Genomic DNA, 56,570 nt, shown 5'->3' with positions numbered 1-56,570 from the left:
CGCAGATCCGAGCGTTTACCCAGCAGATCCATAATGTGACCGCGCGCCACGCGCAACACAAAACCAAACAGGGTGGCGATCAGCACGCCGATGGTCAGGACGTAAAGCGTCGGGTAGGACTGGGCAGGGATCACCCGGTCATATACCTGCATGGAAAAGACAATGCCGGAGAGGGAGAGCACGTTGATGAACAGCGCCGCCAGCATCACCCAGCTGTACGGGCGCAGGTCGCGCATCACCAGCCGGTAGAGCCAGTCCGGGCGGTATTTTGAGATGTAGGCATCCACGCGGCTGTCCTTCAGCGCGGCCAGCGGGCGCAGGGCAATAACGTGGCGGATGGCGGGCAGCAGCGCGCTCATCGACAGACGGTTGGTATGCATCTTGTCGTCGAAAAAGCTGACGTCCAGCGTGTCTTCCCCGTCGAAGCTGTCGACCACGCCAATTTTTCCGTCGTTCAGTGCCACCACCACCGGCAGGCGCCAGCTGTTGATCGACTGCCGATCGGCCGTGAGCAGCTGGAACGTCAGCCCGGCTTCCCGGGCAAGCTGCGTCAGGGCAGGTACCATCGGTTTGCCTTTCAGCCAGGGAGCGCCTGCAATCAGCGCACCGGGCGAGCAGGCGACGCGGTAGCGCGTGGCAACAAAGCCAAACGCCTGCGCCCACTGCGCCAGCGCCTCATCTGTCATTGTTTCTTCTTGCGGAATTTCGCGTTGCTTCATGGCTGGATCTCCACGGTCTGGATGGTGCGGTTATCAAGATCGAACGCATGACGCAATTGTCCGGTGTTGTAGAGGCAGTTGAGCTGTAACTGGTGCAACTGACCAAGGGTCTGTTGCTGGGTGAAGCGTGCCTGATAGACCTCCTGCTCGGCGTTGAGCACGTCCAGCAGCGGGCGCGAGCCGAGATCGAGATACTGCTGCTGGTAAAGCTCGCGGGTACGGGCGCTGAGCGCCTCCTGGCGGCCCTGAATTTGCAGCGTGCTTTGCAGGCTCATCACCTGGCTGCGGGCCTCCAGCAGTTTCTGGCGGACATCAAGACGGGTACGCTGAATGGTCGACTGCGCCGCTTCCACCGCGTGTCCGGCGGCGTTACGCCGGGCGGTGAGGCCGCCGCCCTGATAGAGCGGCATTTGCACCTTCACCCAAGCGGAATATTGCGTGCGATCCCGCGTTTCGCTGCCCGCGTAGCGATCGTTCAGATAGTGACGGACCTCCGGCTCCAGCGAGACGGTTGGCGTCATTTGCGCGTCGGCGTAGTCGAGGTTCGCCTGGGCGACGTTGGCCTGGGCCCAGGCGGCAAGGACAGACGGAACCAGACGATCGTCCGGCTCGGCGATGTCACAGCTGCGGGCCAGCTTTTGCGGAAAATCATTGCTGATCGCGTTCAGGCTGTTCCAGCCGAGAAAGCTCATCAGCGTGGCACGGGCGCTGTCGAGGCTGGCCTGATACTGCATCAGCTGCGCGCGCGCCCCTTCAATACGTGCGTCGGTCTGCACCACGTCAGAAAGCGAGCTAGCCCCTTCGTCGTTACGCTGACGGGTCAGTGTGCCTATTGAGGAGAGGGCGTCGAGCTGCTCTTTGGCGGTGTCGACCATCTGCTGCCAGGTTTGCACCTGCACCATGGCGACGGCGGTATCATGGGCAATGGTGTCGATGCTCACCAGCACGTTGGCCTGCTGCTGGGCAACGCCGGCATTTTCGGCTCGTACCTGGCTGGCCACTTTGCCGAAGTCGTAGAGCATTTGTGAAAGAGAGAGCACCAGCGACGGCGTAAAGCCGTTCTGATCGCCGTCGTGGGAGTACCCGTTGTCCATGCCCGCGTTAATTTGCGGATAGTATTTCGATTTGGCGACGTCGACTTCTTCGCTCTGTTCGTAGAGTTTGCCCACGGCTTCACCGATCGCCGGATGCCAGGTAACGGCACGGTTGACGGCCTCGCCAAGCTGTAATGAGCCGGGCGCGGCGTTGCCAGCCGCAGGGGCGACGCGACCGCTGAGTGAGGGGAGTTCCTGCGTTTCGCGCAGTTGTCCGGTATTGATGGTCGCCGCCGGGTTCGCGCACAGAGCGGGCACAGATATCAGGCAGCACGAGAGCCACCAGTAAGGCATCTTCATTCCCATGTCATGTCCCTAATAAAATAAGTGCAGCTTTATTATTAATCCCCGGGCGCTGTGCGCCCGGGTTAGTACTACAGCTGTTATGTGGTAATGATGTGTTGCTGGTTAACGAGCTCGTCGTAGGTGGTTTGAACGCCATCAAGCGTCACGAGCGTGGTATTAGTGTAGGTGCTCCCTGCACCGTCACGGTCGATGGAGATCACGGTATTACCATTACTATTAGTGACATGGAGGTAGTTCCCGAGCGTGGAGGCGCTACCGTTCCAGCCCACCAGCAGGTCGCTAATGTCGATTTTATCCCCCTGCGCCAGCGAGAAGCCGGTCCAGTGGTCGCCCGCGGTGCTGCTGACGTTCCCCCCCGTGGCATTCCCTACCGTATTGTTCAGCACCTGGTAAATCAGCGTGTCGCCGTAGGCGGTGCCGGTAATGACGTCGTTGTGTTCAGAGCTGATGAACTGCGGCGCCATGTTGATGGTCAGCGAGGCGCTGTCCGTCTTCCCGGTGGCATCGGTCAGGGTGTAGTTGAAGGTCTCCTTCGAGGTCATGGATGAGAGCGATACCCCGCTGTTGAGGGTATAGGTGTAATGTCCGTCAGCGGCAATCGCCAGGGTGCCGTAATGGCCGGTGATATTGACGGTGGCGCTGCCGGTGTACGGATCCAGCGTGGTGGTCACGCCGTTGTAGCCGGTAATACTGACGCGTGTATCCACCGAGTGGAGCTGATCCAGCACGCCGCCCGAGTCGGTGCCGTCAAAGATATTGCCGTTGACGGTGTGAGTACCCGTGGCGTCAAAATCAGTCAGCGAGTAAGTGGTGCCGTTGACGCTTGGGGTAATGGTAATGTTCCCGACGCTCAGCCCCGGTACGCTACCGGTATAGCTCAGCGTGTAGGTCCCGGCGTTGAGATCCAGCCCGGTCAGCGGAACGTCAATACTGCCGTTCAGTAACGAAATGCCGCCGAAGGAGCCGCTGCGGATCACGCCCGAGCCGTCGCTGATTGTCCAGTTCACCGTCAGTCCGCCCAGCGACAGCAGCGAGGCCACGTTAAAGTGCAGCGAGGCGTTATGCAGCGCGGTGTTTGGATCCACCACAAAAGTTCCGCTGCCGCTACCCTGGGTTGACGAGAGCAAGGCCGTCGTCCAGCTTGCCGTACCCACGGTGGTATCGGAGTACGCTGACGTATGGTGTACTGACGTTACATCCATCACGGCGCTAACATCGTTCACCGCATTCATCGGCTGGGCGGTTGGAGTGATGTTGAGCGATGCCGTGTCTTTCGTGCCGTTTGGCGCGGTGACGGTATAGACGAAGGTATCCGGCGTGCTGATATGGTCCACACCGACACCACTCCTCAGGGTATAGGTGTACTGACCGGATGAATTAATGGTCAGCGTGCCGTATTCCCCCTGAATGGTGGTGGTGCCAGTGCCGTTGACCGCCACGCCGTTCACTTCGGTAACCAGCGTGCCTGCTGGAACCGGGTCATTCGCCAGCACGTCGCCCGTGGTCGTCTCGCTGATACTCGATACGCTGTAGACATGATCCTGCAGAACGCTCAGCGTGTAGGCCGTCAGGGCGGTGATCCCGGACGCGGTATTCAGCAGGAACAGGTACTCCCCGGCAGGCAATTGCAGCGTTAGCTGAGATGACGTGCCGCCCAGCAGCGGGGCACGCAGCCAGCCCGACTCGACGCGTACCTGCTCGAAAGTCTGGGTGGCGTTGTTAAATTTATAGACGTACAAATCAAACACCGACGCCAGCGCCACGCCGCCCACGGAGGCCTGGATGGTCATGGTGCGAGTGGTGCCTTCCTCCACGTTATAGATAATGGGGTTGGTCATATCGTCCAGCAGGTTAAGCCCCAGCGTGTTGCCGAGATTGATACCCACCAGGGTAAAGCCGCCCTGAGACGAGGTGCCGTTATTGATTTCGTGCACGCTGGTGTCGAAGGTCAGGGCGTTGGTATCGTCCACGGCGACAATGCCGTTACTGACGGTTCCCGTTCCGAGCGACACCACCAGCTGTGCCGAGGCGCTGACGCCGTTATGGGTGATGGTGTAGGTGAAGCTCTCTGTCCGGCCAATGACTGCCGCGCTGGTGTCGGTCAGGGTGTAGGAGTAGCTGCCGTCGCGGTTAATGGTCAGCGTACCGTATTGTCCCTGGACCACCGTCCCGTCTGCATTGATGTTGGTGGTAACACCTTGCGCATTCGTAACGGCGGAGATCGTGGTTCCGGCCGGGGCGTTGTCGCTGCCAGCGGTCGGGTCTGTATCCAGAATCACGTTCCCGTTGAGGCTGGTATCGCCCGTGACCGTGCCCGGACCGGTCTCTTTCACCGCCACGTCGAGGCTGGTGTAGGAGCCGGTCGCCAGCAGGTTGGTGTTATAGCTGAGCACACGGTAGTTGCCGTCAGCCAGCCCGGTCAGGTTCAGCGATACGCCGGTGGCACCGAGGGTCAGCAGGTCAGCAAACTGCGGCTGTCCGGTGTCCACCACGGTGGTCCAGGCGCCGTTGACGTAGTGCTGCACCACCAGCTCAAGGGTGTTAAGCAGAGAGAGCACAGCCCCCGTGGCGTTGGCGTTCACCACGATATCCGCGCTCCCGCCGTTGCCCACCGTGAAGTTCACCTGCGCGGTGTCGTTCCCGAGCAGCGTCAGGACGTTGCCCACGGCGCCGACCAGCAGGAAGCCGTAGTCGCTGTACTGGCTGTTGGTGACGGTGGCCGTGGTACTGAGATCCAACTCTTCGACGTTATTGCTGGCGGAGAGCGGCACCACCGGCGCGAGCGCCGAGCCGGGCAGCGAGGTGTTGCCCGCCGCGTCGGTGGCGGTGATCTGCAGCGTCTGGCCTTCGGTCTGTTTATTCGTAAAGGTATAGCTGTAGGTGCCGTTACTGCCCGCAATGGCGGTTACCGTTGAGCCGTCCGCAAGGCGGATACTGACGGTGCTACCTGCTTCGGCATTCCCGGTTAGCACGCTACCGTCGGCGTTGAAGGTCCCGGTCGGCGCCGTTGGGGCGGTCACGTCGACGATAACGGTTGTCGAGAGCGAGATCGGGCTGGTACCGGCTGAGTTGGTTGCCGTGGCGGTAAAGGCGTGTGCTCCCTCGCTTAATGCCGGGGTCGTAAAACTCCAGTTACCGCTGGCATCCGCCACTACCGTACCCATCGACACGCCGTTGTTATACAGCGTGACGGTGGCGTTCGGCTGTGCGGTGCCGCTCAGGGTTGGCGTGGTGTCATCGGTGGTTTTACCGTTGGTCAGCCCTCCGGTAACGCTACCGACGTTATCGTCAATGTTGGCGATAACCGGCGCGTTTGGAATGTTGGTTGATGGCGCAACCACCGAGGCGCTGACGCCAGCGTTACCTGCCTTATCGGTCGCGTAGACCAGCAGCGCTTCACCGTTGGTCTGCGCCGGGGTGAGGGTAGCACTAAAATTGCCGTTACCGTCTGCCGTCGCGGTACCGAGCACCGTTCCGGTACCGCTGGTGATGGTGACGGTGCTGCCCGCTTCAGCGGTACCGGTGACCTGGGTTCCGTTAGCGATCACCTGCAGGCTGGTCGGTGCGCCCGGTGCCGTCAGGTCAACCAGGATTGTGGTCACGGTCGATGGCGTGCTGGTATTGCCCGCGGCATCGGTGGCGGTGGCGGTGAAGCTGTGCGAACCTTCCGTCAGCGTGGTGGTGGTTTGCGCCAGCGTCCAGTTGCCGTTGGCATCGGCGGTGACAGTGCCAACCAGCGTGCTACCGTCGTAGATACGCACCGTCGCATTGGCTTCGGCGGTACCGCTCAACGCTGGTCGGGTGTCGTTGGTCGGGTTATTGCCCGTCACCGGCCCGGTAACGCTGCCCACGTCGTCTACAATCGCGCTGATTACCGGTGCGGCTGGCGCGGTGGCATCCACGTTGATCACATACCCGGTGGTGGGTGCGCTGGCGTTGCCCGCCGCATCGGTGGCGGTAAACGTCAGGCTGTGTTGACCATCGCTGAGCGCTGGGGATGGAGTAAAGCTCCAGTTACCGCCGGTGGCGACAACGCTGCCAATCTGCACGCCGTTATCGAAGATTTTCACCGTCGCGCCCGTTTCCGCCGTCCCGGTGAGGGTTGGCTGCGCGTCGTTGGTCAATCCGCCATTGGCGACAGGCGTGGCGGCATTCCCGACGTCATCCACAATGCTGCTCAGCACCGGCTGCGCAGGCGGCGTGGTGTCGATGGTCAGGTTGAAGGTCGCTGACGGCGCGCTGGTGTTACCTGCCGCATCCGTCGCCTGAGCCGTAAAGCTATGTAGACCGGTTGCCAGCGAGGTGGTCAGCAGAATGCTCCAGTTTCCGCTGGCATCCGCGGTACCGGTGCCCACCAGCGTCGTTCCTTCATAAATGTTCACCGTGGCAAACGGCTCGCTGGTACCAACGAGACGCGGAAGGGTGTCGTCGGTGCTTTGTCCAGAGCTGACAGGGCCGATGATCGTGCCCACGTCATCAACCGCCTGGCTGATAACCGGCGCGTTAGGCGCAGTGGTATCCACCACCAGCGTAAAGTCAGGCGATGCGGGGCTGACGTTGCCCGCCGCATCGGTGGCCGTGACGGACCAGGTGTGGCTACCATTCGCCAGCGCTGTGGACGGGGTAAAGCTCCACGCGCCGCTGCCGTCAGTCTGGGCGGTGCCGACCTGCAGCCCGTCCTGATAGACAGTGATGGTCGCGTTGGCCGCGGCTGTGCCGCTAAGGGTTGGGGTGGTGTCGTCCGTACTCTGCCCGGAGGAGAGCGGTGTCTGAACGCTGCCCACGTTATCGCTCGCGGTCAAAATGGACGGCGCTGTCGGTGCGGAGGTATCCACCGTCAGGTTAATCGGTGCCGACGTGCTGCCGGTATTGCCTGCAGTATCGGTGGCGTTGAAGGTGATGGCATGTGGCCCTTCCGTGAGCGCGGTACCCGGGGTGAAGGTCCAGTTCCCTTGAGCGTTGACGACCGCGGTACCAATCTCGCTGCCATCAACAATGATGTGCACCGTGGAACCGACTTCGCCCGTGCCGTTGAAGGTGGGTTTTGTGTCGTTGGTGCTGTTTCCGCTGGTGAGCGTCCCGGTGACCGGACCGACATCGTCAATCACGCTGGTGACCACCGGCGTGGAAGGACCTGCGGTATCAACCGTGAAGACGAAGACCGGCGAGTTGGCTGAGACGTTACCGGCGGCATCGCTGGCGTTGATGCGAATGTTATAGCTGCCATCTCCCAGCGCCGGATTAGGGGTAAAGCTCCAGTTGCCGTTACTGTCTACCGGTGCGGTACCGATTTCCACGCCATTGTTCAGGATGTGGATGGTACTGCCGACAGCGCCTGTCCCGCTGAGCGTTGGCGTGGTGTCATTGGTGACCTGGCCGGTGGTGAGATTACCGACAATCCCGCCCGCCACGTTGTCGCTGACGGTTTCCAGCACGGGGACCGTTGGCGCCGTCAGGTCAACCACCACGCTCCAGGCGTTTGACGACAGGCTGACGTTACCCTGCGGATCGGTGGCCTTGACGGTGAAGCTGTGTGGCCCTTCGACGAGGGCGGTCTCAGGCGTAAAGCTCCACGCGCCGGTACCGTCCGCCGTGACGATGCCAAGCTGCGTATTGCCATCAAAGATCGTCACCACGCTGTTCGCTTCCGCCGTACCGGAGAGGGTAGGCGTTGCGTCGTTGGTAGTATTGCCGCTGACCACGGTCGTGGCGGTGTTGCCGACATCATCGGTGACGTTAACAATCTCCGGGGTGGTGGAGCTGGTGTCAACCACGATGGTGAAGCCTGCCGATGGTACACTCTGGTTGCCCGCCGGATCGGTTTCACGGATGGTCAGGACGTTATTGCCCTCCGCCAGCGCGGACGGCGTGAAGCTCCAGTTACCCGTCTGGCCGACCACGGTGGTGCCCAGCAGGGTGCCGTTGCTGTAAATGGAGATAGTATCGCCCGCCGTGCCGCTACCGGTCAGGGTTGGGCGGTTGTCATTGGTGGTCTGCCCGTCCGTGAGTGGACCGGTGCCCGGGCCGACATCATCAATAACTGCGCCAATAGCAGGCGCATCAGGGGCGGTGAGATCAACAGTGACGGTCGCCACCGGCGAACGTCCGCTGGTTTCGCCATTCAGCGTGGCGGTGACCTCAAAGGTGTGCGCTCCTTCACCCAGCGGCAGAGCTGGCGTATAGCTCCAGTTGCCGTTTGCATCGGCGGTCACGGTTGGCAGCAGAACCTGCACGCCATCCTGATAGACAGTGATTATGCTGCCTGGCTCTGCCGTCCCGACAAGGGTCGGCGTCGTGTCGTTTGTGGTTTTGTCTTTCACATCGCCCGTGACCGGGGTCGTATCGTCGTTGATGACCGTAATGACGGGCACGTCCGGGAGGTTCGGCTGCGTACCGGTGACGGTATAGGAGGCTTCAGGGCTGAGATTCCCTGCGGCATCCGTGGCGGTGATGGTCAGCGCCGCGCCGTCCTGCTGGGCCGGGCTGAGCGCCACGGAGAAGTTGCCGCCGGAGACCACCCCGGTACCGATCATGTTACCGCTGGCGTCTTTGACGATAATGGTGGCGCCCTCTTCGCCGGTACCGGTCAGCGGCGTCCCCTGTGCGGCCACGCTGATATTGTCCGGCGCTGCCGGAAGCACGGTATCCACCGTGACGGCAAGCGGCGCAGAGTCTCCGGAAGCGTTACCTGCCGGGTCGACCGACGAGACGGTGAAGCTGTGTGGGCCTTCCGCCAGCGTGGTGTCGGCGGTCCAGCTCCAGGTCCCATCCGACTGGACGGTGACCTGTACTGTGGATGGCGTACCGTCCACGCTGACAATCACGGTGGAACCCGGCTCGCCGGTGCCGTTGAGGGTTGGCGTACCGTCGCGGGTGTAGAGCGTCCCGTTGGTGAGCTGGCTGTCTTCAACGCTGTTAATCAGCGGGATCTCAGGATCAGTGGTATCGACGGTGACGGTATAGACCGGGCTGAGTGTGCTGAGGTTACCCGCTGCGTCAACTGCCGCAACGGTGATGTTCAGCGGGCCATCCGTCTGTGTGGGCAGGGTCAAAGACCATTCGCCGTTAACCACAACCACGCTTCCAAGCTCGACGCCGTTGTTGTAGACGATCACCGTTTCACCCGTCACACCGGTTCCGCCGACGGTTGGTGTGGTATCTGTAGTAAAACCGCCATTCGGCTCACCGGCGACGGCGCTAATCACCGGGGTATCCGGTGCGATGGTATCGACGGTGATGGTGATCCCCGTAGAAGGGTCAGAGACGTTACCCGCCTCGTCGGTGGCGGTAGCGGTAAATTCGTGGCTGCCCTCGTCAATGGCGCTTTCAGGACGCCAGCTCCAGTTGCCGTTGCCGTCTACCGTGACATTACCCACGGCGGTTGGCGTGCCGCCATCAACGCTGTCGTAAATGGTAATCACGTCATTCGGCGTGCCGGTCCCACTCAGTACCGGACGCGGATCGTTGATGGTTTCGCCATCGGCAACCGGGCCGGTTATCTGGCTGACGCTGTCGGTAATGACCGGGACCGCGGGCGCAGCCGGCGCGTCGGTGTCGATGGTGATAGTCACCGGCTGGGACGGGGCGCTTTCGTTGCCCGCGCCGTCCTTGTTGGTGACGGTCAGGGTAATGTCATAGGTGCCGTTGGGCAGGTCGGTGGATGGCGTCCAGCTCCAGTTGCCGTCGCCGTCCACCACGGCGTCACCGATTTTGTCGGTGCCGTTGTAAATCGTCACCGTATCGCCCGGATTACCGGTACCGCTCAGCGTCGGCGTGGTATCACGGGTGGTTTCCCCCGGGTTCAGCGACGTGGGTGCTGAGCCATCCGGGTTTACGGTGATGGCTGGCGTGTCCGGTGTGGCCGGTGCGACGGTATCAATCACCAGCTCGAACGGATCCGAAATCGAGGTATTCCCGGCGGCATCTGTGGCATGGATCGTCAGCGAATGCGGGCCGTCGGTGAGCGGCGTGGTAGGGGTAAAGCTCCAGCCGCCGCTGCCGTCGAGCGTTGCGGTACCGAGCAGCGTGGTGCCGTCATACACGGTGATGACCGTGCCATCCGGGGCGCTCCCCTGAAGTAACGGCTGGGTGTCATCCGTGGTATCGCCGCTGCTGAGCGGGCCTTTAACGTCTCCGGCGTCGTCGATGACGGTTGCCAGCGTCGCGACCGGCGGTGGGGTGGTATCAACGGTAAAGGTAAATCCACCGGATACCGGGCTGGTGTTACCGGCGACGTCGGTGGCGATCGCGGTCAGGGTATGCGTGCCGTCGCCAACCGGCGTGGTGGGCGTAAAGGTCCACGCGCCGCTGCTACCGACCACCGCGGTGCCAATATCGACGCCATCCAGACGGATGGTGATCGTTGAGCCGGGTTCACCGGTACCGTTGAGCGTCGGCGTTGCGTCATTGGTGGTGTCGTTGACACCCACCGGGCCGGTGCCCCCAGGGACATTATCGACAAGCTGGGTGATGGCGGACGCATCAGGCGCCGTTCCGTCAATGGTAATGGTCCAGGCGTTTGAAACGTTACCGTTGCTTGATGTCGCCGTCAGTACATGGGCACCTTCGGCCAGCGGGGTGGATGGCGTAAAGGTCCACTGGCCAGATGATGGAACAACAACCGTGCCGAGGACGTCGCCGCCGCTATGGATGGTGATGGTCGAGCCTGGCTCCGCCGTGCCGTTCAGGGTAGGGGTGCGGTCATTGGTAATCCCATTCTGGCTGATGGGGCCTGTGACGCCGGGTTGATCATCCACCACAGAGAGGATATCGGGTGTTGTGTCCGGTGCGGTGAGGGACGCAGCCGGACTCTGGTTGCCCGCCGCGTCAGTGGCTACCACCGAAAGCTGCTCGCCGTTTGTTTGTGCAGGCGAAAGGGTCGCAACAAAGTTACCGTTGCCGTCAGTGGTGGCGCGGCCAATCACGTCGCCGTTGCTGTTGGTGATGACGATTTTGCTGCCTGGCTCGGCGGTGCCGGTAACCTGGGTTCCCACCGGGTTAATGGCAATAACGGGCAGCGCCGGTGGCGTGGTATCCACGGTAAAGTTCACCGGCTGCGATTCTGCGCTCTGGTTGCCCGCCGCATCGGTTTGTTTAATGGTGATTGAGTGCGGGCCTTCCGCGAGCGGGTTGTCTGGCCTGAGACTCCAGGTGCCGTTTGGCAGCACGGTGGTTTGCCCAATTAGCACACCATTGTCATAGACCTGGATTGTGCCGCCAGGCTCTCCCCGTCCCGCCAGCAGTGGTTCAGAGGAGTCGGTGAACTGGCCAGCGGTAATTGCGCCTTTAATGGCCCCGGTCTCATCGCTCAGTACAATCGCCGTGGGCGTTGCCGGAGGGGTGAGATCCACGGTGAGGGTGAATACCGGAGAGGCGGGTCCGGTGTTGCCAGCGGCATCGGTTGCCCGAATGGTGAACTGGTGGGTGCTTTCACCAAGATTGACCGATGGCGTGAAGGTCCACGTGCCGTTGCTGCCGGTGACCGCCGTGCCAATAGCGACAGAGCCGTCATAGATGGTTACGGTGGAGCCTGGTTCGGCGGTACCCGAGAGCTGAGGACGCGGATCGTTAGTGCTGCCTCCGCTGCTTACTGTTCCTTTGCCGGGATCAATATCGTCCGTTGCGCTGCTAATGGTGGGCGCGCCGGGCGCAACCGTATCGACAACAAAACTGACGGCAGTGGATGCCGGGCTGGTATTGCCTGCCGCATCGGTCGCGGTTGTGGTAATGGTGTGGCTGCCGTTGGCGAGATCGGTGGTGGGGGTAAAGCTCCAGCTACCTTTAGCATCCACCGTAGTGGTGCCAATCTGCTTGCCGTTATCGTAGAGAGTGATGGTGCTGCCTGGCTCGCCGATACCGCTGAAGGTCGGGCGGGCATCATCGGTGCGCTGGCCGTTTTCCAGCGGGCCCGCTTTGTCGCCGGCATCGTCATTTACCAGCAGGATGTCCGGGGCATCCGGCGCGGTGGTGTCCGGAGCGGTTACGGTCGTGCCCGGGCTGGTATTCCCGGAGGAATCCGTCGCGGTGGCAGTAATTTGTTCGCCGTTAGTCAGCGGCGTCCCCAGGTCGATGGTGAATTTACCGTCGCTGCCGGTTTTACCGGTGCCGATGACGTTGCCGTCGGCGTCTTTCAGCGTGATGGTACTGCCCGGTTCGGCGGTACCGGAGACGGTTTTACCATCCGGCGAGAACTGAAGGCCGGATGGCGCATTCGGAGGAGTGGTATCCGGATCGGAAGGGTTTGTCGGCGTGCCGGGGTTGCTGCCGTTGTCATCATCGTCACCCCCCCCGCCACCACCACCGGAGCTTGCCGCCGCCGCGATGCCACCGGCGGCAACAATACCACCCAGCGCCCATGGCCAGATGGCCGCGCCACCGGTATCACTTCCGGATGCCGCAAGCAGCACGTCTGTCGACGCGATAGATTCATACGTGGCGGCCCCGGCAGGATCTTCTATCCACCATAACGCACCGTCGCTGTCCTGGAGTACCAGCTGGCTTACGCCCTGCGCGTCCGTGACGTAGAAATTTTTAAGGGTTATTACTTCCCCTGAGTGCAGTGTCACCACCAGATCGTTACCACTTCGCGCGAAATGGGAGACATCAGCTCGCTCTACATGAAGCTCAACGATAGAGGAATGGCTCAGCGTAACCTGTGTGCCTTCCGTCGTCGTTTCCACGCCAGTAAGTTTTGATATAACAGAGATTTGGCTCATTTCGTTATGACTCCAGCAGAGTTACCGTGAACGGCGAGCAAGACGAGCCATCTCTGTAGAAGGTAAAGGGCGCCCCCGGCGGAGTGACTGTTAATTAAACAGTCCTCACCGTCTTTTTTAGAGCGAACGATGCCCGCCAGAATTCAGAGTGGCAACATCAGAGCGAATCTAATTACATATGAAAGAAATACGTTTTATTTGTGTTTTGCGTCTTTTAAAACCCTGTAATTAATAGAGGAATTCGTTTTGAGGAGATAAAAATGATATAGCCAGAAAACTCTGAATGTGCAAATTAAGCTTGCGTAAATAAAGGGGTAAACAATGAAGAGGGCATTAATGTATTGATGGTGTTTATTGATGTGTTTTTCTATCGTTATGTTTTTAATGTCTTTTTATTTTCCGTGTGTTGTGACTTAGTCATCCTGAAGATGCAGTGTAATTATTGGTGGGAGATGTTTTAAATATAATTTAAATTGTGATTATTTAATCATGCTTAATGTGTGTTTAAGTTAGGGTAACGTTTTTGATATAAGATATATTATATCACCGGTGTAATAAAATATATTCTTGTAGGGGGTTAAAACTCTGCTAGCGGTTGCAGGATAATAATAATGGGAAGATAGATATAAAATAACCTGATTTATTTTCAATGTGATTACGTCGCAGGCATGATTTTCTGGACGGTAAAAAATCGCGGAAGAATGAATAAAAACCGCCGGTCGGGCGTTTACTGACGTCACTCCCTTCTAACCCAGGAGCTTTATATGAACACGACCTCGTTTCGCCTGATCCCGGTGCTGATTTTTTCCCTGCTGTCTCCGCTGGCGCTGGCAATGGGCGATAATAGTACCGAGAGCAAAACGCCCGACTGTCCTTCCGGACAGGTGTATGACAGCGCCACCCAGAAATGCGTGCCGGACAAGAGCAGCAGCCTCAGCGATCAGGACAAAACCAACTATGCGTACCATCTCGCGAAGAAAGGGGAGTACCAGGCGGCGCTGAATCTGCTTGATTCACTGAAAAATAGCAATACGGCTGAAGCGTGGAACTATCGCGGGTTCGCCACGCGCAAACTTGGCCGTACGGACGAAGGCATTGGTTACTACCAGCGCGCGCTGGCTATCGCACCGGATTATGCCAAAGCCCGGGAGTATCTCGGTGAAGCGTGGATGGTAAAAGGACGACCCGATCTCGCGAAAGAACAACTGAAGGTGATTCCCGGTATTTGTGGCCAGTCCTGCGAGGAGTATCGCGACCTGCAGGCCGCCATCAACGGACATCCGGAATCCTGATTTTCTCGTGGAGGGAAAACTCATCGCAACCAGTGAGGTTCGTCAACAGTTAGCCGCACACCTGTCGCGTCTCTGGCGCTATGGACTGGTGTTGTCGCGCAACAGGGATATCGCCGAAGAGCTGGTTCAGTCCACCTGCGTGCGTGCGCTTGAAAAAAGCAGCCAGTATACGCCGGGCACACGCATCGACAGGTGGCTGTTCGCGATCCTGCACTCCATCTGGATCTCTGAACTTCGGGCGCGATACGTGCGTCAGGGGCAGGGATTTGTGGCCAGCGACGAACTCCTCGCGCCGGATACCCGCGAACAGGATGAGACGCGCCTGCATTATCTGAAGGTGATGCAGCGCGTTAACGCCTTGCCCGAAGCCCAGCGTAACGCGGTATTTTTGGTTTATGTCGAAGGCTTTACCTACCAGGAGGCGGCGGACACGCTGGCAGTGCCGATCGGTACCGTGATGAGCCGGCTGGCCACGGCACGGGCTCGGCTTGCCAGGTCCGTCGACGCACTGCCTCCGGTAAAGGAGAAACGTTCTTGAACGCGCACCGTTTTGCACCGCCCTATAACGACGACGCTATCGTGGCATGGATAGATGGCGAGATGTGCCGCGCCGACGCACAGCAATTTGAAGAGCATTTAAACAGTGACGAACGCCTCTCCGGGCGAACCGCCGAACTGATGAAAAGCAGCCAGGATTACGCCGGGGCGTTTGCCTCCCTGCTGGATGATGCGCCTCTTGAGACGATGCAGGCGCGTCTGACGGCGCTTCCTGACCCACGGCCCTCCACGCCAGCTGGCGTCAGCAGGCGGGCGCTGATTGCCGCGTCGGTCAGCTTTTTGATGGTCGGCTCCGGGCTGGGCTACCTGCTGCGGCCCGCTTCCGCGCCAGCGGATGAGAACGCCCATATTCGCGACCTCGAAGCGCAATATATGTCCCTGTACAGCGTCGAGACGCTGCTGGATATGGACAGCGCAGCGCCGGTCCTGCAGCGCGGGCTCGAACGGGCGGCGCAGGATATCGGCATGAAGCTAACTATGTCGCAGCTTATTCTGCGAGGGGCTGAGCTTAAAATGGTGCGCATGCTGCGCTATGAAACGACCTCTATCGCGCAGATTGCCTGGCTCAACGCCGACTACGGCCCAATGGCGCTCTGTATCTCGCCTGTCGATGAGAAGGCGACGGCCTCGCTCCGCCAGGAGCAGCGGCACAGCATGAACCTGGCGTGGTGGCAGGATGCGGGCTATCAGTTTGTCCTGATTGGCCGCAATCCGCCGTCTCACCTGCGGGCAAACGCGGAGCAGCTACAGCGCCTCATCTCAGGATGACGGCACATCGTTCGTCTTGATTGCAATGGCAATGGCTATACGATCGTCCACGACCAGCGCAAACTTATCCATTCCATAGGATGCGCGCGAGATCGCCGTGGTGGCATCAAGCCGGGGGGACTGTGCATGCGGGTCTTTCAACACGGCCTCCAGGATCACCGGCCGGGCAATGTTTCGTACGATCAGCGTGCCGAACACCCTGAACCGCCCGGCGCCCAGGGCGACCACGCGTGAGCTGATGAACTCGATGGTCGGGTAGCGCTCGGATTCAAAAAACATGTCGCTTTTCAGCTGCCAGGTGAGCAATTTGTTAGAAGCCACCAGAGTTGATACGGGAATGGTGACGTGAATATGGTCGTCGACGTCGTTATCCGGGTTGAGCGTCACGGCACCCGTCACGCCGCTGAACGTCGCCCAGGAGAGAATGCCGCCGAAGGCATGCCACGATAGCCGAATAGCGGTGTTATCGCTGTCGATAAGATAGCTTTTTGGGGCGGCGTACAGGGAAGGACATAACAGAAGGGCGGTCAGAATGGCAAAAAGGCGATACATAGTGGTTTCTCCGATAAACGCGCACTGCGTAAACGCCTGAGGGGCTAATTGTATTCGAAGAAATAAAAAAGGCCGCAAGCGCGGCCCTTTTTTGAGCGTAAAGATTACTCAGTGACTTTCTTTTCCAGCTCGCTGGCACCTTCTTTGGTTTTGTTCCAGCCTTTCTCAGCGCCTTCTTTAGTGGCATCCCACCCTTTCTCGGTGCCTTCTTTGGTTTTATGCCAGGCTTTCTGGGAATCTTCGCTGACCTTGCTGCCCAGGCTTTCGCTTTTACCTTCTGCAGCATGCTGCTGTTTCAGCTTCAGCTCTTCACCTTTGTTCTGCTCTTCGTGCAGTTTTTGCTTCGCCTCATTGGCGTTTGCGTTCGCTGCCGCGACGGTATCATCAGTTGCATGTGTGGTCGCAGCAAATACTGGGGAAGCCAGCAGAACGGCAGATAATGCGATAATTGTTTTTTTCATAATATCCTCATTTAACGTTTTCGGTTATGAGCGTGATTCAGCTTGGCACAGGCGAAGCGGGATGGCTTTAGGAAAAAACTGTAATGAGATCAATGCATCCTGACGCGGGGTATTTTGCCTAAGGATTATCCAAAGGATAAAACGCCTATTTCTGCGAGGGCGGCGAGGGTCAGGAGAATGAAAAGTATGACGGTTATGGGTCTGTACATGGTGGGGTTCCTTCCGTGTGGGGCGGCTAATCCGTAGCGCTGGGTGGTGTAGGTTATTTTCCACAGGAGATGGGGGAGGGTGTTGATGCTTGTCAATGCCAGAGGAGTACAACATAAACTACTGGCCGGTGGATACTGTGTGGATTCAATCTATACAGCAGTGAAGACAATAAACAGGTACAAAAAAGCCCACAGGGCTTGCGCCGTGCGGGCTTTCAGGACTTCATCGGATGACTCTGGTAATCACCGATGGAGAATTTTGGTGGGCTGGCTGAAAGCGACACCAAATACTAACTATCTGATTCTTTGAGCAATGTAGCGGGAATCAATGTCACAGCAGTATGGCACACCAAACTTGCTAATTTCAAGTGAGGAATACGTTAGTATTAAAAAGTGGCCACTAAATCACTCATGTTGTTACGTGCCTCTAGGTATCTAGCTCTAACGACATTTACATTCTGACCATCCGGCATTGTGTAATTTGTCTGATAGGGTAGTAAAAATAGCGGAATACCAAGACTTGCGGATACTTTTCCAGAAGTATGGAAATCTTTAACTTCAGAAAGGTAGTTATTGCTCCAATCGGCCACATTGTTAACTGGTGTTTGCGAAGGGCTAAATAAATGATTGTGGTGGCTATATAGTTGATAACCGAATAGCGATAAATCATTCTGTATTGAATTATAAGCCGTTGCAACACCAACATTTGTGGTAAAGTTATTGAAAACAAAACGGTCCATTTTGGGGAGGCTTAATTGATATTGTGCGACTTGGCTATGGAAGGTAACAATATTCTGAGCATAAGTCTGAGATGCTGCAGTGGGATAAATTCCATAAAGTAAAGTTGTTATTCCTTTTAGCCCCTCAAGAGATGAGTAGTCTGCCATCATCGGAATAACCAACCTGTCTGATGAGACAAGGGCCATTTGAGTATATATAGAAAAACTGGGGTTGCAATCAATAAAAACTACTAAATTATCATATTGCTGACTATCGAACTCAAGCGTACAGAGTCTTCTCAATGCAGTCATGAATTCTGGCCAGGCATTTCTATTCGCCGGGTTAATAACTGCATAGCTAAGAGCTAAGGTTAAAGACTCTAAAAACGAATCACCAGCAATTAGATATAGATTATCACTCAAGCGGTTATTGTATTGGTTAACTTGGACTTTAAATGAACGGTGAATCGCCACGGATAATCTAGACACTTCCTAGCCGTTGATAATACTGGTTTTCATATTCTGTCGGTGACATCTGATCGCTGGAACCATGCCGACGCTTACTGTTATAAAACATTTCGATGTAATCAAAAATATCGCTGCGGGCTTCTTCCCGCGTTCCGTAGATCTTTTTCTTTATCCGTTCGCGTTTCAACAACTGGAAAAAGCTTTCTGCAACCGCATTATCATGGCAGTTACCGCGACGGCTCATGCTGCCCTCCAGGCCGTGTGATTTCAGGAACGACTGCCACTCATGGCTTGTGTACTGACTGCCCTGATCCGAATGAACCAGCACCTGTTTTTGGGGATTACGGCGCCATACAGCCATCAGCAGTGCGTTCAGGACAATGTCCTTTGTCATCCGGGATTGCATGGACCAGCCGATAATTTTGCGTGAGAACAGATCAACAACCACGGCAAGATACAGCCAGCCTTCGTGGGTCCTGATGTAGGTTATGTCCGTTACCCAACGCTTATCCGGAGCATCCGGATTGAACTGTCGCTGGAGCCTGTTGGGCGACACGATACTGGCCTCGCCTTTACGTGCCCGCGGGCTCCGGTATCCGACCTGAGCCTTTATCCCGACACGTTTCATCAGTCGCCAGACTCTGTTCACTCCGCACTGTTGCCCGCTGTCACGCAGATCCAGATGGATTTTGCGATAACCATAGACGCATCCCGATTCCAGCCAGAACTGTTTAATCTGTCCTGTCAGTCTCAGGTCTGCCTGATGGCGTTGTGAATGCGGCTGCTGAAGCCAGGCGTAAAAACCACTGGGATGAACATCCAGCACCCGACAGAGCAGGCGAACAGGCCAGCAACAGGTGTTGTCACGGATAAAGGCGTACCTCAGTCGGACAGCTTTGCGAAGTACGCCGCGGCTTTTTTTAATATGTCCCGTTCGTCGGTAACCCGCTTCAGCTCTTTCTGGAGACGGCGGATCTCGGCCTGAGCATCTGACTGTTCTTTATTAGCGGAAGAATCCGGACCGTACTTCTTTATCCAGGCGTAAAGGCTGTGGGTGGTGATATCGAGACGTGTTGCAACGCTGGCAACAGAATAACCGCGATCAACAACCTGTTTGACTGCTTCAATTTTAAACTCTTCGGGATAACGCTTACCGCTCATGGGCACCTCTCTTTAAGCCATCTTAAATGACTCTGAGGTGTCTGTTAAACCCGTGGCGATTCACGGCGTATGTTTGTGAAGTTTGAATTACCTTTTAGTAACCAATCGAAAAAACCAACAACATTCCCTCTGGTCTGCTGAGCTTGTAGGGTCTGGTTGTTCCTATATCCGTTATGTGCTCCACCTAGCAAGTATTGCGAAATGTTTGCTTGCGGGCACATATCGATTACTAGAACCTGAGTTCTTGGATTATTATATGCATATTGTGATGCAATATTAAATCCTAATGTGGTTTTTCCTACACCGCCTTTATTATTATACATTGAATATATAGTAATGCTCATTTCTATGTCCTTATTGGGATTCAAGTATTATGCCGTGAGTAGTTAAATGGGTGAAATGTCTCTAGTCATGTGGTGACCACCCATGAGGATTGTCTCTCAATATTGTTGTTAAAAGCAAATTCCGTGAGCGCGACAATGTTATCTTATTGATTTTTATCGATAAATATTTTCTTGCGGTTGTGGGTTATAGATGCGTAATTGTAAGACTTTTCTCCTTAAGCAAAATTTACTTTCAAATAAAACCTTAAAGAGATGAATCCAACTCCTAACTGGAAGCTGAATTCATTTATGGCTGGGGGCTATTTCCAACTACAAGCTCTCCAGTCCCCTTTATCCCATAAGTAGAAACGGACCACACCGTTTTTCACCAGAGGAAGAATTTTGGCTCTTACCTCCCCGTTGCTGAAAGTGAGGATTGCCCCTTCGTTATCTATCTGTTTTCGTGATCTCCGTGCGAGGGTTCCGTAATCTTTGACTGTGAGGTAACCGTCATCCAACGTCTTGTTCATGTGCACATTTCGTCCTCCCAGCTACGTTACGGAAGTCTTGTAAGTTTGCATAAGGTTTAATGCCGTGAACAATGCTTGCAAACTCAATCTTATCGATGAGCTCCTTCATACAAGTAACATCGGTTAACAATGAACTACCATAGGGGCTACCTTGATGTCCCATTAAACGGTTTAGGTATTCATCAGTTGCATTCAGCATTACTAACTTGTCGCGAAAAGCGTGTCTGAAGGTATAAAGAGTTGAACTCGGATCTAGGCCCTGCTTACCGCGAATGTTACGGTTAAACCACTCTCCGGGTTTATGTGAGTGGTAGCCTTTGATCGCCTTAATCTCTGGGAATAGTCGGCTGTTTCCACCTACCAAAGTGCGGAAATCATGTACATATCTCAAGAAGCCAATTTCCAGTAGACACTTATGCAGAGGGATATAGCGTAAGGCGTTGGGCGTTTTTAACCTTTGTTCATCAAAACGCTTATCAATGCGTATATGAAGTGGTCAACAAAAACTGGCCACCGAGTTAGAGTTTTTCCAGTATCGATTTTCCGATTCGTTTGGGGGTAACCCACCGTTATATTCGTGCGGTCTTAGTGCGCTGTAATATCCAACGATATAATCCGTTATGGCGTGAGCTGCCTCGCTGAAGCTTACGTAACCCACCACCGGTATCCATTCGTTCTTCAGACTTCTGAAGAAGCGTTCCATTGGGCTGTTATCCCAGCAATTTCCGCGCCGGCTCATACTCTGCCTGATCTGGTATCGCCACAATAACTGCCGGAACTGCCTGCTCGTATAATGACTGCCCTGATCGCTGTGGAACATCACCCCGCCGGGCTTACCACGGGTTTCCCATGCCATTTCCAGCGCTTTCATGGTGAGCCTGCTGTCCGGCGAGAACGACATGGCCCAGCCCACTGGTTTTCTTGCGAACAGGTCGAGAACAACGGCGAGGTACGCCCAGCGCTTACCCGTCCAGATATAGGTCACATCACCGCACCACACCTGATTTGGCTCGGTCACGGCGAACTGCCGTTCAAGGTAGTTAGGGATAGCAACATGTTCATGACCACCACGTTTATACCGGTGAGTCGGCTGCTGACAGCTGACCAGCCCCAGCTCTTTCATGAGCCTGCCAGCAAGCCAGCGTCCCATCTGGTAGCCTCTCCGGGTTGCCATTGTGGCGATGCTTCTTGCTCCGGCCGAACCGTGGCTGATGCCATGTAGCTCAAGTACCTGACTGCGTAATACAGCCCGTCTGCCGTCTGGTTTTTCAGGACGGTTTTTCCAGTATCTGTAGCTGCTGCGATGAACCCCGAACACATGGCAGAGTGTGACCACAGGATAATGCGCTCTGAGTTTCCCGATTATCGAGAACTGTTCAGGGAGTCTGACATCAAGAGCGCGGTAGCCTTTTTTAATATTTCATTCTCCATTTCAATGCGTTGTAGCTTTTTCCTCAGCTCACGTATTTCGATTTGTTCTGGTGTTATCGGAGAGGCTTTTGGTGTTTTGCCCTGACGCTCATCACGCAGTTGTTTGACCCATCTTGTCATTGTGGAAAGGCCAACATCCATAGCTTTGGCGGCATCTGCCACCGTGTAGTTCTGGTCAACAACCAGTTGAGCGGATTCGCGTTTAAACTCTGCGCTGAAATTTCTTTTTTTCATTGGAGCACCTGTGTTGTTCTGAGGTGAGCATATCACCTCTGTTCAGGTGGCCAAATTCAGTGTGCCACTTCAATACACCACACCTTACCCACCAGCTCGATGTCATCAACATATAGTAAACATGCCTCGTTCGGGCGAATGCCTGTAAAGAGGCAGAGCAAAGGAAGCCAGAAGTGATGTGGATGTTGAATTTTGGTGGTCACAAGACCTTGATGCTCAGTAAAGATCTGATGTTTAAACACTTTTACTGCATCTGACCTGCTCCCCGTTGATTAGTACACCCCGATGTTAGTAATGTCTTCATAAGCCACATGAGGACATCCCCATGAAGAAGCGTTTTTCCGACGAACAGATCATCAGTATTCTCCGCGAAGCCGAAGCTGGGGTACCCGCCCGTGAACTCTGCCGCAAGCATGCCATTTCCGATGCCACGTTTTACACCTGGCGTAAGAAGTATGGCGGTATGGAGGTGCCTGAAGTTAAGCGCCTGAAGTCGCTTGAGGAAGAGAACGCCAGACTCAAGAAGCTGCTTGCCGAAGCCATGCTGGATAAAGAGGCGCTTCAGGTGGCTCTTGGGCGAAAGTACTGACGACAGACCAGAAGCGGGAAGCCGTGATGTTGATGTGTGATGCGACCGGTCTGTCGCAACGTCGTGCCTGCAGGCTTACAGGTTTATCCCTGTCGACCTGCCGCTATGAGGCTCACCGTCCGGCTGCTGATGCGCATTTATCAGGGCGCATCACTGAGCTGGCACTGGAGCGCAGGCGTTTTGGCTACCGTCGTATTTGGCAGTTGCTGCGCCGTGAAGGGCTTCATGTTAATCATAAGCGCGTGTACCGGCTTTATCACCTCAGTGGCCTGGGCGTAAAACGCAGAAGACGTCGTAAAGGGCTGGCAACAGAACGTCTGCCGCTGCTCCGTCCGGCGGCGCCCAATCTGACCTGGTCGATGGATTTCGTCATGGACGCACTTTCCACCGGTCGCAGGATCAAGTGTCTTACCTGCGTCGATGATTTCACAAAGGAATGCCTGACGGTCACTGTTGCCTTTGGGATTTCAGGCGTTCAGGTCACGCGTATTCTGGACAGCATTGCACTGTTTCGAGGCTATCCGGCGACGATAAGAACTGACCAGGGGCCGGAGTTCACTTGCCGTGCACTGGATCAATGGGCCTTTGAGCATGGTGTTGAGTTGCGCTTAATCCAGCCGGGCAAGCCAACGCAGAACGGATTTATTGAGAGCTTTAACGGACGATTTCGCGATGAATGTTTGAATGAGCACTGGTTCAGCGATATCGTTCATGCCAGGAAAATTATTAATGACTGGCGGCAGGATTATAACGAATGCCGCCCGCACTCCACGCTGAATTATCAGACACCGTCTGAATTTGCAGCGGGCTGGAGAAAGGGTCATTCTGAGAATGAAGATTCCGACGTTACTAACTGAGTGTTGTATCTAATCGTGGGGGCAGGTCACATCTTCGTCAGAAGTCGCATGTCTCGCTGCTTTATTGCTCTGTTTCGGCTCGGGTAGTGGTTCTTTAGGTATGGGATTGTCTTCAGGCAGATACCCTGTATCTAGCATCCATTGAAAGAAGCGGCGTACCTTTTCAAGATGATCGTTAGCAGTAGCCGTTGCGATAGTTTTGGACGCCTTTTTCTTAGAAATAAGCTCGAGCAGTGGAGTTTCGAGCATTTCTTTGGCTTTGAGTTTCTCAGGTAATGATGCAAGTAACTCACGAAACTCTCTACCGCTGGATAATGAGATCTCCGAAATGGGCACATTGCCGAAGAAACTGAAGGTCAGTGCGAGCGAGTGAGCATATTTGTCCTGACTCTTCTGCGAGTGTTCTTTGCTTGCGTTCTCGGCTTGGTACTTGCTGATCATATCTGAAAGAAAATGAACATCAGAATGGGGCATCTCTTGTGAGGAAACTGGGCTAGTTGTAAGCCAGTCAGCATCCCCACCAAGAAATAATTGCTCTGGTATCCTGCAAGGATTTAACCTTGGCTTGCGCCACCATGCGAGCAATGACTTGGTAATCGTATTCACTGAGAGTAGCTTTGAGGTGTGGCAGTTCGTCCAGAACGGTACTTGCTTCGGCCCGGTGCAGAGATGGTTTATCATCGTATGCGATGCGTTCTTTCAAATCAGAGACAACCATATCTAATGTCTCAAGATAATCGTTCAGATTGCCTTCATTACGTGTAGAGCCGCAGAACCAATGTTCTGTTTCCTCGGCGGTCCATTCGGCAACTTTGGCTCGAAGTTTTGCTCTGATTTGCTCTTGTGCTGATTTGTCCATCACGCCATTCTTCAGTTTCTTGGGGGCCCCCAAAGAAGCAACCATCTGTTAGCAGAGTGTCTGTAAACGCAGGGCAAGAAGACGAGCACGCTGAAAGCTTGCTGTTTGCAGGCTCAGTCTGTATTCGATTGCATTGCCCTCAGATACGAAACGCTTCCTGAACCACCAGGTGTGGTTACGCTTATAGAGGTAATGGGGGATGTTGTTTGATGGCATATGGTACACTCCTGAGTCACAGTTGTGCCACACGCCCAAAGAAAAACGGCCTGAAACTCTAAGAGAATCAGGCCGTTATATTTGGTGGAGCTGGCGGGAGTTGAACTCGCGTCTGAAAGATATTCAACCAATTGAAAATAAACAACATTTCCACTGTGGTAGGCCTCAGGTGCATTTTACGTGCATATTGAGGTCTGTCTAACGTCCTGATTCTGTCCAACATTTTGAAATATTTCCCCCGCTACAGCGCGGCTGAAATCGCGGTTTTACCGTCATATTCAGCCAGGTATTTACCGTAGTTGCGGAATATCATTTCCGGCCCTTTGTGGCCCATCTGTCCGGCAAGCCAGAAGAGGTTAACGCCCTGGCTAATATGCTTGGTGGCGAATGTGTGCCGCGTCTGGTACGGGTTACGATAGCGCACGCCAGCTTTTTTCAGGGTCGGTACCCATGCTTTTTTACGGATCGCGTCGGCGTTCGCCCAGGGTTCTCCCGTTTTTGGATCGCTGAATATGAACTCACTTTTCATAAAGGTGTATTGCTTCTGCGCCTTCAGTGCAGCCAGTGCCTCACTGTTCAGCTCAACCTTACGGGTACCGGCTTTTGTCTTGGTGCCTTTGAGTACCCCTACGACACTGGCCGCCTGTACGTGAGCTGTGTTCGCTATGGTGTCGAGATCAGGCCAGCGCAGCGCGCACAGTTCGGAACTACGCAGACCGGTATTGAAAGCAAAGCGGAATAGGTTTTCCCATTCCGGATACCTGCAACTCTGGTAAATAGCGATGGTTTCCGCTGGTGTGAACGGGTCAACCTCGTAATCATCGGCGCTTGGGCTGCTGTCGATCACGTGATACCGGCTGGCGCTGACGAGGGTTACCGGGTTAATGGTCAGCAGGCCATCCGTAACAGCTTCATCAATGGCGCTGCGCAGAAACGAAAGGTTATTCCTGGTCGTTTTCAGCTTTGTTTTCCGGCTGGCTATCCAGTTTTTAAGGACCGCTGGCGTCAGTTCTGACACGTGGAGTTTATGCAGAGCTGACAGCGCCGACAGGCATTTTTCATAACCGTTGATAGTCGACGGGGACAGGTTGCGGTTCTGGCAGATTTTCAGGTACTCGTCCAGGTAAGACTTTATGTTTTTGGTTTTCTTTACCACCCCGAACAGCTCCAGCTTTTTGGAGTTGGGGAAATATTTCGCATATTCAAAGGTGCCACTGACGATCTGGTTTTGTATCTCCCCGAGCAGGCGCTCGGCGTACTTCACACCGCGCGCGTTTGCTTCCATTTTGGAGAGGGGCTCCCGGCACAGAACCCCTTTGTATGTGAAAGTGATAACCAGAGTGTCGCCAGTTTTATGCTGGCGGATGGTTACTCCTCTTGGGAGAGATAATGATCCTTGTTCTTTCTTGCCCACTTTGAAACCTCCGTTAAGTCAATCCAGCGTTCTTTAACGCCATCGACTTTTAATACATGTACTCCCTCCTTCCATAACCCCCTTTGTATCCGTTTGTTAACGGCTTCTACCGTTTCCCCCGCGTCCCTGCAGTACGTAGAAAGGGGTACACAGTCAAGACTCATGACTGACCTCCCGCCCGAAAGCCTGGGCATTTTCCAGTTCATTAACTGCATAAATCAGGGCGTTGTGATGAGCGCGAAAACCACCATCGAGTTCGCGAGCAGCTCTGTCGCGCAAGATGTCGATCGCATCCTGATAGTCATTCTGGCAATCGGCTGACTTTTCAGCCGAACTGGCCGGCAGATCCCCCAGCACCATCAACATGTTTTCCGGATCGATGGGAATGGTGGCGAGCCCCAGCTCTTTGGCCTCCACCGCTAAACGGGTCCAGCGTTCAATAATCTCAGTGGTACCTTTTTTCATGGCATGCCTCAGAAACCTATCAAAAATTTATACTCAATCAGCGCGCCGAACACGACGGCCACCAGCAACAGGCCAAACAGCAGAGAAAGGAAGAATGCTTTCATTTTCTGTCCTTCAGTTTGCTGTATCGTTCATGGCTCATTACTTCCCAGTTCTGGCCGCCGTCTCGGGACAGCAGCCGCCAGCGGCGATTAACCCTCAGGCTCAGGTTTCCGGAGCCGTGCATACGGCAGGGATGAATCCGCCTGGCTCTGAACTGGCGGAGGACATGGACCGCCTGCAGATGCACCCACTCAGGAATTCGTATCGCTGTCAGGGCCATTGTCCTTCTCTCCTGCAGGTGGGGTGATCGTGTAACCGGCGCGTTCAGCCATCCATAAAAAAGTCTCCAGCGATGCTGTAACCTCGCCGTTCTGAACCGGGCGCGCGTGGATAACTTTCCCGTTCTCGATTGTCAGCACGATATTTACTGGTTCGTGCGTGATAATTGGTGTCTGATCACTCATGGCTTGTCTCCGCTGTGACTGATTTTTGTTTCTTGGCAAACTCGACCAGCTCAGCAATGAGATAGTCGATTAATGCCTTTCCGCTTTCTGTCAGGAACTCACCGCTGCCATTCACATCTACGGCGTTGCTGTAAATTCCTCTGATGGCTTTTACGCCGTCAATATTTCCGTATTCACTGAGAGCCAGTTTTTCGAATCGTCTCAACAGACCATCAAGCAGTATTTCTGTTAATTCGATGGTGTTTATTCCCCCCTTAGGCATATTAATAATGATGCAGGTGCTTCCGGTTTTACGCTGGTGGCGTAATAACGCAGTCTTTAAGATTCGTCGGCGATACGTAGTGATTAAGTTATCCATTTATTTAATCTCCCTTTGCGTATCTTCATTCGCTAAAACGATTGTTTCTTCCCTCTCTGTCCAGCTATAAATTAAACTGGCTAGGTCATAAGCTAGACCTAAAAGGCCATCCAGTTGGTCGCGGTCAAATTGTTCGTGGTGTGCGTGAATTGTTTGCATTAAGGCATTTAACTGCTCAGCTTTAACATTCACGCCTTGTATATCTTGGCGTTCTTGAATTGGCATTGTTTACCTCCCATATGCTTTTTTAAGATAAAGCCTGGCGATTACTTCGTAACCACACGCCGCATAAAGGCACGCTGTTCTATATGCCGTTTTGTCTTTGATGAAAGTCATATGAAGTGCCTCACAGCTAAAGAAGCGACAACCCTTCCGTGAATACGCATATCTTTTTGCTCACCAGAATTAAGAGTGAAAGTTTGGTAATGGAGATTGTCAGAAATAATCTTTAATGCCCCGTCCGGTAAGGGTTCAATTCGCTTGATGAAGAGGCAGTTACGGCCAAAAACATCGCCCGTAAAAACATAGATGCCGGGGGTAAGAACGCGGCCTCCACAATCAACAAAAGCTACAACCTCACAGGGTTCGATAGTCGGCTGCATTGAATCACCTTCCATCCTGCAGCTCTTAACTCTGTTTCCAAAATCATTAATATTGTCAGAACCGAACAGCATTTGTGGTATTTTAATTGGCTCGTTAAAAGAAAGTGAATTTTGCATTTTCATTTCCTCGGGGTGAGTTTGGTCACACCATTTAAGGTGTTTTATTAATTGTTTTTATTTATAGTGATTTGATTTCGAAGTTATTTATTTGTTCGTTTACTTCTTCTAATGTTTTTACAACTAAAGTAATTAATGCGTGTTCTCTTATTTCTTCCTCGGAGGTCATTTTTTCAAGGAGTAACCATAATAAAGATGAACAACAAGTTATATCGTGCGCCCAACTCATGACCATAGAGCTTGTTTCTTCTTTATTGAGAACTACAGTATCAGTTATCATTGTTTATTCTCCGGCCAGTCATGTCCGATTTCGCGATTTATAACTGAAAGATTTTTCTTTAATTGGTTAATGCAAATTTGAATGAGGGCTGCTGGCTTATAGCCAGTATCTGGATCAGATTCGGCATATTCAAGCACGTTTACCACGCGATCAATATCCATAGCTAGCTTATGGATGTGACCATTTTCAGATACCAATTGTTGAGTGCTCATCTTGCTGCTCCGTTTGCTTGTTGATGATTAAACAATACATAACGTATTAATAATCGTCAATACAAAACGGATTAATCTGATGTATTAATTTTTATCCCTATGTTTGTTAAGGTTTTTTTTGTTTGATTTCGTGACAGAGGGGATAAAAAAAGCCGCTTTCGCGGCTTGTGCACTATGGCAGGTTGGTTATTTTTGCATCGACCACGACGCCGATAATACGGCAATTACCATTAATGGGAATGATCGGGTATTGAGGGTTTAACGGCTTGAGGAATCGTTGACCAGCATCGATAACTAGCTTTTTGAAAGTGGCCTCGTTATCCCCATCGAGCTTAGCGACAACTAACTTTCCGTTGATGGGTTCAACCTGAGGATCGACCAATATAGCCATGCCTTCAGGAATGCTAAGCCCAGCTGGCGATGTCATCGAATCCCCTCTGACATCTAACCAGAATGAATCTTCTGAACATTCCACGGTTGTATCATACCAGCGGTCGATCGCGCGCCTATGATATGGTTCCACTGCTTCCATCCAATCCCCTGCGCTGACCCAGCTGATTACGGGGTAGCTTCCTTTCGATTCATTCATGGCGTGAAATGACACATTGTGATCAGCTCTTGCGTCGCTCACTGCGCCGTCAGCGTCAACCACAAAACCTGGCATTTGTAGAATTTTAAAAATTTTTGCTATGACCTCCAGGTTAGGTTCACGTCTTCCGTTCAGCCAATGGCCTAGCCCACCCTGTGTCATACCGAGTGCTTCAGCTAGCTGTTCTTGAGTCATTCCGACTTCTTTCATCCTGGATTTGGCCAGGTCCTGCCATCTCTGTTTCATAGACATGATTATTACAATCCGTATTTTTTGAGCAACTTCCATTTTGTATTATTGTTTTATGTGTGTATAGTACGTTATGTATTATTTAGATAGGAACTATCCGAATGAGCGGTATTAAGAGCTTAAGGCTGAAAGCAAAAGTGACCCAGGGGGAGCTGGCAGCGTTGATCGCTAGCTCTCAAGGGGCCGTTAGCCACTACGAAACTGGTCGTCGAATCCCAGATATTGAAGTTGGGAAACGCATTGTGAGCGCCTTTAAGCAGCTCGGATATGAAACCAGTCTGGATGAGGTTTTTCCCGATGAACATACCGGAGAGCAACTTCGATAACGCACTGCTGCCGGATACCCACTCACAAGCTGATGCCGGGTGGATTAAGCAGCAGTTACTAAGCCTGACACCAACTGCACGACAAAAAGCTATCCAGCGTTATGCCGCTGTGTATCAGGAGACTTTCGAGGCTGAACCCGTTTCCTACCGCAAGGAGAACCGGGCAAGGCATGAAGCAAACACAAGGCTTCGCCTGTTTGTGAGAAATCAAGGCAGAGCTTTACAGGGGTATACCGCCGAACCTCCCCTGGCTGGATCGCAATCGCGCTCCTCATTGTTTCGGGTTTAAAGGTACCCGAACAGAAGCAGGCTTAAAGGTGCCTGTTCAGGTTGGCAACCAACTGACCCAACTCCTCATATGTACTAGGTAAGTAGTACGTTTTTATGGGGAAGAGGGAAAGGGGGGTAAGGGGGGGATTGGGTGTAGGGGCAGGAATAGGGTCTTTTCCAACAGGAGAGATCCATTGGTTAAGTAGATCACTGTCTTAAGGCGCAATTTAAAAAAACGCCCGTATCAGCAAGGTAGTACAAAGCGCTCAGGCGCTGAGAAACGAAAAGGGTTCTTCCTGGAAGAGTGAATTTTCAGAGGAGCTGAATCAGAAGGGAGGCTGGCAGCCTTTGGGGAGGCCACCAGCCATGTGAGGGGGAATCCATGAAAACCACATCACAAAATTATTATCTCATCAGCACGGGAGCTGCACAATGGAGCTGACGATCACGCCGAATTTTGCACAGGAACGAGCGCTAAACATGTTGCGCCGTGACTGGAAGGCAAACGACACCTTCATGGTGTACTCGCCAACCGGTAGCGGTAAAACGGGTTTGGCCGCCTTCATCGTTGCCGGGTTTGTCAGCCGTGGTATGCGCGTCCTGTTCTGTGCACCGTACACCATCCTGATCGGTCAGACGGCTAATCGGTTCGTGGAGTATGGGTTACCTGGGGATGAAATCGGTTATATCTGGGCGGATCACCCGAACTACGATCCGGACCGGAAAATTCAGATTGCCAGCGCCGACACGCTTATTCGTCGTGTTTTTCCTGAAAATATTGATCTGCTGATTATTGACGAAGCACACCTGCGTAAAAAACGCATCCTGAAGGATATCGAACGTCTGCGCGGCAAAGGCGTAAAGGTGATTGGCCTGTCGGGTACTCCGTTTTCCCCGTTCCTGGGCAAATACTATGACCGACTGATTAAACCGACCACCATCGGCGAGTTAATCCAGCGTGGCGATTTGAGTAAATACGAATTTTACGCGCCAACTAAGCCGGATCTGAAAGGAGTTAAAACCAAAGCATCGCTTGAGTACGGGAGCGATTACAACGAAACGCAGCTGGCTGAAATCATGTGCGGCTCTACGCTGGTGGGCGACATCGTACAGAACTGGCTTGAGAATGGCCGGGATCTGCCTACCATCGCTTTCTGCGTCAACGTAGCCCACGCCAATTACCTGACAATTCAGTTTAACCTTGCGGGTGTTAACGCTGAGGTCATGACCGCCGACACTCCAGTGGATGAACGCCAGACCATCATTCACCGCTTTGAAACCGGTGCAACGAAAATCATCGTTAGTGTGGGCGTTCTGGTGGCCGGCTTCGATAGTGACGTTCGTTGCATCATCTACGCCAGGCCAACAAAAAGCGAAATTCGCTGGCTGCAGGCGCTCGGGCGTGGCCTGCGCACCGCACCGGGTAAAGAGTCCTGCCTCATCTTCGATCATAGCGGTACCGTGCACCGTTTGGGTTACCCGGACTCAATCGAGTACGACGATCTTCCCGGTAAGTCTGACGGCATGGAGGAAATCGCGCGCCGCGCAGCTGAGGAACGGGCCGAAAAACTGCCACATGAATGCTCTCAATGCCATTACATGAAGCCAGCTGGCGTCTATGTATGCCCGAAATGTGGGCATAAGCCGCTGGGCGGTGAGGACGTCGACACCGACACCGGCCGCAAACTCAAAAAGCTGGGTAAAAACCAGCATCAGCCCACGAAGGCAGAGAAACAGGCCTGGTGGAGTCAGATCAAATTCTATCAGCGTCAGCGCGTATCGCAGGGGAAAAAGCCCGTCAGCGATGGCTGGTGCGCAAATACCTTTCGCGAACGGTTTGACGAGTGGCCTAACGGGTTAAGCGATTTCCCGATGGAGATCACGCCAACCTTCTCTAATTTCATCCGGCACAAATTGATTGCGTATGCGAAAGGGCAGGAGAAGGCCAAGCGCCTGCAGGAGGCAACAAGCATGGCAGCCCCATCCTCAGTACAGCAGGCACAGAAAGCGATTAGCGATATCAAACAGCAGTTAGGAAAAAGAGCATGAAAACGGCAGAAGCGGCAAAAGGTCAATGGGCAATGATTTTTGAGCACTTCGGGTTACCTCCCATTAATGCCAGAAATCATTTTAAAGGTGAATGTCCGGTATGTGGTGCGCGGGGAAAGCTGCGTATTGATGACCGGGACGGCCGGGGAACATGGATCTGTACCTGCGGCAGCGGTGACGGAATGAAGCTTGTCACTCTGACACAAGGGAAGCCATTCAATGAAATTTGCAGGGAAATAGACCAGCTGATTGGTAATAACTTTACCCGCGAAGCGTTCCCGCGCACTTCAGATGCAGTAAGCGCCCGTGATCGGGTTCTGTCCAAATTTTCGAAACTGGTCAACCTGAAAGGAACTACCGGGGCGGATTATCTGCAGGCCAGGGGAATTTATCAGCTCCCACAAGAGGCAGTGAAGTTCAATGATAAACAACGCTACGGCGGTAAGGTTTACCAGTGTCTGTATTCACTCGCAACTGACGACAAAGGCGAGCTTTGCTATCTGCACAGAACCTTACTGGACGGCAATCAGAAAGCCCAACTAAGGGATTCTTCCGGAGCGAAGCGGCAGAAATCTCTTCAGGACGAAAGCTATCTGGATCATGCCCGTTCCGTCGCTATTCGCATGTTCCCGGTAGCGACGACCCTCGGAATTGCCGAGGGTATCGAAACGGCTCTTTCCTGCAAGCAGCTGTACAACGTTAACACCTGGGCCACCATGACCAGCGGATTCATGAAGAAATTCCGAGTTCCTGCAGGTGTGAAGAATTTGATTATTTTCGCAGATCGAGACGTAAACAGCGCCACCGGATTGGCTGCGGCCACGGAATGTGCCCATGCCAACTTACTGGCAAAAAATGACCTGGAAAAAATCAGCATCTACTACCCGGATAACGGGGACTTCAACGACATGCTCATGAACGGCGATCAGGTTCGTGAGTTGGTATTCTATAAAAAGCAGCAGGTGGCCGCATGAAACTGGAAGCTTCACTTAAACACTTCAGCCCTCAGGGGATGCACATCAGCGACGACGTGAAAGGAACCTCTCCAGATCGTCTCACCGGCACCGATGTTATGGCGGCCATTGGTACCACCAGCAGCCGGGCGCGGTTTGGTCTGGCTGCCTTCTTTGGTAAGACCGGGATCAGCAAAAGCGATGAGCAGCTGGCTGTACAGGCTCTGGCGCGTCATGCAATGGAATCAGCGCCCAGGAATGTACGTAAAGCAGCAGCAGGCGAGTTTGGCTGGTGCATACTGGTACTCGCACAATTCGCCTTTGCCGAATACTCCCGTTCAGCGGAAACCAGCGTGAAGTGTCACAGTTGCAGCGGCAGCGGATTAACCTCTCAGTATGAGGATGTGATCAAACATCCTGGAGTCTTCAACTCTGACGGAATGGAAATCGTACCACCGAAAATCAAGCACGAACTGGTCAAGCGTAAATGCGCGACATGTAACGGTAAAGGTGAGCTGCTGGCCCGATGCCGTTGCGGCGGCAAAGGTGAGGTGCTCGACCGCAAAGCCACAAGCGAGCGCGGCGCGCCGGTGTTTAAAACCTGCGAGCGCTGCAGCGGAAATGGATTTTCTGGGGTGCCGTCTACTGCAGCCTATAAAGCGATACTGAAGCGAGTCCCGGATCTGCACGTCAGAACGTGGACCCGTAACTGGAAACCGTTTCTGGAGAGGCTTGTCGACGTCTGCTATAGAGAAGAACAAAAAGCAGACTCGGCGTTTCAGGACGCAACGAGCTTTCGTGATGATGTGAACAAGATTTAGCATATTAGCGACTTTAAGCTTGATTTTGTCCGAACTTGTCGTGTATACTTCAAATCGTAGGTTGTTGCGCCTGCATGAAATTAAACCCGCTTCCGAGCGGGTTTTTTTTCTGCGCAAATTTGGTCGCTTGGAAGACATACATTTTCACAAACATAGCTTGGCTCTGATGCTGCTTACCCAATGATGATGCCTTCGTTCAGAGGTCAACGCGACTATAAAATAATTGGCTATAGTGTTTTAGTGATGTAATATTACCTCAAAGGTAAACGCCTTGTTTGATAGCAGCACTTCACCGGAGATTAGAGATGACAAAGCTTGGATTCATGGCGCGCGGCCCGGTTACAGACCGTTCGCCTGTAAAGCGTCGTAAGACTCGCATTTCTCGCGGCTCGGTTTTGATGCGTAGCAATCTTGTCAATGTGATTGATAAGGATGGGGTTGTGCTGCGCAAGGTTGCTGTTACTCAGAAAGGTAGCCGTGCTTCGATATTTTGTGGCGCTAAGCGTGTTGCGAATAGCCCAAGCATGCCAAAAATCAAAGTAATCTCTGCTGAAGCTTCGGCAGAGTTGTCCTTCCGTATGTTAAACACATTAGATGCTCGAATGAAGGAAGAGGACTTCGATGCTTTTGAGTGAGTATAGCGGTGGAGTTATACCAACTGGTGATTTCAAAACTGACGATTTTTTGATTTCATTAAAAGAAGCATTTAAATGTCATTGGCGTAATGGCCATCATCCAAGTTTGGGAAAAGACACCCTTTTCGAGAGACCTGACGAGGCGCTTGGTTTTCATCTGAGAAAGGTTCATGTAGATATTAGTCAGTATGCAAACTACTCTTATTCATGCACTGAAGAATGTTGGAGTGAATGGGCATGCGGACCGATAGATGAACGTGGGAATTATCGACCAAAGCCAACAAGCAACGCTTATCTCATTTACGCAGTTAATGAAAGAAGGGATGCAGCATTGCTTGCGTATTGGGATCCCCCTGCACATACAAAAGCAAATGAAGCAGTTTGGATGAATTCCGTTTTAAATTTCACGAAACTTTTTCATGAAAAAACCAATACTGCCCCTCTTGCGAGAGCTATCAATCCATGGGATTACTCATTTAGCATCAAGAAGCCCGCATAGCGGGCTTTTTTGTGGATGTAGCAAAATGCTAATGAGTGTATTGGTTGCATGTGCTAAGGGTCTTCTCCGGAGAACGCCCTCTTCACAGTTTGCTCTGTGTTCTCTTTCAAATGTTTAATTAAAGTCCTCAGAGATAAGCCGAAGATAAGCATCGGTAACCGTAACTAATTACTCCCGAACCAGGTCAACACGAATGAATACATTCATCATTTGTGCATCCGGCCCGTCTCTCAATAAATCAGATTGCGAACTGATCTCCGGATCGGGGCTGCCAGTTATTGCTGTTAACTCCACCTGGCGAGCCGCGCCTGATTGTGAATACATTTACGCGGGTGATCTGCGTTGGTGGGATGCAAACATCGATGTTCTGCCGTCCTCCGCCTCTCGATGGACCTGTAATTACCGGGCTCATAAACGCTATGGGCTAAATCTGTTTGATACAGATACCCGGTGGGCCTTCAACTCCGGACAGCGCTCGATTCTGTTTGCTGACAGCCTGGGGGCAAAAAACATCATCCTGTTAGGGTTTGACTGTTCCATTAATGGCGGTAGTCATTGGCATGGTGATCACGTCGGGCTGGATAACCCTACAGCAGAGAATGTTACGCGTTGGCGCGGGGAGTTTGCCAGTAGCGCCAGAGCGTTGGCCGGTAAGGTGGATATCATCAACAGTAGCCGCCAGACAGCGCTTAAGTGCTTCCGGCGTCTTGGCCTCGAAGAGGCTTTATCAAACACTCTGCCGTAAGTTTTCCGCAAAATAATTTCCTTTTTCAACACACAGCACCCCGGACCCGGAGGTGTGGAATGCATCGTATGAATGACCAGTCAGGTAATTTGATTACCCAGTTTTTCGCGTGGCTGGCGGCTGTATCAGCGGCTCTGGGATTTTCAACCCAGGACATGGTTTTCATGTTTTTTGGTCTGATTGGCGTACTTCTTTCTCTGGCCTCTTTTATATCCGGTCGGCTTGACGCCAGAAAACTCCATAAAGAGGACCAGCGCCGCACTCAGTTGCTGGAAAAATATTTTGATGATGCCCGGAAGCTACCTCCTGCGGATCGTCCGGCAAGCGTCAAGGTTGTTACAGATGCCATTAACAGGATAAACGCAAATGCAAAATAAAAAGGCAGGTGCTGCAGGTATTGTTTGTTCAGTTGCTGCGATCATCGCGATAGTTCTCGGTAACGGGCATGTTCGAATCAATGAGCGCGGACTTGAGCTCATCGGTGACGCGGAGTCATGTCGTCGTGATCCTTATGTTTGCCCCGCTGGCGTGCTCACCGATGGCATGGGAAACACCCACGGCGTTAAACCCGGAACAGTTAAAAACGACCAGCAGATCGCGGCGGAATGGGAAAAAAATATCCTCGATGCTGAATCTTGCGTTAACCGGTACGCCAATGGCAAAAATCTCAGCGACAATACCTTTTCTGCGGTAACGTCAATTACCTTTAATGTCGGGTGCCCAACGATGAAGCAGTCGACAATGTTTGCATTATTTCGCGAGCAGAAATCGGCGTGGCTATCAGCCTGTAACCAGTTCCCCCGCTGGGTGTATGCAGGTAAGACTATTCTCCCGGGCCTTGTTAAGCGGCGCGACGCAGAGAAACAGCTCTGCCTGGATGGTCTGAAATGATCACCTTTACAGATATCAAAGCCTCATGGCATCTGATACTGCTGGTTGCCGTCATTGCGGTAGTCGCCGGGCTGTATGTCCTGCTTGCAAACAGCCGCTCTGAGGTTGCTACGCTTAAGAGTGATAATGACGTTCTGCGCAATGACAACACCCTGCAGGGGACAGTTATCGCTTCTCAGGCTTTCAACTTTAATCGGTTTAACCTGGTGGCCGAGAACGCTAGCCGACTTAACTCTCTGATTGATGCCAGCTCCGATAAAACTGTTATCGAGTACCGGGAGATTCTCCGCCGTGAAAAAAACTGTGATCTGCCTGTTCCTGCTGATGTCGCTGGTGGGCTGCTCGAATACACGCACCGTCTACGCACCAGCGCAATGCACACCTATTCCGGGAACGCTGACGCAACCGGTGATAGCGCCACTCCCACCAGCGCGCTGACGTATTGCCAGGCTGTTCTCTGGATCAAGCCGCTGCTGGTCGCTATCGAAAAAGCGAATAACCAGCTGGCTGGAATACGCCAAATCGAGAATGAAAGGCAGTAAAAAAAGATAATTTAGCCGCCAGTCACTGCTGGCGACAATTTTATTCAAAACATCAAAATAAGAGTAACTACTCTCTTTTGCCTAACAGGTAAACTACTTTTGATTTCAATTTGTTGAACCACTCCTCATTCTCGTGGATGTCTTCATCGAAAATCATACTTTCGTCAACGGTGTTACCCATTAAGCCAGCAGACTTGCCGATACCATCGTTTACTACAGCGGACATTGTTACCACAGCAATTCGCAAAGCTTGAATTTCCAACTTCAATTCTTCATTTTCTGTTTCAAGTTCAATAACTCTCTTTTCGAGTTCAGACATTGTGATCACCTCAGCTGTTAAAAGCATAATGTATCATGAACCTTTCCACATGATGAGGGGGGCAACGGCATAGCCTGATTGGGAGCACAGAAGTATAGCTTTCGAGACCTTTTTATTAGCATTATCAAGTCCATTCGGCGAGTGGCTTTGATAATGTTTTTCGAGTGAGGATTGTTCGGTATGGCTTCGATAAAAGAATCCACTGATGCCAATGGACAATCAAAATATTACGTCCACTGGAAGGATGAAAAATCCGGTCATGGACGCCGCCGCATCTTTAAGAGTATTGATGATGCCGCACATCTTTTCTGGCAAAAACAGAATAGCGAGCTGGATTGTCGAACTGCCAGCTGGGCCGGAATAGACCATTCCTGGACTTTCCGAAAGTTAATTCTGTTTTATCTGGGGTATCAGGCCGGCAAGCTGGAAAAAAATATTATACGGCTGTCGTCTTATACGAAATGCCGTCACGATCTTCTCGCTGTAGACGGGCTGATACTGGAAAAAAATATTCTCCATATCAGCCATCGCGATATTGTTGATTCGGTTCGCACCGGCTGCCATCGCTGGATTCGTTCGGCTTTTTTTCTGCTGGTGGAAAAGCGACTCATCACTTTTAACCCTGTTGACCGTCCCGCGCGCCGGAAGCGTCGACCCATCACCATACCACCATCATCATCGGTCAGGGAGCTACTGAATAACGCGCCAGTTCGTGAGCGTATCGCGTGCTGGCTCGGGATTTGTGGCCTGCGCATCGGTGAGGCTCTGGCGGTTACTTATAACGACGTGTCAGCCGACTGGATCGACATCCGGGGGCATGTTGTTGACGGCGTTATACATGAGGGGCTGAAAAGAGGCGTGGAGCGCCGGGTAAGAATGCCACGTGAGCTTTTCGCGTTGCTGGATAAAAGTAAACTCGGTACCTCTGAGCCTCTTATCTGCAACCAGTTTACCGGCGCATGCCTCGCTACCAGCTACGGCACTCAGGGCGTTCTCGTCAGAACCCTGAACGACTATGGCATTAAACGATTCCATCATCTTCGCCACTTTGCTGTATCTCGCCTGGCAAACAAAGGCGTCGATATTCTGAAGGTTTCCCGACTTATTGGGCATTCGAACATCAAAACCACAATGGATGTTTACGGTCACCTGTTCGGTGAAGTGGTGGAGATGGATTTGGACTGAGTTATCCACATAGTGGAAATATTAGGGCGATCCACTATCTCCCCATTCTGCGCGGCCTCCGGGCATCAAATCGCAGTTTTCCCGAAAAAAAGGATATGCCGCATTTTTACCCCCTCTGATATGCCGCACTTGGCACCAGAAGGGACGCGGCCTGCACGCCAGAATTTACCGCGTGATACGCCGCACCCGGATCGGAGAAATTGGATTTTGAACAAAAAATAATCACATTGACTTAGGCGGAAGTATGGCTCCTAAAAAAAGCTTCAGAAAAGCCTACGTCGGTATCGTTATGGACATGGCATTAGCCCGTAGCAAAATCAGCAATCGGATGGTTGCTCAGCGCTTAGGTGTGGACGAGACGACGATCCGTCGCTGGCGTAAAGAGAATATCGAGTTTGAGCGCGCTTTCACTGAGGCTCGCGAAGCTCTCAGAGAGAAAATAAACCGCGTCGCCGGTAAGAGCCTGGACGTTCGTAAACGTAAGGTTGTCACCACATCGCCGGATGGTGTGAAAACCACGATTGAAGATGTGCTGCCCACGCACAACGATATTGCTGTTTTCTCAAAGGTGCTCGGTCTTGGTACCAGCGTCTATAGCGAGGAAGAACGTCAACGTGATGTGCTTCGCGAGGTGATGAAACACAAGGTGGCCGGGAAATACTCCGCACTGGAGGCGGCGCAGCTGCTTGAGGCTGAGGGGGTAAAAGTTCCGGCAACCCTGCTTATGGAGCTGGGAGCACCGAAGATTTTCGAATCGTTCAACAATATGGACGAGGCAGCCAAAGCCGACGCGGCGAACCTGACCCCGCAGGAAGCCGCAGATATCTACAAAAAATACCTGGGCTGAAATTTGCAAAAACAGGCGTTTCGAACCGTAAAAACGCTATGCACTTTTTGACCCGTTTTATGCACGTTTTATTCATCCCGATTTGACCACTTTTCTGTTCAAAATAGAGGCTTCACGCGGTTTGCGTGATGGGTGCTGTTGCGCCAGTGCGGGTAACGACCATTATGTTAAATCGGGGCATTTTTAAGGAATTTATCTGTGCCGATCCCGTTCCCCTTTGACTTCCGCAAACCGGACTATACCGCCGTGTTTGAGTGGAGAATGGAGAGGCTGGAGCGGATCAGGAAAGCGCCTGAGATGCTTCCGGCGCTCCGTGAGTTTTACCGCACTAACCCGGCCCAGTTCATCATTGACTGGGGCATGACGACGGACCCGCGTAACCTCGATTATGGTCTGCCTGCCACCATCCCGTTTTTGCTGTTTCCCCGCCAGGAGGAATGGATTAACTGGATCATGGACAGGCGCGCCAATCTTGAGCATGGACTGACAGAAAAAAGCCGCGAAATGGGGCTTAGCTGGACCTCTATCGGTCTGGCCTGTTCGCTTTGCCTGTTCAACAAAGAAATGGTGATCGGGTTCGGCTCCCGTAAAGAGGAATATGTCGACAGTACCGGCGACCCGAAAGCACTTTTCTGGAAAGCGCGTAAGTTTGTCGAGCTGCTGCCGGTAGAGTTTCGCGGTTCATGGAGTGACAAAAAACATGCTCCTTACATGCGCGTGGAGTTCCCAGAAACGGGCGCGGTCATTAAGGGAGAGGCTGGCGATAACATTGGCCGCGGTGACCGTACCACGCTCTATTTCGTGGATGAGTCGGCATTCCTCAAACGGCCATTACTCATCGATGCTGCGCTCTCTCAGACGACCCGCTGCCGTATAGACCTCTCATCCGTCAACGGCATGAATAACCCGTTTGCCCGTAAGCGCCACAGCGGAAATATCCCGGTGTTTACGTTCCACTGGCGCAGCGACCCGCGCAAGGATGATGAGTGGTACCGCAACGAATGTCTGAAAATTGATGATCCGATTATCGTTGCTCAGGAACTGGACCTGAACTACAGCGCATCCACAGAGGGGATTCTCATTCCTTCTGAATGGGTACAGGCTGCCGTCGACGCGCATATCAAACTGGGTATTCAGCCCAGCGGCCAGCGCCTCGGCGCAATGGATATCGCAGACGAAGGGAAAGACAAAAACGGCTTTTCTTGCCGCTATGGCTTCCTTCTGCAGAACGTTCATGAATGGTCTGGCATTGGCAGCGACATCTACGCCTCTGTCGTTAAATCGTTTGGGTACTGTGACGATTACGGTCTGGATGAGTTCCGTTTCGATGAGGACGGTCTGGGTGCCGGTGCGCGTGGCGATGCTCGCGTGATAAACGAGCTCAGGCAGGCTGAAGGCCGGGGAACAATCACAGCTACGCCTTTCCGTGGTAGCGGTAGCGTATTCGATCCGGAAGATGAAGCCGTTCCTGGTGATAACGGTAAAGCGGCACGCCTGAATAAAGACTTCTTCGCGAACGCGAAAGCACAGAGCTGGTGGCATCTTCGCAAGCTGTTTCGTAACACCTTCCGCGCGCTGAACGGGATGGACTACAACCCCGACGAAATCATTTCGATAAGCAGCGAGATAGAAAATATTGACCGCCTGCTGATGGAGCTTTCACAGCCTACGTGGTCGAAAAACGCCGTTGGTAAAATCCTCGTGGATAAACAGCCGGAAGGCACAAAATCGCCGAACCTCGCTGACGCCGTAATGATTAATTACGCGCCGATGGATTCCTCTCTTGATACCTGGGCCAAACTGGCCGGAGCGTGACATGTCCCGTAAGAAACGCCAGAACGGCGCACAAAAGCCCGTTGCGACAGCTGACGGGTACAACAATTTCACGGCCAAACTTGGCAGCGATACCAGAAACATTCAGACGGGCGGAATGTATATGCCCGGCTACATCAGCCGAAACAGGGTGATGCTGGAGTTTGCGTATCGTTCATCGTTCCTCGTAGGAGCTGGTGTTGATGCGATGGCCGATGATATGACCCGCAAGGGGATTAACATCAGCTCAAAGCTGAAGCCCGGCCAAAAGGGCAAGCTCGAAACCTTCTGGGATGAGCTCGCTATATGGGATGGGCTTAACGATAACCTTAAATGGTCACGGTTGTACGGTGGCGCGTTGCTGGTGGTCCTGATTGAAGGACAGGATATGTCCTCCCCTCTGAAGCTGGATCGCATCAAAGAGGGGCAGTTTAAAGGTGTAATTAGCCTGGACCGATGGATGGTTAACCCGAGCTATTACGACCTTGTTACTGAATACGGTCCTGAATTCGGCAAGCCAAAATATTACAAGGTGATCACTAATCAGCAGGGTATTCCTCCCTGGAAGATTCACCACTCACGCCTGATTCGCATGGAGGGCGATACGCTACCGTTCCAGCAGGCCCAAACGGAAAACGGCTGGGGGATGTCTGTTGTGGAGCGCATTTTCGAGCGTATCGAGGCGTTTGATACTGCGACGGTCGGCACCACTCAGCTGATCCACAAAGCACATCTGCGCACATACAGCATCGAAAAACTACGTGATATCCTGGCTAAGGGGGGCGACCTTGAAAAAGGGTTTATGAAACACATGGATATGATCCGTGAGTTTCAGACTATCGAAGGAATGACCCTTATGGATTCCAGAGATACGTTCCAGACCCACAGCTACACGTTCGCGGGTATCGCGGATGTCCTTCTGCGCTTTGCTGAACAGGTTTCTGGCGCGACGGGAATTCCTCTCGTTCGTCTGTTCGGGCAGTCACCTGCAGGTTTCAACACCGGCGACGGCGATCTGGAAAACTACTACAGCCGGGTTAACTCGCTGCAGGAGAGACGCTTACGCCGACATATCCGCTGGCTGCTCGATATCTCCTGGCGTTCTCTGTTCGGTGAACCACTACCTGACGATTTTACTTTTGAGTTTAACAAGCTCTGGGAGATGTCAGACGTGGACCGCGCAACGATGGCGAATAATGTGGTTACTGCACTCGGTACCGCCGTTCGTGACCTCGGGATGCCACCTGCAGCAGCGCTTAACGACCTCAGGAACATTTCTGATGTGATTGGCATCGGTGGTTCTATCACTGACGAGGACATAGAAGATGCGAAGGCCCAGTGGGAGGAGGATGAACCTGAAACCATCCCTCCGCCGCCGTTCGGAGATCCAGTATCGAAAAAGCCTGTTGGCGATAGCAAACCAGATAGGGCAGATCGTCGATGGTACCTACGATGGTTCACAGGCCAGCGCTGATAGCATTTCGAAAACGCTGGTGGACTATTCCGAGGTAATCAGCGACTGGGCAGAGCAGGTCGGGCGAAGGATGTTTGCCCAGGTAGAGCAGGAGGAATGGAATCAGTGGAAATCGGTATCAGAGGAAATCGGCGCTGGCCTGCGCGATGTGGTGGGTAATACTCCCGTCGGGCAGGTGGCGCAGGATATCGTTTACCGCCAGATTCAGCTGATGAAGTCCCTGCCGCTGGAAGCAGCCGATCGCGTGATGGACATACAACAGCGCGCAATGCAGGCGGTTATCACTGGCGAACGTCCGGACGAGCTCTACGAGATGATCATGGCCTCCGGTGACGTGGCAGCCAGCCGGGCGCAGCTGATAGCCCGAACTGAGATTGGCCGCGCTACCGGCGCGCTGACTCAGGCCCGAGCGCTATCTTTGGGTTCGGAGGGCTACTGGTGGCGCATCCACGGCGCAGGCACGCGCAAATCTCATCGCGGCATGAAGGATAAATTCGTGCGTTGGGATGACCCTCCCACACTCGACGGCATGACCGGCCACGCTGGATGTCTGCCGAACTGCGAGTGCTGGCCTGAAGTGCAGATTCCCGAGCCGAGAAAATGATTCATAATAAGTCATTCTCAACTCAGTAGGGATGACATATGAAGCAGAAGTTAGAGCAGTTGAATGGATTTGAGTACACTCATGAGCGACATAATTTTAATGGTCAATGGGTGTTTTTTTGGCGTTTCAAACCGATAGATCAACCAGTGTGGTGTCCTTTCACTCTTCCCAGCGGTAACGCCAAAAAAGCTGATGTGATAAGCCTCTTAACCGACAAAGAATCAGCAGCTAATCATTATAAAGTTTGGCTGGATAGGGCCAGCGATGTTGAAGCAGCCCAGCTTCGTCTCAGTAGAGCTCGCTCCCATCTTGAAAGAATTTCTGATCCTAATTGGGGCGGTAGTGGCAGCAACCCTGATAAGGATGCGCGAATAACTCGACAAGCTCGCTCAGAGATGGAATTTGCAGAAAGAGATTTAGAATCAGCAATACGAATACGAGAACAGATAACCAATTAAACGAGGCCGCCACTGAGCGGCTTTTTTATTGCCCGCAATTCAGCAGGTAACTCATGAAATATTTCTTCACTACCCGCCTGGGCGAAACACGATATCTGACTGCGGACGGCTCTCTGCTGTGCAAAGACGTTCCGATCGCACGTACAGGAACGCAGGTCTATTTACCTGAGGAAATCGACCTCGAACCGGACGGCACCGGCACGGTGACGGTCTGGCGAACAGAAGACGAGGTGTTTTCCCCGGAGACGATGGCGAGCTTTGAGGGCGTAGCCGTCACGCTGGGGCATCCAGAGGACAGCCTGGGCAACATCGTTTTCGTGAACCCTTCTAACTTCGCAGAGCTGGCGCACGGACACATTCAGAACGTCCGGCGCGGCACCGGCGATAAATCGGATCTGCTCATTGCTGACGTGCTTATTAAACGGCAGGAAGCAATCGACGCGGTGAATTCTGGCCTGACCGATGTCAGCTGTGGTTATGACGCGCAGTACAAGCAGCTGGCACCCGGTAAGGGCAAGCAATACCAAATCACAGGTAACCACCTCGCTGTCGGCATCGACCGGGGGCGTGCTGGTGGCCGCTGTGCAATCGGGGATTCCATCCCATCAACAACAAAGGAGAAGCCTGTAATGTCATGGCTTAAAAAACTGGCTCAGGCCATTAAGACGAAAGATGAGGATGCACTGGCAAAACTCATCGACGAAGCGCCGGATATGCCGTCTGATGGCATGCCTTCAATCCCCGGTTCCTCTATCACCATCAACATTCCTTCACAGGCCACAGCCTTACCTGAAGGCAATCGCACCACTACGGACGAAGGCGATCCGAACAAAGACAAAACCGGCACCGGCGATGAAGAAATTCCGGCGTGGGCGAAAGCGCTACTGGTTCGTCTGGAAAAGCTGGAGGGTAAAACCACCGACGCCGATCCGGACCCGGGCAACATGACCACCGACGAAGACGAAGAAGAAAACCGCAAAGTGACGGGTGATGCAGCCTTTAAGCGCAACCTGATCGCCGATGCGGAAATTATCTGCCCTGGCTTCCAGCCTGCTGGCGATAAGAGCCTGAAGCGTCAGGTGCTGAGTCATGCAATGCGCACCGGTGACAGCCTGAAATCGTTCGGAGTGGATGATTTCTACAAAGCGCCAAAGGCTACGGTCGATGCGGTGTTTACTGCCGCTGTGGCGCTGCATAAGGCGAAAAATCAGCTGGTCCCGCTTAACAATGCTACCCGCACCACTGACCGGGCAACCAGCACCAAGCACCTTTCCCCGGCAGAACTGAACAAGCTCAACGCCGAGTTCTGGGCAAATAACAAATAAGGTAAATCATCATGGCAGGTACTGCATATTTAACGCGCATGCCCCTGGGCATTGCCGGGGGCGTTACCCGTCCTCGTGATCTCACCATTGAGCCGGTGAACCTGGACCACTCGAAGCAGTTTTCGTCCTACGGTCTGGCTGGTAAATACGTGAACGATAAATTCGTTCCACTGGAAAGCGGCGATACCGTCGACAAAGTGAAGGGGATTCTGGTTCGTCCGTTCCCGATTACCTCTGCTCTGGACCTTGCTTACATTGGTGTGACGGTTAATCAGGTTGGTGACAACCTGAAACGTGGTTACATCTGCGTAACTGCTACCGCAGGCAACGCGGCGACCGCGAAAAAAGGCGATCCGGTTTACGTTCGCGTGGCTGCTGGCACCACTCAAAGCCCGGTTGGCTCCTTTGTGCTGTCTCCGGACTCTACCGCATCAAATACACCTCAGCTGCCAAATGCAGAGGTCATGGGGCCGGGTGAAGCCGACGGCCGTATTGAAATCGCTTATAACATCTGAGGGAATAATTAATGTTTACAATTGACAGAGCGACCATCGACTCCACCGGCGCGTTTCTTGTCGGCGAACTGGAGCGCATGGATCAGACGCTGAACATGCCTTTAGTGTCCTACAAATGGTCACGCGACATGCCGCTGCGCAGCGATATTTCTATCGCTGATGAAGTGTCATCCTTCACTAATACCGATTTCGTCGGCGTTGGTGGTCCAAACCCTAACGGTAAAAACTGGATCGGTAAAAAAGCCACTGCCATTCCTGGTATCGAGCTCGATATTCAGCCTACCCGTAACAACCTCACCTTGTGGGGGCAGGAAATCAGCTGGACGGTGCCGGAACTGGCTTCTGCCCAGAAACTGGGCCGTCCGGTTGATGTCCAGAAATACGAAGGCATGAAGCTGAAGTGGAACATGGACACCGACGAACAGGTTTATATCGGTGATAACGAGCTCGGCGTTGCTGGCCTGCTGAACCTGCCGGATGTTACTCCTGTTGCTGCAGCTGCAGCGTGGACCGCAACCACTGATCCGGATGTGATTGTTCAGGATATCAACCTGGTGCTGTCTGATGGCTGGGTTCGTTCTGGTTATGCGGTCTGCCCGGCAAAAATCGGCCTTGCGCCGGAGCTGTTCGGCCTGCTGGCGAGCAAAAAGGTTTCCTCTGCAGGGAATATCTCCGTGCTGGAATACGTGAAGATTAACACCATCGCGTTTCAGGAAAACGGCACACCACTGGAGATCGTCTCCATGAAGTGGGCCTCCAAGCGTGGCGCTGGTGGCGCGCATCGTATCGTTGCTTACACCCAGGACGAAAAATACGTTCGCTTCCCTATGGTTCCTCTGCTGAACACGCCGCTGGAGTATCGCGGGCTGCAGCAGTTGACCACTTACTACGGCAAGCTGGGCCAGGTGGAAACCCCGTATTCCAATACGATCTCTTACCTGGACGTTCCGGCGTCTTAACCTGAAACAGGCGGGGAAACCCGCCTTTTTTTATGGAGCAAAAACATGAAATACGTTGTTTCCGGTGGCGCGACTCTCAGCTTTGCCGACGGTTCTAAATTTGAGCTGTCTCAGGGTATCCACGACAGTTCCTCTTTCCCGAAAGAAGTTAAGGACCACTGGGCCTTTAAAGCCTATGCGCGCCCGATTGACGAAGCCGACCTGGCGAACGAGCAAAGCAATGAAGACCTTTCCGCGAGCCTTGTTCTTCTGGCAGAAGAAAATAACACCCTTAAAGCGCAGCTGGCTGAGCATGAAAAAACCATCACCGCGCTGGGGAATGAAAACACAGACCTGAAAGCGCAGCTGGCAGCCGCTCAGGCACCAGCAGGCGGTAAACCTGCCGAAAGCACGGACAAAACCGATAACACCGGCGGGGACGCGAAAAATGCCAAAAAACAGCAGGCTTCCGACTAACAAGCAGTTCCGCACCGACTTTCCCGAGTTTGCCGATACAACCCGCTACCCTGACCCCTCAGTGAATTTCTATCTGGGGCAGGCCGATTCGCTTCTGAATCAGGACGTACAAGGCGATCAGTTCGTCTACCTGGCCGAACTATTCACGGCTCACTATACGGAGCTGCGCGGCCGCACGCTGGCCGCCGCTGCCGCTGGTGGTGTGAACAGCAATGGCGCAGCAGGTGTCGTGTCCTCTAAATCAGTGGATAAGGTTTCAGTGAGCTATGACGTGTCCGGGGTAATCAATCCGGATGCCGGTTTCTGGAACAGCACCGCCTACGGGCGCGAGTTCTACTGGTGGTGGTCGATGTTCGGCGCTGGGGGCAGGCAGTTGCTATGAAAAGCGGGTTAACGGTTCGCGCTGATAACGCCGTGGCTGTTCTGGAATCCCTCCGGCAGCTATCCGGAATGGATGTGCTGGTGGGAATACCTGAGGACAAGGCAGGGCGTGAGGATTGCTCCCCGATTAATAACGCGGAACTGGGCTACCTTCACTCGACGGGCGCAACGGTGGAAATCGACGGTACAACGGTCACGCTTCCCCCGCGTCCTTTTCTGGATATGGGGATCGAGGATTCAAAACCCCGAACCACTGCGCACCTGAAGGCAGCGGCAACCGCCGCGCTGGAGGGGCAGACTGAAGCAGCAGTGCGTGAGCTGGAGAGCGCCGGACAGATTGCCCGTGATGCTGCAAAAGCTGTTATCGGTGCTGGCGACCGACTGCACCCGCTTTCTGAGAAAACCCTCGAACGCAGACGCGCCGAAGGCATTCCCGGCGACAAGCCGCTGTATGCCCACGCTTACCTGCTGCGCTCAATTAACTACGTCGTGAGGAAAAAATAATGCCTCTTCTCGATGTGAGCGATGTTCTTCTCGATCCCGACTTCATGGACACCAGTCTGGTGTGTCACCGGCAGGTTCAGACGGTGGATGAGGACAATTTCACGAAAAACACCGCTCAGGATATTCCATTCTCTGGCGTGGTGACGGTTGACCGTTCTCTGGAAGCCAGGCGAATGGAAGCAGGCCAGAACATAAGCGGCGCGATCCTCATCGTGACGCAGTTCAGATTAACCCAGGGCCAGCCCGGTTCAGACAGCTCCCCGCGACTTGATGCAGATATCGTGACCTATAGCGGACGCGACTATCGCGTGACGTTCGTCGACCCGTACACCCGTTACGGTGCCGGATTCGTCCAGGCACATTGTGAGCTGGTGGACTTTAACGGAGGGACGCCAGTTGAGTAACGACAGCACCGCGCGCGGTTATCTGACGCCTGTCGGGGATCTCCCCCAATACGACGAGGCGCTGGAGCGTGAAATCAGCCGGTGGATTCGTGGTGTTTCTGGCCTGCCGGCTGCGCTTGTTTTCCCCCGATGGACTGACCCGCAGCCGCAGATCCCCAACAACGGGGTTACGTGGTGCGCCTTCGGTATCACTACTGTTCCCCAGCCGTTAAGTCAGTCCGATGTTCAGGTTTCGGAAGAACAGTCCGAGCAATGGACATGGGAGCAGGTCACGGTGATTTGCTGCTTTTACGGCCCTCTGGGGGCCAACATTGCATCAACTTTCCGCGCGGGGATATTCGTCGAGCAGAACAACGCCGAGCTGAACCGCTCGGGGCTTTCGCTGGTGGATGCCGGGACTATCTACAACCTGCCAGAGCTCATTAACAACCAGTGGGTGAGGCGATACGACCTCACCATTACGCTTTCTCGCAAAAACATTCGTACCTATAACGTCCGGACGCTGCAAGATGCGCCCGTCTCATTTTTCGGAGACTAAATTATGCCGCAGGGATTACCTGTATCAAACGTCGTTAATGTCGACGTGATCATTGGGCCGCGTGCGGCTACTGGTCGAAACTTTGGTTCGCTGCTCATTCTCGGGAGCTCAACGGTTATCCCGGTCACTGAGCGCCTTCGACTTTATTCTTCTGTAGAGGATATCGGCTCTGATTTCGGCGTGGATAGCCCGGAATATGACGCCGCCACGGTGTATTTCTCACAGTCACCGAAGCCTCAGCAGGTATATATCGGCCGCTGGGCGAAAACGCTGGAATCGGCTGAAAGCGGATCGACGGAAACGCTGCTGCAGGCCGTGAACGCCGTACTGAATTACACGAACTGGTATGGCCTGGCCGTGGCTGACGATGAAGATATCGACGATGCCGATTGGCTGAGTGTGGCCGCAGCGATCGAGGCTTCCAGTCTCAGCCGCATTCTGGCGATTACCACTACAGACCCGGCCTCAGTTGATGCGACATCGACAACCGATCTGGCTTATAAGCTGAAGGCTGCAAAATACGCTCGCACGTTTGTGCAGTATTCCACCAGCAGCAAGTACGCCGCGCTGTCGGCGTTTGGCCGCGCGTTTACCGTGAATTTCAACGGCAGCAACACCACAATTACCCTGAAGTTCAAACAGGAGCCGGGGATCACGTATGAAGCCCTGACCACCAATCAGGCGGCGGCGCTGGATGCCAAGAACTGCAACGTGTTTGTGTACTACCAGAACGATACGGCAATCCTGCAGCAGGGCGTCATGTCCAGCGGTGATTTCTTCGATGAACGCCACGGGCTCGACTGGCTGCAGAACTACGTTCAGACCAACCTGTATAACCTGCTCTACACCAGCACAACCAAAGTCCCACAGACCGATGCTGGCGTTACGCGCCTCCTTTCCAATGTCGAACAGTCGATGGATCAGTCTGTCACAAACGGGCTGGTGGCTGCCGGTGTATGGAATGGCGGCCCGATCGGGCAGCTGGATTCCGGCGATACGCTGACAAAAGGCTATTACGTCTACGCGCAGCCGATTTCCGAGCAGGCGCAGGCAGACCGCGAAGCCCGTATGGCACCGGTTATTCAGGTGGCCTGTAAGCTGGCGGGTGCGGTTCATTTCGCTGATGTTCAGATCAACGTCGTTCGCTAAGGAGAACATGAATGGCTACTTATTCTTTTATGGACGTTACGGCGTCCCTCTCCGGCCCGACCGGCGAGATTGATCTGGGCTACGGTTCCGCCAGTTCAGAGGAGGGGATCACCGTTGCAATGGGCGGCCCCAAAAACACCATGACCATCGGTGCTGACGGCGAAGTGATGCACAGCCTGCACGCGGACAAAAGCGGCACGGTAACCGTCAACCTGCTGAAAACCTCGCCGACAAACAAAAAGCTGTCGCTGGCGTACAACGCGCAGAGTCAGTCCTCAGGCACCTGGGGAAACAACGTCATTGTGATCCGAAACAAGGTGAGCGGAGACATCATCACGGCGCGCAGCGTGGCGTTCCAGAAACAGCCGGATAACGCCAACGCTAAGGCCGGTAATACGATGCCCTGGGTGTTTGACTGCGGCAAAATCGACCAGGTACTCGGAGAGTTTTAACAAATGGAATGCTCAATCAAAGGCCACGATTACCGCGTGGCAAAACTCAGCGTTTTTGACCAGCTGAAAGTTACCCGTAAGCTGCTGCCGGTACTGGCGGGCATGATGTCAGATTTCGGGAGCATTCGCTCCCTGTTGCCTGCTGATGGCAAAATCGACACCGTGAAATTCGATCAGTTGAAACCGGTATTTGAAACCCTGCTTCCGCGTATCGCTGAGGAACTGTCTTCCCTGACCGAAGAAGACACCAACGCGATTATTCATCCTTGCCTGTCCGTAGTATCACGTAAGCACATGGACGGATGGACGCCGGTATTTAACAGCGGTCAGCTGATGTTCGATGATATCGACCTGCTAACCATGCTGCAGCTGGTGGCGCGGGTGGTCGCCGATTCGCTGGGAAATTTTTTGCCCGTGAGCCCTACCAGCGCGACGGCGGACCAGCCTCAGGGCTAACCCTCAACAGCCTGCCTGACGGGCTGTCTTATCTCCTTGACCCGGTTGACGCCGGGTTAATCCCTTATTACGCGCTGAAGGATGGATCTGTCGATCTGTGCGATATCGCGCTGATGAATGACCACCTGGCCGTTAAGGCTGACAACCAGCGCCGTATAGAGAAATGGAGAGAGGATAATGAACGCTGAGACTATTAAAGATTTCCTCGTCTCGCTCGGTTTTGATATCGACGAAGCAGGCGCGGAAAAGTTCGATTCAGTCCTCGCCGGCACGACCGCAAACGCCATCAAAATGGGGCTGGCCGTCGAAGGTGCCGCGCTTACCGTAGTGGCCTTTACGGCTAAGATCGCCTCCGGGCTCGATAACCTCTACTGGGCGTCACAGCGCACCGGCGCGACGGTTCAGGGGATTCAGTCTATTGGCTATGCGGTTTCGCAGGTGGGCGGCAGCGTGGACGCGGCGCGCTCCTCTCTGGAAAGCATCTCCCGGTTTGTTCGTAACAATCCCGGCGCGGAAGGCTTCCTGAATCGCCTGGGCGTACAGACCCGTGACGCCAGCGGTAACATGCGCGACATGGCCGCTATCTTTACGGTTGTCGGCCAGAAGCTCAGCAGCATGCCGTATTACCGGGCTAACCAGTATGCGCAGATGCTGGGCATTGACGAAAATACCCTCATGGCGATGCGCCGGGGTGTCGGTGGTTTCTCCGGGCAGTACAGCGCGATGGCGAAGGCTATCGGCTTCAATGCTGACGAGGCGGCCAGAAGCTCCAACAAATTCATGACCTCCCTGCGCGAGTTCGGCGCGATGGCAGGCATGGCCCGTGACAAAATCGGCTCTAATCTTGCTGGTGGCCTGGCGGGTTCGCTGGACACGCTGCGCCGTCATATCCTGGATAACTTCCCGCGTATCGAGCAGACCCTGACGAAAGCCATAAAAGGCATCCTGGCGCTCGGGGACATTATCGGGCGGCTGTTCTTCCGGCTCATTGAGGGGACATCAGACCTTATTACCTGGTGGAAATCACTCGACAAGCAAACGCGGGAACTGATCTCGCTGTTTGGCGCGCTGACGATTGCGCTGCGCATTCTGAACAGCACGTTCTGGATGTCACCTGTCGGCCTCATTACCGCGCTGGCGGCGGGAATTGCCCTCCTTTGGGAGGATTATAAAACCTGGAAGGAAGGCGGCCAGAGCCTGATTGACTGGGGCAAGTGGAAACCGGAAGTCGACGCCGCGCTAAAAATGGTCCATGACCTGCAGGGGACCGTTAACGATCTGGCGAAAGCGCTGGCGAAGCTGCTCAACATTGACCCCAAATCATGGTCCCTGAAGTGGGATTTCAGCAACTTCATCGACCAGATGGGCGAGTTCAGCAGGATGCTGAATATGATCGCCGACCTGCTGAACGCCATTAAAGACGGTCGCTGGGCCGATGCGGCCAGTGTTGGCAGGCAGCTACTGAATCAGGGGAGTGATAAACCGTCTGCAATGCCAGAAGTGACGGACAGCGCTAACCAGACGGCGGAGTGGTTGAACGACAAGCTGGGATTTGATCCGCGCAATGTCGGTAAAACCCTCAAAGGCTGGCTGTTTGGTAGCGAGGCTGGAGAGGGGCGCGGGATTCATGACGACCAGCGCGACCCCCAGATTGATGAGCTGAACGGCACGCAGGAAAAATCACGGAAAGAGGCTGCTGAATATCACGGCCGTAGTACCGGAGTGCTCGGCAAAATTGCAGAGGGTATTAAGCAAATTGCTGATGGAATGTTCCCGACTGCAGAGGCGGCAGCATTCACCCCCACAGATGCGAGTGGCTTACCTCTTGCAGGCGTAAAGCAGCCGCAGCCATCAAAAGCAGGCTCTGAGTTGCTGGGATGGATGCAACCGATGCTCACCAGCCTGGAACAGCTCTACCGGCTTCCGGAAGGTTTGCTGCGCAGTGTGGCCATCACGGAATCGGGCGGAAATCAGTTCGCTGTTTCAGTTGCAGGCGCTAAAGGGCTGTTTCAGTTTATGGACGGCACCGCGCGTGATATGGGCCTGCGCGGGAACGACGTATTCAATCCTGAAAAGGCCGCTCAGGCGGCCGCTAAATATCTCTCGCAATTGCTGAAGGCTAACGGTGGTGACCTGAGCAAGGCGCTGGCCTCATACAACTGGGGGATCGGGAACGTGCAGAAGCACGGAATGGCCCTGATGCCGCAGGAAACCCGCAACTACATTCCTAAGGTGTTGAGTAACATGCCCGGGAAGGGAGCGCAGGTACAGCAGCAGAACACCTATCACATTTACGGTGGTGGTGATCCGCGTTCTGTTGGTACCGAGGTCGAGCGCCGGCAGCAGTCGGCAAACGCCCAGGTTATGCGCGGCAATCAAACGAAGGTGGGCTAATGGATATTCTCTCAACTCTCTTTCAACAGCAGACCCGAAAAATAGGGATGATAGTCCCCAGCGTGGTTGTTTCTGAGAAGCACACCGACACGCTGGAGATAACCGAGCACCCTGTCGAGGTTGGGGCCGCCATCGCCGACCATGCCTACAAAAAACCGTCTGAAGTGGTGATGGAGGTCGGTTTCGCTGGTGGCGGATCGCTGCTGGATTTTGCCAGTAATCTGACGGCCACCAGCCTGCTCGGTCTGAGCCCCCAGCAGACGTATCAGGAGATACTCGACCTGCAGGCGAGCCGTATCCCTTTCGATGTGGTAACCGGCAAACGGCTGTACAGCAACATGCTAATCCGCGCGCTGGAAGTGACGACAGACAAGACAACCGAAAACGTCCTGTCTGCCGTCCTCACCCTGAGGGAGGTTCTTATCTCGCAGACGCAGCAGGTCACCGTCGCGGATAAAACCAACATGAAGGACGGGGCCAGCACGTCGGCGGTACTGAATACCGGCAACAAAACCACAAGGCCGCCAAATACCTCGCTACTGAAAAGCATCACGGGTAACGCGGCATCATTACTGGGGCTCGGCTAATGGCAATTCAGGAAATCCCGCTGACAGCGGATAACCAGCAATTTAGCATCATCCTGGCAGATACCACCTGGCGGATTAGCATCACCTGGCGCGATCTGTACTGGATTTTGGACCTGCAGAACGACAGAGGGGAGCCGGTAATCTCCGGTATTCCTCTCGTAACGGGGGCTGACCTGCTGGCGCAGTACGGCTATATGGGGCTCGGCTTTAAGCTGGTGGTGGTCTGTGACGACAGCACACAGGATTATCCGACTAAAACCGACCTGGGCGGCCGCAGTCATTTACTAGTATCAACGGAGTAAGCATGTCACAGAACTGGATGAGACATTTCGAGCTGCAGCTCGTGGACGAGAACGGGCAGGGTATCGAGCTCAGCGATTTTAAAGTGACCTTTACGATCGACTGGTTCAACATCAGCAGCGCGTCACGGGTAGGAACATTCAAAATCTACAACCTCTCGGCAGATACGGTGAACCGCATCACCGGGCAGGAGTTTTCGAAAGTGCGGCTGATTGCCGGTTACGACGGTATCGCGCCGGAGGTATCGGCCAGCGACGTCGGGACTGTGCGGGAAGTCGACGCGGCGGACGTGGGCCAGAGTGACGGCCGCAACTATGGTCTGATTTTCAGCGGCGAAATTCGCTACTCGGTCACAGGAAAAGACAGCCCCATTGATTCCTACGTCCTGATTCAGGCAGCCGATACGGATCTGGCTTTTGCCACCAGCATAACCTCGCAGACCCTCGCAGCCGGTTATACGGTCGCAGACGTGAACCGAGCGCTGATGAAAGACTTCGAGGCCAAAGGCGCGACTGAAGGCCTGACGCCTGAAATGACTGCTACCGTTTTCCCCCGGGGCCGGGTGCTGTTTGGCATGACACGGCATCTTATGGATAACGTGGCCGGACAATGTGGCGCAACATGGCAGTTTGTGGACGGTCAGCGTCAGATGGTGGCGAATAACGAATATGTTCACGACGCGATTGTGCTCAACAGCGCCACGGGGCTTATCGGTATGCCGCAGCAGACTATCGGCAACGGTGTAAACGTCCGCGCGCTGATTAACCCGAACATCCGGGTTAACGGGCTCATTCAACTGGATCAGGCTTCGGTATTCCGCACCGCGCTGTCGAACAACGATATCGCTATGGCTGGTGGCCGCATCACCGACCAGAACACGGACGGAAATATCACGCTCAGCGGCACCACGGCGCAGCCTGCCAGCATCGCAACGGATGGCGTTTATATTGTGCGCGGGATTATGTACACTGGCGATACAAGGGGGCAGGCGTGGTACATGGATATGATGTGCGAAGCGCGTGGCGCGGCAGATCTGTATACGCAATCGGCTTTGCAAAGGGGATGAGCAATGAGGGGTATTATTTTTCTGTTAGCTGTCTTTTCTGCGTGCAGCGCGTGGGCGGATGGCTTCACGGTTAAATGTGGTGGCTACACAATGGTTGCAAACCAGGGCGAGTTATCGACAATCAATGGTGAAAGAGTTACCTCTCAAAAAATCACTGAGCTGGGTACCAATGGTTTGAAAGTAGACATGGGGCTTATGCCAGCCAAAGACGGCAACAACTACGGCTTTGAATACATTCGCCGTCCGGGTACCGAAACGCGTTTCCTGAACGTCCAACTGCTGCTGAACAGCATGGACGCGCCGAAAATCATCGGCTCTTTCCCGTGCAAAAAGGTTGATGGTTAACCAAAAGTTACATTTCTGCATAGTGTTGAGTTTGTTCACATTCACTAAATAATGATTTTTTATCGCTTGCTAGGTGGTTGCATGATCACTAAACTTTGCGAACTTTTAGCGCTCAGCTAACTTTGAATAAGTGGTGTATAGTCGTTTAAAACGACAGAGGGATTGGGTATGGCGATTAGCTACGCATTTGCGCTGGCAACAATTACACAACAAATGAATCAGGTTCAGGAAGCTGTAAACGGTGCTTTCAAGCCTCTGATTTCTAATGCTTGTGAACTGCCACAACGATTAGATGCTGAAGAGGCATTTCGTCGTTGTACCGCGATTGCTGCACGCGCTCAAGAAATCGAAAATACCGCGAAGGAAGGCATGTCTCATCTCGAAGCTTTTCGAAATGGGAGAATCATTGTTGATGAGCTTCCGGAAGGGTTTTTATCCCATCTCGAAGGTCTTGCTAAGGCATGCCGAAATGCCAAAGGTCATTTAGTGGATATGTTCTCTGAAGCGGAAAGATCCCCTATGTGGCAAGGCCATCTGCAAATGTTGCGCCCATTAAAACGCAAATATGTTCGTGCGTTGACAGCCGTCGAGAATACTGCAACTCAGTTGGCCGCTGAAGTTAGGCAATCGCAGCCTTTCCAGGCTGAACTCTTGTTAGATAATGTTACCCGTGAAGAGGCTATTGAACTGATCTCAACATCGCATAAGATGCTGGGAGCCGACGCCCCTAAATGGATGTGACATGGCAAAAGTCAGTATCACGGGAGAATTGCATCATTTAGCTGCAGCACATAAGTATGCTCAAATGCTTGCAGATTATATTTCAAAGGGTTCCCAGTTCTGGTGTTTTGGTTCGTTAGGCGGTTTTGAACGTAACTATGATGCGATGGCTGCCAACATCAGGAAAATTCACTTAAAGCTATCTGGCGACAAACCTTGGCCTCCAGAAGCATCTCTAAGTGAACGGACATGTAATAACTTTTTGGTATTTGCTCAGCATCTTTATGACGATGAACACTATCAGATATTGGCAATCATCAGCCCAAACGCTCATCAACAAGCTGATTCGATGCTTCCCAGACTGATAAAATTAGCTGAGGAAACCTTCATAGAACTTCCCCCTGATGAACTCGAAAAATTGAAAACCTACGATTCATAAACCCGCCACCCGGCGGGTTTTTTGCTTTCTGGAGCCTACAAAATGGCAGTATCTGACCAGACCCGCAGCGGCGATCTTGCCGAAACATTTAAATCTGAGCGGGAGACAACAAAGAACCAAATCCGCGTCGCTTTGCCTGGCATCGTTCAGTCATTCGATCCCGGCGCGGTGACGGCGGTTGTGCAGCCTGCGATCCGTTCGGTTGAAACGGATAACGACGGGAACCGCGTTACCAAAAATTACCCGCTGCTGGTGGATGTGCCGGTGATATTTCCTCGTGGCGGCGGCTGCACGCTA

At 53.6% G+C, this 56,570-nt stretch carries 63 protein-coding genes and 2 pseudogenes (2 of these 65 only partly in view); 42 read left to right on the top strand and 23 right to left on the bottom strand.

Annotation, left to right across the window (positions count from 1 at the left end; all coding sequences use genetic code 11):
• The 3 genes from L3068_RS17615 to L3068_RS17605 all read right to left on the bottom strand — a co-directional run.
• Positions 1-719, bottom strand: partial view of a type I secretion system permease/ATPase gene (locus L3068_RS17615; RefSeq protein ID WP_117580957.1) — the 5' end (the start) only. The gene continues 1,480 nt to the left of window position 1, outside the view; only the first 719 of its 2,199 coding nucleotides appear in the window; its start codon is at positions 717-719; the stop codon falls past the left edge of the window.
• The gene (locus tag L3068_RS17610; RefSeq protein WP_117580955.1) at positions 716-2,119 is read right to left on the bottom strand and encodes a TolC family outer membrane protein; all 1,404 of its coding nucleotides are present in this window, start codon (positions 2,117-2,119) and stop codon (positions 716-718) included. The genes L3068_RS17615 and L3068_RS17610 overlap by 4 nt, the downstream gene beginning before the upstream one ends.
• A 77-nt stretch (positions 2,120-2,196) precedes the next feature.
• The gene (locus L3068_RS17605; RefSeq protein WP_117580953.1) at positions 2,197-12,834 is read right to left on the bottom strand and encodes a BapA/Bap/LapF family large adhesin; all 10,638 of its coding nucleotides are present in this window, start codon (positions 12,832-12,834) and stop codon (positions 2,197-2,199) included.
• 764 nt (positions 12,835-13,598) lie between these two features.
• On the opposite strand from L3068_RS17605, the gene L3068_RS17600 reads away from it, so the two are divergent.
• The 3 genes from L3068_RS17600 to L3068_RS17590 are packed head-to-tail and all read left to right on the top strand — an operon-like array spanning position 13,599 to position 15,452.
• Positions 13,599-14,126 (top strand): tetratricopeptide repeat protein, encoded by a 528-nt coding sequence (locus L3068_RS17600; RefSeq protein WP_214602813.1) that lies wholly within the window; start codon positions 13,599-13,601, stop codon positions 14,124-14,126.
• A gap of 7 nt (positions 14,127-14,133) precedes the next feature.
• Positions 14,134-14,664 carry a sigma-70 family RNA polymerase sigma factor gene (locus L3068_RS17595; RefSeq protein WP_045281725.1) on the top strand — a complete coding sequence of 177 codons (531 nt, stop codon included), beginning with the start codon at positions 14,134-14,136 and terminating at the stop codon, positions 14,662-14,664.
• The gene (locus L3068_RS17590; RefSeq protein WP_071922961.1) at positions 14,661-15,452 is read left to right on the top strand and encodes an anti-sigma factor family protein; all 792 of its coding nucleotides are present in this window, start codon (positions 14,661-14,663) and stop codon (positions 15,450-15,452) included. Before L3068_RS17595 ends, L3068_RS17590 begins: the two co-directional genes overlap by 4 nt.
• Here the strand turns inward: L3068_RS17590 and L3068_RS17585 are convergent.
• From L3068_RS17585 to L3068_RS17560, 6 genes are all read right to left on the bottom strand, one after another.
• Entirely contained in the window at positions 15,444-16,004 is a 561-nt protein-coding gene (locus tag L3068_RS17585; RefSeq protein WP_117580951.1) for a YceI family protein, read from the bottom strand. The two genes, L3068_RS17590 and L3068_RS17585, sit on opposite strands and share 9 nt — an antisense overlap.
• Positions 16,005-16,108: 104 nt before the next feature.
• Positions 16,109-16,465 carry a KPN_00521 family repetitive protein gene (locus L3068_RS17580; protein WP_014884928.1) on the bottom strand — a complete coding sequence of 119 codons (357 nt, stop codon included), beginning with the start codon at positions 16,463-16,465 and terminating at the stop codon, positions 16,109-16,111.
• A 595-nt stretch (positions 16,466-17,060) separates the two neighbouring features.
• Positions 17,061-17,867: a ParA family protein gene (locus tag L3068_RS17575; RefSeq protein WP_236904758.1), complete on the bottom strand. Its 807-nt coding sequence runs from the start codon at positions 17,865-17,867 to the stop codon at positions 17,061-17,063.
• A gap of 7 nt (positions 17,868-17,874) precedes the next feature.
• Positions 17,875-19,022 (bottom strand): IS3 family transposase gene (locus L3068_RS17570; RefSeq protein WP_089518920.1). Its coding sequence is split into 2 segments (ribosomal slippage): positions 17,875-18,785 and positions 18,785-19,022, totalling 1,149 coding nucleotides; the frame shifts between segments, so codons are not numbered across the junction.
• A gap of 44 nt (positions 19,023-19,066) precedes the next feature.
• Positions 19,067-19,366, bottom strand: a complete 300-nt coding sequence (locus L3068_RS17565) for a ParA family protein (RefSeq protein ID WP_236904757.1) — start codon at positions 19,364-19,366, stop codon at positions 19,067-19,069.
• Between the two features lie 1,005 nt (positions 19,367-20,371).
• Positions 20,372-21,540 (bottom strand): IS3-like element IS911 family transposase gene (locus L3068_RS17560; protein WP_094461488.1). Its coding sequence is split into 2 segments (ribosomal slippage): positions 20,372-21,291 and positions 21,291-21,540, totalling 1,170 coding nucleotides; the frame shifts between segments, so codons are not numbered across the junction.
• A 325-nt stretch (positions 21,541-21,865) separates the two neighbouring features.
• Between L3068_RS17560 and L3068_RS17555 the strand changes: the two genes are divergently transcribed.
• Positions 21,866-22,986, top strand: a protein-coding gene (locus L3068_RS17555) for an IS3-like element ISSen4 family transposase (RefSeq protein ID WP_087451024.1) whose coding sequence is annotated in 2 segments (ribosomal slippage) — positions 21,866-22,124 and positions 22,124-22,986 — 1,122 coding nt in all. Because the reading frame shifts where the segments join, the coding sequence is not laid out codon by codon here.
• A 9-nt stretch (positions 22,987-22,995) separates the two neighbouring features.
• Here L3068_RS17555 and L3068_RS17550 read toward each other — a convergent pair.
• The 13 genes from L3068_RS17550 to L3068_RS17490 all read right to left on the bottom strand — a co-directional run bounded on the left by L3068_RS17550 (position 22,996) and on the right by L3068_RS17490 (position 28,856).
• A complete protein-coding gene (locus tag L3068_RS17550) occupies positions 22,996-23,460 on the bottom strand; it encodes a hypothetical protein (RefSeq protein WP_214602916.1) in 465 nt (154 codons plus the stop codon).
• 34 nt (positions 23,461-23,494) lie between these two features.
• Positions 23,495-23,845: a hypothetical protein gene (locus tag L3068_RS17545; RefSeq protein ID WP_149278394.1), complete on the bottom strand. Its 351-nt coding sequence runs from the start codon at positions 23,843-23,845 to the stop codon at positions 23,495-23,497.
• Between the two features lie 457 nt (positions 23,846-24,302).
• A complete protein-coding gene (locus L3068_RS17540) occupies positions 24,303-25,475 on the bottom strand; it encodes an Arm DNA-binding domain-containing protein (protein ID WP_200442530.1) in 1,173 nt (390 codons plus the stop codon).
• Complete coding sequence (locus L3068_RS17535; protein WP_000050710.1) at positions 25,430-25,639, bottom strand: hypothetical protein; 210 nt, start codon at positions 25,637-25,639, stop codon at positions 25,430-25,432. The genes L3068_RS17540 and L3068_RS17535 overlap by 46 nt, the downstream gene beginning before the upstream one ends.
• A complete protein-coding gene (locus tag L3068_RS17530; RefSeq protein ID WP_232937725.1) occupies positions 25,629-25,940 on the bottom strand; it encodes a hypothetical protein in 312 nt (103 codons plus the stop codon). Before L3068_RS17530 ends, L3068_RS17535 begins: the two co-directional genes overlap by 11 nt.
• 100 nt (positions 25,941-26,040) lie before the next feature.
• Positions 26,041-26,262, bottom strand: a complete 222-nt coding sequence (locus tag L3068_RS17525; RefSeq protein WP_023325729.1) for a ParE family toxin-like protein — start codon at positions 26,260-26,262, stop codon at positions 26,041-26,043.
• Positions 26,234-26,446, bottom strand: a complete 213-nt coding sequence (locus L3068_RS17520; RefSeq protein WP_023150192.1) for a hypothetical protein — start codon at positions 26,444-26,446, stop codon at positions 26,234-26,236. Before L3068_RS17520 ends, L3068_RS17525 begins: the two co-directional genes overlap by 29 nt.
• Complete coding sequence (locus L3068_RS17515; protein WP_236904756.1) at positions 26,439-26,804, bottom strand: hypothetical protein; 366 nt, start codon at positions 26,802-26,804, stop codon at positions 26,439-26,441. The genes L3068_RS17520 and L3068_RS17515 overlap by 8 nt, the downstream gene beginning before the upstream one ends.
• Positions 26,805-27,029, bottom strand: a complete 225-nt coding sequence (locus tag L3068_RS17510) for a hypothetical protein (protein WP_232937721.1) — start codon at positions 27,027-27,029, stop codon at positions 26,805-26,807.
• 107 nt (positions 27,030-27,136) lie between these two features.
• Entirely contained in the window at positions 27,137-27,523 is a 387-nt protein-coding gene (locus L3068_RS17505; protein ID WP_236904755.1) for a S24 family peptidase, read from the bottom strand.
• A 61-nt stretch (positions 27,524-27,584) separates the two neighbouring features.
• Positions 27,585-27,803: a hypothetical protein gene (locus L3068_RS17500; protein WP_236904754.1), complete on the bottom strand. Its 219-nt coding sequence runs from the start codon at positions 27,801-27,803 to the stop codon at positions 27,585-27,587.
• Positions 27,800-28,015 (bottom strand): hypothetical protein, encoded by a 216-nt coding sequence (locus L3068_RS17495; RefSeq protein WP_105884455.1) that lies wholly within the window; start codon positions 28,013-28,015, stop codon positions 27,800-27,802. Before L3068_RS17495 ends, L3068_RS17500 begins: the two co-directional genes overlap by 4 nt.
• Positions 28,016-28,187: 172 nt before the next feature.
• Positions 28,188-28,856 carry a LexA family protein gene (locus L3068_RS17490; protein ID WP_047343662.1) on the bottom strand — a complete coding sequence of 223 codons (669 nt, stop codon included), beginning with the start codon at positions 28,854-28,856 and terminating at the stop codon, positions 28,188-28,190.
• A gap of 98 nt (positions 28,857-28,954) precedes the next feature.
• Here L3068_RS17490 and L3068_RS17485 point away from each other — a divergent pair, with 98 nt between their 5' ends.
• The 11 genes from L3068_RS17485 (at position 28,955) to L3068_RS17435 (ending at position 36,584) form a co-directional block, all read left to right on the top strand.
• Entirely contained in the window at positions 28,955-29,179 is a 225-nt protein-coding gene (locus tag L3068_RS17485) for a helix-turn-helix transcriptional regulator (protein ID WP_236904753.1), read from the top strand.
• Complete coding sequence (locus L3068_RS17480; RefSeq protein ID WP_236904879.1) at positions 29,151-29,468, top strand: hypothetical protein; 318 nt, start codon at positions 29,151-29,153, stop codon at positions 29,466-29,468. Before L3068_RS17485 ends, L3068_RS17480 begins: the two co-directional genes overlap by 29 nt.
• Positions 29,469-29,881: 413 nt before the next feature.
• Entirely contained in the window at positions 29,882-31,498 is a 1,617-nt protein-coding gene (locus L3068_RS17475) for a DEAD/DEAH box helicase (protein ID WP_236904752.1), read from the top strand.
• Positions 31,495-32,472, top strand: a complete 978-nt coding sequence (locus L3068_RS17470; RefSeq protein WP_047667812.1) for a toprim domain-containing protein — start codon at positions 31,495-31,497, stop codon at positions 32,470-32,472. The genes L3068_RS17475 and L3068_RS17470 overlap by 4 nt, the downstream gene beginning before the upstream one ends.
• Entirely contained in the window at positions 32,469-33,272 is an 804-nt protein-coding gene (locus tag L3068_RS17465) for an antitermination protein (protein WP_137579919.1), read from the top strand. The genes L3068_RS17470 and L3068_RS17465 overlap by 4 nt, the downstream gene beginning before the upstream one ends.
• A gap of 305 nt (positions 33,273-33,577) precedes the next feature.
• Complete coding sequence (locus L3068_RS17460; RefSeq protein ID WP_236904751.1) at positions 33,578-33,907, top strand: hypothetical protein; 330 nt, start codon at positions 33,578-33,580, stop codon at positions 33,905-33,907.
• Entirely contained in the window at positions 33,894-34,406 is a 513-nt protein-coding gene (locus L3068_RS17455) for a type II toxin-antitoxin system YafO family toxin (protein ID WP_236904750.1), read from the top strand. Before L3068_RS17460 ends, L3068_RS17455 begins: the two co-directional genes overlap by 14 nt.
• A 193-nt stretch (positions 34,407-34,599) precedes the next feature.
• Entirely contained in the window at positions 34,600-35,151 is a 552-nt protein-coding gene (locus L3068_RS17450; protein WP_236904749.1) for a motility associated factor glycosyltransferase family protein, read from the top strand.
• Between the two features lie 68 nt (positions 35,152-35,219).
• A complete protein-coding gene (locus L3068_RS17445) occupies positions 35,220-35,528 on the top strand; it encodes a hypothetical protein (RefSeq protein WP_045270045.1) in 309 nt (102 codons plus the stop codon).
• On the top strand, positions 35,518-36,042 hold the full coding sequence (locus L3068_RS17440; RefSeq protein WP_236904748.1) for a lysozyme: 525 nt from the start codon (positions 35,518-35,520) through the stop codon (positions 36,040-36,042). The genes L3068_RS17445 and L3068_RS17440 overlap by 11 nt, the downstream gene beginning before the upstream one ends.
• Positions 36,039-36,584, top strand: a complete 546-nt coding sequence (locus L3068_RS17435; protein ID WP_236904747.1) for a hypothetical protein — start codon at positions 36,039-36,041, stop codon at positions 36,582-36,584. Before L3068_RS17440 ends, L3068_RS17435 begins: the two co-directional genes overlap by 4 nt.
• A gap of 67 nt (positions 36,585-36,651) precedes the next feature.
• Here the strand turns inward: L3068_RS17435 and L3068_RS17430 are convergent, their stop codons facing one another.
• On the bottom strand, positions 36,652-36,903 hold the full coding sequence (locus L3068_RS17430; protein WP_236904746.1) for a hypothetical protein: 252 nt from the start codon (positions 36,901-36,903) through the stop codon (positions 36,652-36,654).
• Positions 36,904-37,083: 180 nt separating this feature from the next.
• Here L3068_RS17430 and L3068_RS17425 point away from each other — a divergent pair, with 180 nt between their 5' ends.
• From L3068_RS17425 to L3068_RS17300, 27 genes and pseudogenes are all read left to right on the top strand, one after another.
• Positions 37,084-38,088 (top strand): tyrosine-type recombinase/integrase, encoded by a 1,005-nt coding sequence (locus tag L3068_RS17425; RefSeq protein ID WP_236904745.1) that lies wholly within the window; start codon positions 37,084-37,086, stop codon positions 38,086-38,088.
• A gap of 244 nt (positions 38,089-38,332) precedes the next feature.
• Positions 38,333-38,935 (top strand): hypothetical protein, encoded by a 603-nt coding sequence (locus L3068_RS17420; protein WP_058690842.1) that lies wholly within the window; start codon positions 38,333-38,335, stop codon positions 38,933-38,935.
• A gap of 198 nt (positions 38,936-39,133) precedes the next feature.
• Positions 39,134-40,750, top strand: a complete 1,617-nt coding sequence (locus L3068_RS17415) for a terminase large subunit (protein ID WP_236904744.1) — start codon at positions 39,134-39,136, stop codon at positions 40,748-40,750.
• Position 40,751: 1 nt separating this feature from the next.
• Positions 40,752-42,221, top strand: a complete 1,470-nt coding sequence (locus L3068_RS17410) for a DUF1073 domain-containing protein (protein ID WP_236904743.1) — start codon at positions 40,752-40,754, stop codon at positions 42,219-42,221.
• A gap of 70 nt (positions 42,222-42,291) precedes the next feature.
• Positions 42,292-42,825, top strand: a complete 534-nt coding sequence (locus L3068_RS17405; protein ID WP_137579982.1) for a phage head morphogenesis protein — start codon at positions 42,292-42,294, stop codon at positions 42,823-42,825.
• 38 nt (positions 42,826-42,863) lie between these two features.
• A complete protein-coding gene (locus tag L3068_RS17400; protein ID WP_137579936.1) occupies positions 42,864-43,283 on the top strand; it encodes a hypothetical protein in 420 nt (139 codons plus the stop codon).
• Between the two features lie 53 nt (positions 43,284-43,336).
• Entirely contained in the window at positions 43,337-44,608 is a 1,272-nt protein-coding gene (locus tag L3068_RS17395; RefSeq protein WP_137579938.1) for a DUF2213 domain-containing protein, read from the top strand.
• 11 nt (positions 44,609-44,619) lie between these two features.
• On the top strand, positions 44,620-45,123 hold the full coding sequence (locus tag L3068_RS17390; RefSeq protein ID WP_137579940.1) for a structural cement protein Gp24: 504 nt from the start codon (positions 44,620-44,622) through the stop codon (positions 45,121-45,123).
• Positions 45,124-45,134: 11 nt separating this feature from the next.
• Positions 45,135-46,082, top strand: coding sequence for a DUF2184 domain-containing protein (locus L3068_RS17385; protein ID WP_016247459.1), 948 nt, complete (start codon positions 45,135-45,137; stop codon positions 46,080-46,082).
• Positions 46,083-46,127: 45 nt separating this feature from the next.
• Positions 46,128-46,538: an STY1053 family phage-associated protein gene (locus tag L3068_RS17380; protein ID WP_137579944.1), complete on the top strand. Its 411-nt coding sequence runs from the start codon at positions 46,128-46,130 to the stop codon at positions 46,536-46,538.
• Positions 46,510-46,920 carry a DUF4054 domain-containing protein gene (locus tag L3068_RS17375; RefSeq protein WP_137579945.1) on the top strand — a complete coding sequence of 137 codons (411 nt, stop codon included), beginning with the start codon at positions 46,510-46,512 and terminating at the stop codon, positions 46,918-46,920. The genes L3068_RS17380 and L3068_RS17375 overlap by 29 nt, the downstream gene beginning before the upstream one ends.
• Positions 46,917-47,423: a hypothetical protein gene (locus tag L3068_RS17370; protein ID WP_236904742.1), complete on the top strand. Its 507-nt coding sequence runs from the start codon at positions 46,917-46,919 to the stop codon at positions 47,421-47,423. The genes L3068_RS17375 and L3068_RS17370 overlap by 4 nt, the downstream gene beginning before the upstream one ends.
• Positions 47,423-47,827, top strand: a complete 405-nt coding sequence (locus L3068_RS17365; RefSeq protein ID WP_032666025.1) for a hypothetical protein — start codon at positions 47,423-47,425, stop codon at positions 47,825-47,827. Before L3068_RS17370 ends, L3068_RS17365 begins: the two co-directional genes overlap by 1 nt.
• On the top strand, positions 47,820-48,365 hold the full coding sequence (locus L3068_RS17360) for a phage neck terminator protein (protein ID WP_032666023.1): 546 nt from the start codon (positions 47,820-47,822) through the stop codon (positions 48,363-48,365). The genes L3068_RS17365 and L3068_RS17360 overlap by 8 nt, the downstream gene beginning before the upstream one ends.
• Before the next feature lie 3 nt (positions 48,366-48,368).
• Complete coding sequence (locus L3068_RS17355; RefSeq protein WP_236904741.1) at positions 48,369-49,514, top strand: DUF3383 family protein; 1,146 nt, start codon at positions 48,369-48,371, stop codon at positions 49,512-49,514.
• Between the two features lie 11 nt (positions 49,515-49,525).
• Positions 49,526-49,966 carry a DUF3277 family protein gene (locus L3068_RS17350; protein WP_000257260.1) on the top strand — a complete coding sequence of 147 codons (441 nt, stop codon included), beginning with the start codon at positions 49,526-49,528 and terminating at the stop codon, positions 49,964-49,966.
• 3 nt (positions 49,967-49,969) lie between these two features.
• Entirely contained in the window at positions 49,970-50,422 is a 453-nt protein-coding gene (locus tag L3068_RS17345; protein ID WP_137579950.1) for a phage tail assembly chaperone, read from the top strand.
• 23 nt (positions 50,423-50,445) lie between these two features.
• Positions 50,446-50,610, top strand: a complete 165-nt coding sequence (locus tag L3068_RS17340; protein WP_023229521.1) for a DUF6889 family protein — start codon at positions 50,446-50,448, stop codon at positions 50,608-50,610.
• A pseudogene (locus L3068_RS17335) lies at positions 50,600-52,138 on the top strand (lytic transglycosylase); the annotation flags it as partial. The gene L3068_RS17340 and the pseudogene L3068_RS17335, both read left to right, overlap by 11 nt.
• A gap of 117 nt (positions 52,139-52,255) precedes the next feature.
• Positions 52,256-52,816 (top strand): annotated as a pseudogene (locus tag L3068_RS25460) (lytic transglycosylase domain-containing protein); the annotation flags it as partial.
• Complete coding sequence (locus tag L3068_RS17330) at positions 52,816-53,403, top strand: phage baseplate protein (RefSeq protein WP_236904739.1); 588 nt, start codon at positions 52,816-52,818, stop codon at positions 53,401-53,403. The pseudogene L3068_RS25460 and the gene L3068_RS17330, both read left to right, overlap by 1 nt.
• Entirely contained in the window at positions 53,403-53,705 is a 303-nt protein-coding gene (locus L3068_RS17325; protein WP_236904738.1) for a phage baseplate plug family protein, read from the top strand. Before L3068_RS17330 ends, L3068_RS17325 begins: the two co-directional genes overlap by 1 nt.
• A 2-nt stretch (positions 53,706-53,707) precedes the next feature.
• The gene (locus L3068_RS17320) at positions 53,708-54,769 is read left to right on the top strand and encodes a hypothetical protein (protein WP_236904737.1); all 1,062 of its coding nucleotides are present in this window, start codon (positions 53,708-53,710) and stop codon (positions 54,767-54,769) included.
• Positions 54,770-54,772: 3 nt separating this feature from the next.
• Complete coding sequence (locus L3068_RS17315) at positions 54,773-55,114, top strand: STY1065/STY2022 family phage-derived protein (protein ID WP_236904736.1); 342 nt, start codon at positions 54,773-54,775, stop codon at positions 55,112-55,114.
• Positions 55,115-55,282: 168 nt separating this feature from the next.
• A complete protein-coding gene (locus L3068_RS17310; RefSeq protein ID WP_236904735.1) occupies positions 55,283-55,855 on the top strand; it encodes a hypothetical protein in 573 nt (190 codons plus the stop codon).
• Position 55,856: 1 nt separating this feature from the next.
• Positions 55,857-56,273, top strand: coding sequence for a type II toxin-antitoxin system YafO family toxin (locus tag L3068_RS17305; RefSeq protein ID WP_236904734.1), 417 nt, complete (start codon positions 55,857-55,859; stop codon positions 56,271-56,273).
• A 42-nt stretch (positions 56,274-56,315) separates the two neighbouring features.
• Positions 56,316-56,570: the start of a Gp138 family membrane-puncturing spike protein gene (locus tag L3068_RS17300; protein WP_236904733.1), read on the top strand. 399 nt of this gene lie beyond the right edge of the window; only the first 255 of its 654 coding nucleotides appear in the window; it begins with the start codon at positions 56,316-56,318; the stop codon falls past the right edge of the window.

The organism is Enterobacter cloacae complex sp. ECL414, from assembly GCF_021869685.1.
Classification (GTDB): domain Bacteria; phylum Pseudomonadota; class Gammaproteobacteria; order Enterobacterales; family Enterobacteriaceae; genus Enterobacter; species Enterobacter kobei.
The sequence above is the reverse complement of the archived record's forward strand: the minus strand, read 5'-3'. Positions and strand labels throughout refer to the sequence as shown.

Coding starts and splice junctions, on each gene's coding strand:
- L3068_RS17520 (WP_023150192.1), bottom strand. CDS start 26,446: ATGAGTGATCAGACACCAATTATCACGCACGAACCAGTAAATATCGTG.
- L3068_RS17550 (WP_214602916.1), bottom strand. CDS start 23,460: ATGCCCCATTCTGATGTTCATTTTCTTTCAGATATGATCAGCAAGTAC.
- L3068_RS17470 (WP_047667812.1), top strand. CDS start 31,495: ATGAAAACGGCAGAAGCGGCAAAAGGTCAATGGGCAATGATTTTTGAG.
- L3068_RS17455 (WP_236904750.1), top strand. CDS start 33,894: ATGCTTTTGAGTGAGTATAGCGGTGGAGTTATACCAACTGGTGATTTC.
- L3068_RS17485 (WP_236904753.1), top strand. CDS start 28,955: ATGAGCGGTATTAAGAGCTTAAGGCTGAAAGCAAAAGTGACCCAGGGG.
- L3068_RS17425 (WP_236904745.1), top strand. CDS start 37,084: ATGGCTTCGATAAAAGAATCCACTGATGCCAATGGACAATCAAAATAT.
- L3068_RS17365 (WP_032666025.1), top strand. CDS start 47,423: ATGCCTCTTCTCGATGTGAGCGATGTTCTTCTCGATCCCGACTTCATG.
- L3068_RS17355 (WP_236904741.1), top strand. CDS start 48,369: ATGCCGCAGGGATTACCTGTATCAAACGTCGTTAATGTCGACGTGATC.
- L3068_RS17330 (WP_236904739.1), top strand. CDS start 52,816: ATGGATATTCTCTCAACTCTCTTTCAACAGCAGACCCGAAAAATAGGG.
- L3068_RS17380 (WP_137579944.1), top strand. CDS start 46,128: ATGAAATACGTTGTTTCCGGTGGCGCGACTCTCAGCTTTGCCGACGGT.
- L3068_RS17535 (WP_000050710.1), bottom strand. CDS start 25,639: ATGAGTCTTGACTGTGTACCCCTTTCTACGTACTGCAGGGACGCGGGG.
- L3068_RS17350 (WP_000257260.1), top strand. CDS start 49,526: ATGGCTACTTATTCTTTTATGGACGTTACGGCGTCCCTCTCCGGCCCG.
- L3068_RS17565 (WP_236904757.1), bottom strand. CDS start 19,366: ATGAGCATTACTATATATTCAATGTATAATAATAAAGGCGGTGTAGGA.
- L3068_RS17405 (WP_137579982.1), top strand. CDS start 42,292: ATGTTTGCCCAGGTAGAGCAGGAGGAATGGAATCAGTGGAAATCGGTA.
- L3068_RS17525 (WP_023325729.1), bottom strand. CDS start 26,262: ATGGCCCTGACAGCGATACGAATTCCTGAGTGGGTGCATCTGCAGGCG.
- L3068_RS17460 (WP_236904751.1), top strand. CDS start 33,578: ATGACAAAGCTTGGATTCATGGCGCGCGGCCCGGTTACAGACCGTTCG.
- L3068_RS17450 (WP_236904749.1), top strand. CDS start 34,600: ATGAATACATTCATCATTTGTGCATCCGGCCCGTCTCTCAATAAATCA.
- L3068_RS17545 (WP_149278394.1), bottom strand. CDS start 23,845: ATGGACAAATCAGCACAAGAGCAAATCAGAGCAAAACTTCGAGCCAAA.
- L3068_RS17445 (WP_045270045.1), top strand. CDS start 35,220: ATGAATGACCAGTCAGGTAATTTGATTACCCAGTTTTTCGCGTGGCTG.
- L3068_RS17515 (WP_236904756.1), bottom strand. CDS start 26,804: ATGGATAACTTAATCACTACGTATCGCCGACGAATCTTAAAGACTGCG.
- L3068_RS17585 (WP_117580951.1), bottom strand. CDS start 16,004: ATGTATCGCCTTTTTGCCATTCTGACCGCCCTTCTGTTATGTCCTTCC.
- L3068_RS17420 (WP_058690842.1), top strand. CDS start 38,333: ATGGCTCCTAAAAAAAGCTTCAGAAAAGCCTACGTCGGTATCGTTATG.
- L3068_RS17600 (WP_214602813.1), top strand. CDS start 13,599: ATGAACACGACCTCGTTTCGCCTGATCCCGGTGCTGATTTTTTCCCTG.
- L3068_RS17505 (WP_236904755.1), bottom strand. CDS start 27,523: ATGCAAAATTCACTTTCTTTTAACGAGCCAATTAAAATACCACAAATG.
- L3068_RS17390 (WP_137579940.1), top strand. CDS start 44,620: ATGGCAGGTACTGCATATTTAACGCGCATGCCCCTGGGCATTGCCGGG.
- L3068_RS17305 (WP_236904734.1), top strand. CDS start 55,857: ATGGCAAAAGTCAGTATCACGGGAGAATTGCATCATTTAGCTGCAGCA.
- L3068_RS17345 (WP_137579950.1), top strand. CDS start 49,970: ATGGAATGCTCAATCAAAGGCCACGATTACCGCGTGGCAAAACTCAGC.
- L3068_RS17580 (WP_014884928.1), bottom strand. CDS start 16,465: ATGAAAAAAACAATTATCGCATTATCTGCCGTTCTGCTGGCTTCCCCA.
- L3068_RS17480 (WP_236904879.1), top strand. CDS start 29,151: ATGAACATACCGGAGAGCAACTTCGATAACGCACTGCTGCCGGATACC.
- L3068_RS17530 (WP_232937725.1), bottom strand. CDS start 25,940: ATGAAAAAAGGTACCACTGAGATTATTGAACGCTGGACCCGTTTAGCG.
- L3068_RS17430 (WP_236904746.1), bottom strand. CDS start 36,903: ATGTCTGAACTCGAAAAGAGAGTTATTGAACTTGAAACAGAAAATGAA.
- L3068_RS17495 (WP_105884455.1), bottom strand. CDS start 28,015: ATGAGCACTCAACAATTGGTATCTGAAAATGGTCACATCCATAAGCTA.
- L3068_RS17375 (WP_137579945.1), top strand. CDS start 46,510: ATGCCAAAAAACAGCAGGCTTCCGACTAACAAGCAGTTCCGCACCGAC.
- L3068_RS17440 (WP_236904748.1), top strand. CDS start 35,518: ATGCAAAATAAAAAGGCAGGTGCTGCAGGTATTGTTTGTTCAGTTGCT.
- L3068_RS17370 (WP_236904742.1), top strand. CDS start 46,917: ATGAAAAGCGGGTTAACGGTTCGCGCTGATAACGCCGTGGCTGTTCTG.
- L3068_RS17605 (WP_117580953.1), bottom strand. CDS start 12,834: ATGAGCCAAATCTCTGTTATATCAAAACTTACTGGCGTGGAAACGACG.
- L3068_RS17465 (WP_137579919.1), top strand. CDS start 32,469: ATGAAACTGGAAGCTTCACTTAAACACTTCAGCCCTCAGGGGATGCAC.
- L3068_RS17395 (WP_137579938.1), top strand. CDS start 43,337: ATGAAATATTTCTTCACTACCCGCCTGGGCGAAACACGATATCTGACT.
- L3068_RS17475 (WP_236904752.1), top strand. CDS start 29,882: ATGGAGCTGACGATCACGCCGAATTTTGCACAGGAACGAGCGCTAAAC.
- L3068_RS17325 (WP_236904738.1), top strand. CDS start 53,403: ATGGCAATTCAGGAAATCCCGCTGACAGCGGATAACCAGCAATTTAGC.
- L3068_RS17410 (WP_236904743.1), top strand. CDS start 40,752: ATGTCCCGTAAGAAACGCCAGAACGGCGCACAAAAGCCCGTTGCGACA.
- L3068_RS17320 (WP_236904737.1), top strand. CDS start 53,708: ATGTCACAGAACTGGATGAGACATTTCGAGCTGCAGCTCGTGGACGAG.
- L3068_RS17385 (WP_016247459.1), top strand. CDS start 45,135: ATGTTTACAATTGACAGAGCGACCATCGACTCCACCGGCGCGTTTCTT.
- L3068_RS17310 (WP_236904735.1), top strand. CDS start 55,283: ATGGCGATTAGCTACGCATTTGCGCTGGCAACAATTACACAACAAATG.
- L3068_RS17510 (WP_232937721.1), bottom strand. CDS start 27,029: ATGCCAATTCAAGAACGCCAAGATATACAAGGCGTGAATGTTAAAGCT.
- L3068_RS17315 (WP_236904736.1), top strand. CDS start 54,773: ATGAGGGGTATTATTTTTCTGTTAGCTGTCTTTTCTGCGTGCAGCGCG.
- L3068_RS17490 (WP_047343662.1), bottom strand. CDS start 28,856: ATGTCTATGAAACAGAGATGGCAGGACCTGGCCAAATCCAGGATGAAA.
- L3068_RS17610 (WP_117580955.1), bottom strand. CDS start 2,119: ATGGGAATGAAGATGCCTTACTGGTGGCTCTCGTGCTGCCTGATATCT.
- L3068_RS17435 (WP_236904747.1), top strand. CDS start 36,039: ATGATCACCTTTACAGATATCAAAGCCTCATGGCATCTGATACTGCTG.
- L3068_RS17400 (WP_137579936.1), top strand. CDS start 42,864: ATGAAGCAGAAGTTAGAGCAGTTGAATGGATTTGAGTACACTCATGAG.
- L3068_RS17500 (WP_236904754.1), bottom strand. CDS start 27,803: ATGATAACTGATACTGTAGTTCTCAATAAAGAAGAAACAAGCTCTATG.